The sequence below is a fragment of the Solirubrobacter phytolaccae genome (genome assembly GCF_027587195.1).
Taxonomy (GTDB): domain Bacteria; phylum Actinomycetota; class Thermoleophilia; order Solirubrobacterales; family Solirubrobacteraceae; genus Solirubrobacter; species Solirubrobacter phytolaccae.
This window is the reverse complement of sequence record NZ_JAPDDP010000023.1, coordinates 1-56,174: the sequence shown is the minus strand read 5'-3', so window position 1 is coordinate 56,174 and position 56,174 is coordinate 1. Positions and strand designations below refer to the sequence as shown.

Here is a 56,174-nt window from a genome sequence, read left to right as displayed (position 1 = left end):
GACGACGAACGCGACGCCGAGGACGATGATCGGCGCGAAGGCGGCCCAGTTCATGCTGGGCCGAGCCTAGCTGTCGGTCTCCTCCAGGGCGGCCTGCTGCGCCTTGGCCCACGGCACCAGCCACTGGCGCACCGCGAAGCCGAACGCCCACGCGAAGCCCACGTCGCGCAGGACACGACGCGTCGACGAGTGCGCGTGGCCACGCCCCCAGCGCCCCGCACGCGGGTACGCCGCCACAAACAGGATCCACGCCGGCGTTGACGAGCTCAACGCGGCGTCGAGTGCTTCGCGAAGGCTTTGCATGCGGTCCAATATGCCTGACCGCCAGGCCGAGACGACGTGACTCAACCATACGGTTGAGCGTTGTGCTACCTTCAACCACATGGTTGAGGAACTGGACGCGGTCTTCCATGCGCTCTCGAGCGAGGCGCGGCGGGCGATGCTCGACGCGCTCACCGCCGGGGAACGGACGGTGGGCGACCTCGCGGCGCCGTTCGCGATGTCGCTCGCGGGCGTGTCGAAGCACCTGAAGGTGCTGGAAGGCGCCGGGCTGGTCGAGCGGCGCACCGAAGGGCGGACGACCGTCTGCGCGCTGCGGGCCGCGCCGCTCGCCGACGCCAGCGCGTGGGTGCGCCACTACGAGCGCTTCTGGGAGGACGCGCTCGATCGCCTCCAGGCGCTCGTGGAGGAGGACGAGTGATCCGCTTCGGCGTGCGGGTGTCGCGGGTGGTCCGTGCGCCCCGCTCACGGGTGTACCGCGCGTTCCTGGAGCCGGAGCTGGTGGCGCGCTGGCTGGCGCCGGGCGGCTCGGTCGTGGCGACCGCGACCGTCGACGAGCGCGTCGGCGGCGTGCATCGCGTCGAGATGCTCGACGAGCACGGCGACGCGCACCAGTTCGACTCCGTCATCCAGGAGCTCGTGGAGGACGAGCGGATCGTCCTGGTCTTCAAGTTCGGGCCCGACGCGGAGGAGACGTTGCTCACGGTGACGCTGCGCGACGTCGCGGGCGGGACCGAGGTCGCCCTCGACCATCAGAACATCACGGCCGAAGGGCCGCTGAACGAGCAGTCGGTCGACGCCGGCTGGAACTCCGTGCTCGACAAGCTGGAAGGAGTCGCAGATGGCCTCTGACGCCCGCCTCGCCCTGCTCGACCGCGAGAAGGAGCTCACGCGGTTGAGCGACGAGCTCGCCCGCGAACGCGCCGCGCTGCCGTGGGAGGAGGTGACGGCGGAGTATCGGTTCGACACCGAGCACGGCTCGCGCACGCTCGCCGAGCTGTTCGACGGCCGCTCGCAGCTGCTCGTCTACCACTTCATGTACGGCCCGGAGACGGAGACCGTGTGCGCGAGCTGCACGTCGATCGCGCACCACGTGGAGCTGCCGCGCGTGTACCTGGAGCACCACGACGTGACCTGGACGGCGGTGTCGCGCGCGCCGTTGGAGAAGCTGCTCGCCTACCGCGAGCGGATGGGCTGGACGTTCCCGTGGGCGTCGTCGTCCGGGAGCGACTTCAACTTCGACTTCGGCGTGTCCAACACGCCGGAGCGGCCGCTCCGGGAGTACAACTTCCGCCCCGTCGACCCCGCGGAGCTCGGTGCCGAGCAGCCGGGCATGAGCGCGTTCGCCCTGCGCGACGGCAAGGTCTTCCACACCTACTCGGCCTACTCGCGCGGCCTCGACGCGATCTGGGGCATCTACCAGTGGCTCGACCGCGCGCCGCTCGGCCGTAACGAGGGCGACGGCTACTGGTTCAAGCGCCCCGACGAGTTCTAGTCGAGCTCCGCGAACACGCGCCGCATCCCCTGGGCCAGGCGTTCCGGCGGCTCGGCCGCGAACGTCAGCCGCAGGAACGGGCCGGGCGGCTCGGCGGCGAAGAACGGCCGCCCGGGCGAGACGACCACGCCCGACGCCCCCAGGCGCTGCGCCAGGTCGACGTCGTCCGTCCCGGGCGGCAACGGCAGCCACAGGTTCATGCCGCCATCGGGCACGTGGACTCCAGCTGGCAGCGCCGCGGCGAGCGCGTCCCGGCGCTCGGTCAGGACCTTGCGGAGCTTGCGCAGGTGCGCGCGCCACGCAGGCGCGCCGACGACCTCGAGCGCCGCCTCCTGCAGCGGCCCGGTGACGAACAGGTCCTCGACGATCCGCGCCGCCCGCAGCCGCGCCGCGGCCGGCCCGCGCGCGATCACCGCCGCGATCCGCAACCCGGGCGCGGACGCCTTCGTGAGCGACCGGATGCGCACCACGTGCCCGTCGGGATCGTCGGCGAACAGCGGCGGCGGCACGACCGCCGCGGCGCCGCGCGTGCGCGCCGCGCCCCGCGTGGTCTCGCCCGCCGCCGGCCCCAGCGCGAAGTCGCGGAACGCGTCGTCCTCGATGATGAACGCGCCCGCGGCACGGACCGCCTCGAGCACCTCGACCCGGCGCTCCGGGGCGAGGGTGGCGCCGTGCGGGTTCGCGAACACGGGCTGCAGGTAGACGACGCGGGCACCGGAGCTGGCGAGCGCGTCGGCGAGCAGGTCCGGGCGGATGCCGTGCGCGTCGGCGGGCACCGGGATCGGGTGCAGGCCCTGGGCGCGGGCCGTCACCAGCGCGCCGAGGTAGGTCGGCGACTCGACGATCACCGACGCGCCCGGCGCGGCGAGCCCACGGAAGCAGGCGGCGAGCGCAGCCTGGCCGCCGGGCGTGATCAGCACGTCGCCGGGCGTGGCGCCCGCCTCCGCGGCGAAGTACGCGCGCAGCCCGCTGATGCCCTCGAGCGGGACGCGATCCCACGCACCCGGCCGCCGCGCCGCGCGGGCCAGGGCCGCGCCCAGCAGCGCCGTCGGCTGCAGGTCCGCGGGCAGGTAGCCGGACGACAGCACGAGCGCGTCGTCCGGCGGCGGACGCAGCAGGCGCACGAGCGCGTCCGCGTCGATCGAGCGCGCGCCGAGCGGCACCGACTGCCAGGACGGGTCGGGCGCCACCGGCTCGCTGCGCGCCGCCACGAACGTCCCCCGCCCCGGCCGCGCCTCGACCAGGCCGCGAGCCACCAGGTCGGCGATCGCCCGCTGGACCGTGGCCGGCCCGGCCCGGTGCCGCGCCATCAGCTCCCGCACCGACGGCAGCCGCTCGCCGGGCGCGCGCGACGCCACCTCGGCCTCGAGGGTTGCGATTACGGCTGTGGCTGCGTTATCTTCAAGCATGACGGACCTGAGTAACGCTATCGACCGCACCCGGATAACGCAACGCGAACGCCACCCCGCCGCCTGGAAGGCCATGGCGTGGGGCTTTCTCGGCGTCCTCGCGTTCTCGTTCTCGCTGCCGATGACGCGGCTCGCCGTCGAGGACCTCGACGCCACGTTCGTCGGCCTCGGCCGCGCGCTCGTCGCCGCCGTGCTCGCGGGCCTGCTCCTGGCGATCCGGCGCGAACCGCTCCCCGCGAAGCGCGACGTGCCGCGGTTCGCCCTCGTCGGCCTCGGCGTCGTGATCGGCTTCCCGCTGTTCAGCACGCTCGCGCTCGAGCACCTCACCTCCGCCCACGCGAGCGTGATCGTCGGCCTCCTCCCCGCCGCGACCGCGGTCTTCGCCGTCCTCCGTGCCGGCGAGCGTCCGAGCCGCGCGTTCTGGCTCGCGGCGATGGCCGGTCTGGTCGCCGTCCTCATCTTTGCGACCACCCAGGGCGTGAACGGGCTCGAGCCCGCCGACCTGCTCGTCCTCGCCGCCGTCGCCTCCGCCGGCCTCGGCTACGCGGAGGGCGGCGCGCTGAGCCGCCGCTACGGCGGCTGGCAGGTGATCTGTTGGGCGCTCCTGCTCACCGCGCCGTTCCTCGTCCTCCCCACCGCGCTCGCCACGCACGACCTCGGCAGCGTCAGCGCGGAGTCCTGGCTCGGCTTCGCCTACGTCGCCGCCGTCTCGATGTTCCTCGGCTTCTTCGCCTGGTACCACGGCCTCGCGCTGGGCGGCGTGGCCAAGATCGGCCAGACGCAGCTCGCCCAGCCCGTCCTCACGCTCGCGTGGGCGGCGCTGCTGCTCGGCGAGCACGTCACCGCCGGCATGGTCCTCGCGGCCCTCGCGATCGTGGCCTGCGTGCTCGCCACGCAGCGCACGCGCGGCGCGGCTCAGCCCAAGACGAAGGACGGCGGCGGCGTGCCTTCCACCGTCACCGGCACCTGAGCGAGCGGGCTGCGCTCCCACACGGAACGCACCAGGGCGAACACGACCACGTCGTGCATCTCGTCGCCGTGCCGGTGCCAGGCGCGCAGCACGCCCTCGCGCCGGAACCCGACGCGCTCCAGCGCCCGCTGCGAGCGCCCGTTGCGGGTGTTCGCCCACGCCGTCAGCCGCTCCGCGCCGAGCCGCCGGAACGCCAGCGCGGCGATCAGCGCCTTGGCCTCCGCGTTCGCGCCCGAGCCCCAGTACGGCTCGCCGATCCACGACCCGACCGTCGCCCGACCGTCGCGCTTGGAGACCTCCGTCAGGCCCGTCACGCCGACCGGCCCGGCGTCCGGGTCGACAACCAGGAAGTCCATGATCTCGCCCGCGTCGCGCTTGGCCGGCTGCGCAGCGATCCACGCCTCCGCCTGCGAGACCTCCGTGTAGGGCCCCCATGAGAACCAGCGCGTCACCGCCGGGTTCGAAGCGAGCTCGAACAGCCGGGCCGCATCGTCAGCCGCGGGGTAGCGCAGCTGCAGGCGCGGCCCGCTGACGACGAGCGGGTCCTGCTGGTCCGGCTTCAGGAGTCCATGGCGTCGTAGGCCTCGTGATCGACCGTCTGATGGATCTCGTCGTCCGACGGCGACTCGTCGTGCTCGTCGACGAGGTGGTCCTTCAGCTGCTTGGCCAGCTCTTCGTCATTGGCCGCCGACAGGGTCTCCCCACAGACGTTGCACTCGATCGTACGCACGCTTCCACTACTCCCTAGATGTCGTCCCGGAGGAACTCACGCTCGATGCCGTCGATCTTCGCCAGGCGTCGCTTGTGACGATCATCCCCGGTGAACTCGGCGGCTAAATATGACTTGATGATGTCGGCGGCCAGCGCCGGGCCGATCACCCGTCCGCCGAGGCAGAGGACGTTGCAGTCGTCGTGCTCGACCGACTGGTGCGCCGTGTAGGTGTCATGGGCGACGACGGCGCGGATGTTCGGGAACTTGCACGCCGCCACCGCGACGCCCGCGCCCGAACCGCAGACGAGGATCGCGCGGTCGGCGCCGCCGCCGCGCACCGCCTCGGCGGCCAGGCGCGCGGTGTCCGGGTAGTCGACCGCGTCCGTCGACCACGTGCCGAGGTCGGTCACCTCGTGCCCTTCGGCCTCGACCGCTTCGATCACCATCGCCTTCAGCGGGAACCCGGCGTGGTCGAACGCGCACGCGATCTTCACGCGCCCTCCCCGGAGATGGCGCCCTGCAGGTTGCGACCCGTGCTGTCGGCGTGCTCCTGGGCGGCGATGAGCGCCGCACCGAGCACGCCCGCACGCGGCCCGTGGCGCGCGATCCGGATCGTGGTGTTCAGGCCGAGGCCGGGCACGACGTGCCGGAACGCGGCGTCCTTGGCCGGCTCGAGCAGCAGCGCGCCGGCCCGCGAGACACCGCCGCCCAAGACCACCTCGAGCGGGTCGAAGGTGTTGATGGCGTTCGCGATCCCGATGCCGATCCGCTCGCCGAGCACGCGCAGGCACCACAGGCAGGCGTCGTCGCCGGCCTCCGCGCCCTGAACGACGTCCTGGCCGTCGACGTTGCCCTTCTTGGCCGTGACCTTGCCGAGGTGGGAGTCGGGGTACTGCACCGCCGCGTAGTCGGCCAGCCGGTCCAGCGCGCGCCCGGAGGCCAGCGTCTCCAGCGAGCCCCGCTGCGGGAACGGGTCGCCCGGCACGTTGTTGCCGAACTGCACGTCCCGCCCGATGATCGTGTGCCCGACCTCGGCGGCCGACGTGGTCGCGCCGCGGTAGAGCTTGCCGCCCAGCACCCAGCCGCCACCGACGCCGGTGCCGATCGTCAGCATCACCAGCGAGTCCACGACGATCTTGCCGTCGTCGAACGCCTCGGCCAGCGCCGCGCAGCCCGCGTCGTTCTCGACGTAGACCGGCACGCCCATGCGCTCGGTCAGCAGCGAGCGCAGCGGGATGTCGTGCAGCGGGATGTTCACCGACGCGAGGACCTTGCCCGTCGCGAACTCGATGATCGACGGCATGCCGATGCCTACCGCGCGGGTCTCGCTCGTGATCGCGCCTTCGATCGCGACCGCGATCTGCTCCACCAGCGCCTCTTGCGAGGCCTGGTTGGTAGGCGTGACCACTGATTCGGAGAGCTCTCCACCCTCCAAGACGGAGACCGCGATCTTGGTCCCCCCCACATCGACTCCGATGAACTGATCGCTCACGTGAGCTCCTTGGCCGCAGCCGGATCCAGTACGACGAGCAACTCTCCCGCGCCTGGACGCACGAATGCCGCGGGCGAGTCGGCATCCGGTGTAGCAGCAAACGCGCGCGCGACGGCTTGCGCCTTGTCGGCCCCGGTGACCAGGAACACCGTCAAACGCCCGCTGTTCAAGGCGGGAAGGGTCAACGAGATGCGCGGAACCTGCGGCTCCATGCCTGCAAGTTCGACACCGGTGACCAGCCGTGAGCGCTCCTCGACCTCGGGCTTGCCGGGGAACAGCGAAGCGCAGTGCGCGTCCGGGCCGAGGCCGAGCAGGAGCAGGTCCCAGCGCGGCTCCGAGCCCAGCCGCTCACGCACGGACGCCTCGTAGGACGCGCTCCCGGCGTCCGCGCCGAGCTCGCCCTCCATCCGCATCACGGTCGGCCGGACACCGCGGTCCAGCCGGCCGAGCAGCGCCTCGTTCGCCATCCGGAAGTTCGACAGCCCGCTCTCCGGCGGGACGCAGCGCTCGTCGCTGAACCACACGGTCGCGCGGCTCCAGTCCGCCCCGGCGCGGGACGCGATCTCGTACGCCAGCTTGGGCGTGGACCCGCCCGTGAGCACGACATCACCACCCGCTGACGCGGCATCCACAAGCAGCCCGGCGACCACTTCCGCCGGGTTCTCCTCCACTTGGATCTCCACTACACCACCATCGCCTCGGCCGATTTCAGGGCCGGACGATAGGTGGGATCGCGCAGGAGTGCTTGCCGGACGCCTTCGCCGAGGATGCCGCCCTCCCCGCGGGAGGCGCCCATGACGGTCCAGGCGCGCTCGGTTCCGTCGCGTTCACGGCGGCTCGCGCGCAGTCCGCCGGGGGAGCGGTCGAGCGAGACGGTCTGGCCGCTCGCCATCTCGATCGTCACCCCCGCGAGGCCGGGGGAGCTCATCTCGACGGGCTCGAGCGTGAGCCTGATGTCCTGCCGTCGCGTGTGCGCGGAGCCCGTCCACTTGCCGCGCCCCTGCGACAGCGCGCCCGGTTCCCAGCCCAGCCGGGAGGCGAGCCAGCCGCAGAACAGCACGCCCGACGCGAGCGAGTCCTCGCGGTGGCGGACCGTGACGGCGCTGATCGCCTTCAGGTCCGGCCGCCGGCGCGGCGAGTCGAACGCGGCCGCGATCCGCTCACGCCACGGCGTCGAGCGCAGCCACGCGAGATCGACGACGTACGTGTCGTGCGACAGGCTGTCCGCGCGGGCCAGCGCCCGCTCCACGTCCTGCTCGTCCTGGGAGTCGAGCAGGGCGATCTGGGCCAGCTGACGCAGCTCGTCGACCGCCTCGGGGTAGCCGTGCGGGGACCACACCATCGTCGCCAGGTCGGTGACGACGAGCGGGTCCAGGATCGTGTCGAGCTTCTTGAGGTGCTTCTCGCCCACGAGCAGCGACACGCGCTCGCGCCCGACGGAGATCGAGCCGGACTTGGGCGCGTCGACGGTGCCGATCCGCACGCTCGCGGCCAGCCGTGTGCGGCCGGGGTCGACCAGCACGAGCAGCAGCCGCGACGGGTGGAAGCGACCGACGCGCTGCAGCCGGTTCTCGACCTCGCCGCGGAACTCGCGGTCGGCGATCACGACCATGTTCATGACGCGCGCCGGCACGTACGCGCGCTCCTCCTTGTGGCGCTCGACGAACATGCGCCGCAGCGCCGCCTCGATCGCGCCGGGCGTCGTGTCGTCCTCGCGCCAGAGGTCCTCCATGGCGCTCAGAGGCCTCGCCACTTGTGCGGCGCAATCAGCTCGTCGGCGGCCTTCGGCCCGGCAGTGCCCGACTCGTAGGTGTGCAGCGGCTCGTCGTCCGCGGCCCACGCCTTCAAGATCGGGTCGATGATCGACCACTGGGCGATCACCTCGTCGTTGCGGGTGAAGAGCGTCGCCTCGCCGCGCATCGCGTCCATGATCAGCCGCTCGTACGCCTCCGGCGACTGCGACATGAACGCCGAGCCGTAGAGGAACTCCATGTTCACCGGCCGGATGCGCATGCTCGAGCCGGGGATCTTCGCCCCCAGCGACAGCGACACGCCTTCGTTGGGCTGCATGGTGAGCACGAGCTGGTTCGGCTGGACGCCGACGCTGCCGTGCGACTGGAACGCGAGGTGCGGGACCGGCTTGAGCTGCACCGCGATCTCGGTCACCTTGCGCGTGAGCCGCTTGCCCGTGCGCAGGTAGATCGGCACGCCCGCCCAGCGCCAGTTGTGGACCTCGAGCTTGATCGCCGCGTACGTCTCCGTGCGCGAGTCGTCGGGCACGCCCTCCTCCTGGAGGTAGCCGCCGACGTCCTCGCCGCCTTCGTCACCGGCGGTGTACTGCGCGCGCACCGTGCACTCGCGCACCTCCTCCGGCGTCGGCGGGGTGATCGACTGCAGGACCTTGACCTTCTCGTCGCGGACCTTGTCGGCCTCGAAGGAGGCGGGCGGCTCCATGCACACGAGCGTGAGCAGCTGGAGCATGTGGTTCTGGACGAGGTCACGCAGCGCGCCGGCCTGGTCGTAGTAACCCGCGCGGGTCCCGATGCCGATGTCCTCGGCGGCGGTGATCTGGATGTTCTCGATGTAGTTGCGGTTCCAGACCGGCTCGAACATGAAGTTCGCGAACCGGAACGCCATCACGTTCTGGACGGTCTCCTTGCCCAGGTAGTGATCGATGCGGTAGACCTGGTTCTCGCGGAAGACGTGCTCGACCACGGCCTGCAGCTCGACCGCGGACTCGAGGTCCGTGCCGAACGGCTTCTCGATGATGCAGCGCACGTCGACGTCGGCGTCGTAGTTGAGGTCGGCTTCCTTGAGCGCCCCGACGATCACCGGGAAGAACTCGGGCGCCGTCGACAGGTAGAACGCGCGGTTGAGCTTGCCGCCGCCCTCCTCGTCGAGCTCCTCGATGACCTTCTTGAGCTTCGCGTAGCTCGCGACGTCGTCGAACGAGAACCCGACGTAGCGCACGCGGCCGAGCAGGCCCTCGAGCACGGTCGGGTCGGTCTCGCGCCGCGAGTACTTGACGATCGCGTTGCGCGCGAGCTCGCGGAACTCGTCGTCGGGCATCTCCCGCCGCGAGATGCCGATCAGGTTGAAGCGCTCCGGCAGCGCGCCCTCGTGGGCGAGGTTGTAGAGCGCGGGCAGCAGCTTGCGGTGGGCGAGGTCACCCGTGGCGCCGAAGATCGTCAGCGTGGTCGCCGGGACCGGCAGCCGCTCGAGGCCCTCGATCAGCGGGTTCTCGCCGATGGACTGCGGGTCGGGCTTGACGTCCACCGCCATCTCAGGTCTCCTCGACCTTCTTCACGGCGTGGCCGCCGAACTGGTTGCGCAGCGCGGCGAGCACGCGCGCCGCGTAGTCGCCTTCCTTGCGCGAGTAGAAGCGCGCGTAGAGGCTCGCGGCCAGGGCGGGGGTCGGGACGGCCATCTCGATGCCGTCGTTCATCATCCAGCGGCCCTCGCCGGAGTCGTCGACGTAGCCGACGAGGCGCGCGAGGTCGTTGCCCTCCTGCTCGAAGGCGAGCTCGGCGAGCTCACACAGCCACGAGCGGACGACCGAGCCGCGGTTCCACAGCCCCGCGACCTCCTTGAGCTCGATCGGGAACGGCGCGGCGTGCATGAGGTCGAAGCCCTCGGCGTAGGCCTGCATCATCCCGTACTCGACGCCGTTGTGGACCATCTTCACGAAGTGCCCGGCGCCCGCCGCGCCGAAGTGGCGCCAGCCGTCCGGCGGCGCAAGCACGTCGAGGATCGGCTTCAGGTGGGCGATCGACTCGTCGGGCCCGCCGGCCATCATGCAGTAGCCGACGTCCAGGCCCCAGACGCCGCCGGAGGTGCCGACGTCCGCGTAGCGGATGCCCTTGGGCTCGAGCTCCTTCGAGCGGCGCTGGTCGTCGTGCCAGTTCGTGTTGCCGCCGTCGACGATCGTGTCGCCTTCCTCGAGCAGCCCGGTGAGGGCCGTGATCGTGTCCTCGGTGATCTTGCCCGAGGGCACCATCAGCCAGACCAGGCGCGGCTTCTCGAGCTTGGAGACGAGCTCCTCGAGCGAGTGCGCGCCGACGGCCCCGTGCCCCTCGGCGGTGGCGACGGCTTCCGGGTTCGGGTCGAAGGCGACGACCTCATGGTCCGAGTCGCGCTCGATTCGATGGACCATGTTGCCGCCCATCTTGCCGAGGCCGACGAATCCGATCTGCATGTCTAGAGCTGCTCCTTGATGGCGTCGATGTCGCCGACCGTAATGCGCACCGCGGGTAGGCCGTGACTGCGCAGGGTCTCGAGGTCGCCGTCCGCCTGAGCGCGGATCAGCGTCTTGAAGGTGAAGTCCTCGCCCGGGATCTCGAGGTCCTGCCCGGGCTCGTCCACCAGCTGCAGGAAGCGGCCCGTCTTGGGTCCGCCCTTGTGCAGCTGGCCGGTGGAGTGCAAAAAGCGCGGGCCGTAGCCCCAGGTGGTCGCGACCTTGTACTTCTCGACCACCGTCTCGCGCAGGCGCGCGACCGCGGCTTCCGTGTCGGAGGAGTACGGCAGATAGCCCATGATCGCGAAGTAGGCGGGCGGCTCGAGGCTGTCGGTCAGCTCGGACAGGCTTCCCGCATCGACACCGGCGGAACCCTCCTTGAGGACCCGGTTCGTGTTGTCCTTCGCTTCTTGGACGTTCGGCTGGTCGAACGGGTTGATCTCCAGCACCCAGCCGGCGACGGCGACCGCGAACTCGCTCAGGTAGAAGATCCGGCCGAGGTCGGTCGGGCCGAGCGCGTGGATCGTGATCACCGGGTGGCCGGCGTCCTTGAGCTTGGCGACCTTGGCGGCATTGCTGCCCTGCGCGGTCGCGACGTGCAGGAACACGCGGTCGTCGCCGTAGTGCTCGGGGTCCAGCAGCGGCTCGTCGGCGATCGGCAGGATGCCGCGGCCGAGCTTGCCGGTGGACTCGGCGACGAGCTGCTCGGCCCAGACGCCGTAGGAGCTCAGGGGGGCGTCGGCGACGAACGTGAGCTTGTCGCGGCCGGCCTTGGCCAGCTCGCCGAGCGTGACGCCGAGCCACAGGCCCGCGTTGCCCTGTTCGCCCTGGCACTCCTCCTGCGCGCCGATCGCCGACCCGAGCACGGCGGCCACGTCGTAGCCCGCGACCACCGCCGGCACGAGGCCGAAGGCGCTGAGGGCGCTGTAGCGGCCGCCGATGTCCGGGTCGCCGTAGAAGACGCGGCGGAAGCCCTTCGCGTTGGCGAGCTCCTCGAGCCCCGAGCCGGGGTCGGTGACCGCGACGAAGTGGGTGCTGTCGATGCGCTCGCTGAACGCCTTGTACATCGACAGCGGCTCGATCGTCCCGCCGGACTTGCTCGACACGATCGCGAGCGTGGTCTCCAGCGGGAGCGTGTCCAGGTACTTCTGGACCTCCTGCGGGTGGGTCGAGTCCAGCACGTGCAGCGTCAGGCCGGTGTCGGCCTTGCCGAACGACTGGCGGAACACCTCTGGGGCGAGGCTCGAGCCACCCATGCCGAGCACGACGGCGTCCGTGTAGCCGTCGCGCAACAGCTCGTCGCGCAGGCCCTGCAGTTCGGCGAGCTGCTCCTGGGAGCGCTCGGCGATATCCAGCCAGCCGAGGCGGTTCGTCACCTCCGGCGTACCTTCCGGCGCCCACAGCGTCCCGTCCTTGCGCCACAGGCGGCCGACGATGTCCTCGTCGGCGGCGCGGCGTAGGCGGGTCTGCACGGCGTCGGCGTAGCGCTCGGGGACGTCGGCCTCGATCGTCGTGACGTCACTCATAGCTCTATTCCTTCCCGTGGCGGCTCCAGGACGTACGCGCGTGGACGCTAGCGAACTGCGGACTCGAAAAAGTTCCTGATCGGTCGATGTACCGAACATGGAGACCGTCCCGACCCCTGACGAGCAGTTGACCGACGTCCGCCGATCCGCGGATCGCCTGCTGAGCCTGCTGCTGGTGCTCCACTTTCCGGCAGCGGTCGGCCTCGCGGCGCTGCACGGCACGTGGGTCGTGTCCGTGCTGGTGGCGGGGCTCGTGTCCGGCGGCGCGTACTTGATCGCGCAGCGCGCGCCGGGGGCCTTCTCCACGCGCGTCTTCATCGCGTTGAGCTTCCCGGCCTACGGCGCGCTGTTCGTGAGCCAGACGCACGGCCTGATCGAGATGCACTTCTACTTCTTCGCGTCGCTGGCGTTCCTGCTGGTCTACCGCGACTGGCGGATCGTGCTGGTCGCGGCGGGCGGCATCGCGGTCCACCACCTGGGCTTCATGGTGCTCCAGAACGCGGGCGCGCCGCTGTGGGTCATGCCCGAGGATCACCTGTCGCTGGGGATGGTCGTCCTGCACGCGACGTTCGTCGTGTTCGAGAGCGGCGTGCTGATCGTGCTGTCGCGCTCGATGGAGGCCGAGACGCTGGCGGTCGCCAAGCTGCGCGTGGACGAGGCCGCCGAGCGCGCCCAGCTCGCCGTGCTCGCGTCCGCGCTCGAGCGGCGTGACCTCACCGCCGTCGGTGGGTCCGGAGCTGGCGCCGCGGCGCTGCTGAGCACCGGCATCGGGCAGGTCGCGACGTTGGTCGAGACGATCCAGTCGACGGCCCTGGAGATCTCCGCGACGTCGGGCGAGGTGTCGCAGGCGAGCGCCGACTCCGAGCGTTCGAGCGAAGAGATCGCGGGTGCCGTGAACATGGTCGCGACCGTGACCGAGCGTCAGGCGCGGCTGGTGCTCGAGGCCGGCGAGGCCGCGGGTGAAGCCGCTTCGGCCGTGGACCGCGCCCGCGGCGCCGCCGAGTCGGCCGCGGAGGCCGCGTCCGCGGCGCTGAGCGACGCCGAGCGCGGCATGGCGACCGCCGACGACGCCCGCGTCGCGATGAGCGCGGTCGAGGAGTCGGCCGCGGCGATCATGGACGCGTCCGGCGCGCTGGTCCGCCGCTCCGCCGAGATCACCGGCTTCGTCGGCACGATCACCGCGATCGCCGAGCAGACCAACCTGCTGGCGCTGAACGCCGCGATCGAGGCCGCCCGCGCCGGCGAGAGCGGCAAGGGCTTCGCCGTCGTCGCGGACGAGGTTCGCAAGCTGGCCGAGGAGTCCGCGGAGGCCGCGGGCTCCACGAGCGAGATCATCAACGACATCGGCCGCATGACCGAGCGCGTCGCCAAGCTCGCCGGCGAGGGCGCCTCCCGCACCGAGAAGTCGGTCGCGACGGTCGCCCGCTCCCGCGGCGAGTTCGAGGACATCGCCTCCTCGGCCCGCTCGGTCGCGGAGCGCGTGTCCGTCATCACGGGCGCGTCCGTCGAGGCCGCGCGCTACGCGGAGGACACCCGCGGGCGCATGTCCGAGCTGGCCACGCTGGCCGAGTCCTCCTCGGCCACGACCCAGGAAGTCGCCGCGTCCACCCAGCAGACCGCGGCGACGGCAGGGGCGCTCAGCGCCTCGGCGGCCCGTCTGGACTCGGCCGCCGATGCGCTGAAGGACCTCGTGGTTCAGTTCACCGTCGCGCGCTGAACCTAAAGCGGGACAGTCCCTCTTTAGGAAGCGAGGACGCCGCGGGCCACGTCGGCGACGTTCTCGCCCGTGAACCCGAAGTGCTTGTAGAGGGCGCCGGCCGGAGCGGAGGCGCCGAACGTCGTCATGGCCACGACCGCGCCGCGGTCGCCGACCCAGCGGTGCCAGCCCAGCGGCGCCGCGGCCTCGACGGCCACGCGGGACGTGACCGACGGCGGCAGCACGGAGTCGCGGTAGGCCTGGTCCTGGGCCTCGAAGCGGTCCAGGCACGGGGCGGACACGAGACGCACCTTGACGCCCTCGGCCACGAGCAGCTCGCGGGCGTCGTCGGCGACCGCGACCTCGGTGCCGGACGCGATCAGGATCAGGTCGGGCTCGCCGTCGGCGTCCTTGAGCACGTAGGCGCCGCGCTCGATCGCGTCGCTCGGGACCGTGGCCGGGTCGAGCGTCGGCACGCCCTGACGGGACAGCGCGAGGGCCGTCGGCGTCTTCGTCGCGGACAGCGCGAAGCGCCAGGCCAGCGCGGTCTCGTTGAAGTCCGCGGGCCGCACGACGTTGATGTTCGGCGTCGCGCGCAGCGTGGCGAGCTGCTCGATCGGCTGGTGGGTCGGGCCGTCCTCGCCGACGCCGATCGAGTCGTGCGTGAAGACGAAGGTCGACGGGATGCCCATCAGCGCCGAGAGGCGGATCGACGCCTTCATGTAGTCGCTGAAGATGAAGAAGCCGGCGCCGAAGGCGCGGAAGCCGCTGAGCGTGAGGCCGTTGACGATCGCGCCCATGCCGTGCTCGCGGATGCCGAAGTGCAGGTTGCGACCGCCGTAGCTGGCGGTGTTGACCGACTCGGCGCCCTTGATCAGCGTCAGCGTCGACGGGGCGAGGTCGGCGCTGCCGCCGATCAGCTCCGGCACCTGCGCGGCCGCCCACTGGATGACGTCCGAGGACGACTTGCGCGTGGCGATCGAGCCGGCGTCCGGGCCCTTGGTCGGCACCTCCGCGTCCCAGCCCTCGGGCAGCTTGTGCGCGAGCTGGCGCTCGTACTGGTCGGCCAGCTCCGGGAACGCCTCACGGTAGGCCGCGAACTTCTCGTTCCAGGCCGACTCGACCTCTTCGCCCTTGGTCTCGCACTCGCGGAAGTGCGCGAGCGCCTCCTCCGGCACGAAGAACGGCTCCTCCGACGGCCAGTTGTAGGCCTGCTTGGTGAGCTTGATCTCGTCCTCGCCGAGCGGCGAGCCGTGCGCCTCGTGCGTGTCCTGCTTGTTCGGCGAGCCCGGGGCGATGTGCGTGCGGACGACGATCAGCGACGGCTTGTCGGTGACGTCCTTCGCGTTCGCGAGCGCCTCCTCGATCCGGTCCAGGCCGATGTCCTCGCCCAGGTTCTGCACGTGCCAGCCGTAGGCCTCATAGCGGGCGGCGACGTCCTCGGTGAAGGAGATCGCGGTGTCGCCCTCGATCGAGATGTGGTTGTCGTCCCAGAACGAGATGAGGCGGCCGAGCCCGAGGTGACCGGCGAGCGAGGAGGCCTCGGAGGCGATGCCCTCCTGCAGGTCGCCGTCGGACGCGATCACGTACGTGTAGTGATCGACGATCTCGTGGCCTTCGCGGTTGTAGCGCTCGGCCAGCATGCGCTCGCCCAGCGCCATGCCCACGGCGGTCGAGATGCCCTGGCCGAGCGGCCCGGTCGTCGTCTCGATGCCGGCGGCGTGGCCGTACTCCGGGTGCCCGGCGGTCGGCGAGCCGAGCTGACGGAAGTTCTTGAGGTCGTCGAGCGTGAGCCCGTACCCGGTCAGGTACAGCGTCGAGTACAGGAGCATCGACGCGTGCCCGCACGACAGGACGAAGCGGTCGCGATCAGCCCAGTTGGCGTTGCCGGGGTTGTGCTCCATGACGCGCGTGTAGAGCACGTACGCGAGCGGCGCGAGCGCCATCGGCGTGCCAGGGTGGCCGGAGTTGGCCTTCTGGACCGCATCCATCGAGAGGGTGCGGATCGTGTTCACGCAGAGCTCGTCGAGGGTGGACCGATCTTCTGCGACGGACAACGCTTGCCTCCAGGGGGTCGGGATAACGCGACCCCGGACGCTAGCGTGCGGCTTCGTCGAGGTGTCTTGCGATGACGACCGCGGCGTGTTCCTGAGCCTCGTAGGCCGCGGGAAGATCGCGGTCCGGCGGGTGCCGTTCGAGCACCCGGCCGACGTCGATCACGAGCTCCTCCCCGCCGACCGCGTCCGCCAGATGGGTGAGCATGCCCGCGCGCACGCGGGCGCCGTCCACGAACGCCGCGAGCACCGTGTCGGCCGACAGCGGCGCGCGCCCGAACACGCGCCCGTGGAGCACGGCGGCGTTCGTCTTGTGCGCCTCGACCTGCTCACGGTGGACGTCGAGCCCGGCCGCGTCGCCGAGGTGGTCGAGCGCCTGCGAGATGCCGGTGGCGTCCACCGGCAGCGACGCCTGGAGCGCGGGCGAGAGCTGTGCGAGCAGTGCCGCCCGCTCGGCTCGCGCCCCGGCCAGGATCGCCTGAACCTCGGCCTGATGCGTCATGCCTCAGAAGCGTAAGGGAGGCGCCCGACGGCCCTAAGGGGTGCGGCGCCGCAGCTCGCTCCGAACGCCCGATGTGCGGATTGCCTCGTAGCCGCAGACTGGCTCTCATGCACCCCCAGCTGATGACGATGTACGCCGACGCGCAGTCGCAGGCGCTGCGCTCTGACGCCGACACGCGCCGCCGCGGCCGCACCGCTCGTGGCCGCGTGGGATGGTCGTTCTCGATCCGCCTTCCACGGCGCAGGAGCACTCGCATCGCCGTCTAGAATGTGAGTCATGGCGACTGAGATTGAGAAGACTGACGCGCAGTGGCGTGAGGAGCTCACGCCCGAGCAGTACGCGGTGCTCCGGCAGGCCGGCACCGAGCGGGCCTTCACGGGCAAGTACTGGGACAACCACGAGGACGGCATGTTCCGCTGTGCCGGCTGCGGGGCCGAGCTGTTCTCGAGCGACACCAAGTTCGAGTCCGGTTCCGGCTGGCCGTCCTTCACCGAGCCCGCGTTCGCCGAGAACGTGGACGTCAAGGAGGACCGCTCGCACGGCATGGTCCGCACCGAGGTGACCTGCAAGAAGTGCGGTGGCCACCTCGGTCACGTGTTCCCGGACGGCCCGCGCGACGCCGGCGGCCTGCGCTACTGCATCAACAGCGCGGCGCTGGACCTCGAGGCCAAGTAGGCACACCCGCCCCGCTCCCCGTGAGCGGGGCTTTATAGAGCGGCCTACGGTGGGTAGATGGCCGCCGTGATCGCCGCTACGGGCGTCGTGAAGTCGTTCGGGGAAGGCCGGGCCGCGCGACGCGTGCTGGACGGCGCGTCGCTCCACGTCCACCCGGGCGAGGTGGTGGCGATCCTCGGGCGCTCCGGCACCGGCAAGTCGACGATGCTGCACCTGGTCGGCGGGCTGGACCGGCCGGACGCGGGGACGATCTCTGTGGCCGGCGAGCCCGTCACGGGCACGAGCGAACGGGCGCTGTCGCGGCTGCGGCGGCGCCGGATCGGCTTCGTCTTCCAGTTCTTCCACCTGCTGCCCGAGCTCAGCGGCGAGGCGAACGTCCTGCTCGCCGGCCGCGTGCGCGGAGCCGCTCCCGACGCGGCGGCACGCGGGCAGGACCTGATCGACCGGCTCGGCCTGCGCGAGGTCGCCCGCTCGCTCCCCCACCAGCTCAGCGGCGGCGAGCAGCAGCGCTTCGCGATCGCCCGGGCGCTGGTCAACGACCCGCCCGTGCTGCTCGCCGACGAGCCGACCGGCAACCTGGATACGACCGCGGGCGCCGAAGTGCTGCGCCTGCTGCGTGCGGGAGCGGAAGAGGGTCGTGCGGTCGTGATGGTCACGCACGAGACGGCCGCGGCGAACATCGCCGACCGCGTCCTCACCCTCCGTGACGGGCAGCTGATCGGGTGATCCGCGACGCGCTCGCGGCGCTCCGTGCCCGCCGCGGGCGCACCGTCCTCGCCGCACTCGGCGTGCTCGCCGCGTCGCTGGTCGTCGGCACGAGCGTGACCGTCGGCTACTCGCTCGCGACCGGCTTCGAGCGCTCGGCCGAGCGGGCGCAGCTGCCCGACGTGATCGCGCGCTTCCCCGAGCAGCGGCTGCGGCGGATCGACGCGCGCGTGTCCGCCTTGCCGAACCTCGAGACCCGCTCCTACCGGTTCGAGGCGCTCAACGAGGACGTCTCCGGCAACGGGCACTACACGGGCAAGGGCGCCGTGACGACGGTCTTCGAGGGCCGGCGCGGCTACACGGTCGTCGACGGCCGTGACGTACGCGACGGCGAGTCGGGCGCCGTCGTCGTCGAGCGCGGCGTCGCGCGCGAGTGGGACCTGCACGTCGGCGACGAGCTGTCCGTCGAGGAGCACGGGACGCTGCGCGTGAGCGGGATCGCGGTCTCGCCCGACAACGTGGCCTTCCCGCTCGCAAGCACGGCGCGGGTCTACGTGTCGCGCGCCGAGCACGGCGGGCGCGTGCGACCGAACGTCGCGCTGCTCTGGCTCAACGACCCCGACAAGGCCGACGTCACGCTCGCCCAGGCCCGCGCGGTCACCTTCGGGCTCGGCAAGCTCCAGTTCATCACCCGCACGGGCGTGGAGATCCTGCTCTCCCAGGCCGCGGGGATCGTGATCTCGCTGCTGGTGGCGTTCTCGCTGGTGGCGCTCGTCGCCGCCGGAACGATGCTCGCCGCGAGCGCGCACGCCGAGGTGCAGCGCCGCCTGACCGGGTTGGGCGTGCAGCGCGCGCTCGGCTTCGGCCCGGGCCGGATCGCCGCCCAGCAGGCGGTCGAGGCCACGCTCCTGGCGGTGCCCGCGGCCGCGCTCGGCATCACGCTGGGCGCGCTGCTCGTGGCGCGTCCCGCCGCGGAGCTCCTCGCCGCGCTCAACGAGCTCGGCCCTGGGCCCACGGGCATCGCCGTGCCGCTCGTGCTGTCGACCGCGGGCGTCGTCGCCCTGGTCGTGGCGGCCGCGACCTGGCCCGCGTGGCGCGCGGCGAGAAGGCCGCCGATCGAGATCCTCCGCGGCGGCGATCTCGCACGAAAGCCGCGCGGCCGGGCGCGCCGGCGCGGCGAGAGTTCTGGCCCCCTGGGCCATAAGTCTCACCCGAACGAGCCCGCAGGGCGAGGCTCGGGCCTGTTCGCCCTCGGTGTGCGCTTCGCCACGGCCGCGCGCGGTCGTTGGTTCGCGGCGGTCGCGACCATCGCCGTGTGCGCCGGCGTCGTCACGCTCATGCTCGCGCTCGCCTCCCTCCTGGAGCGCCTGCGCGAGGACCCGGGCACGGTCGGCAAGCGCTACCAGCTCGCCGTGCAGCTCGACCCGAGCCTGATCCCCGACGCCGAGCGCCTGCCCGGCGTCCGCGACGTCGGCGAGCGCTACTCGATCGACGCCGCGGACTCCTTCCGCCTCGGCGAGCCGATCCGGCTCGTCGCCTACCCGGGTGACCACACGCGCTTCGAGAACCCGCCGCTCGCCGAGGGGCGCCGCATCCAGAGGCCGAACGAGGTCGAGGTCGGCGTGGGCATGGCGGACGCGCTCGGGCTCAAGCCGGGCAGCACGCTCGCCGCGCAGATCCCCGACGGCGGCGAGATCCGCTTCAAGGTCGCCGGCATCGTGCGCGCGCTCGAGAACGACGGGCGGATCGCCTGGATCCAGCCCGACAAGCTGCTCGCGACGCGCCCCGACCTGAACCCGCAGGTCGTCGTCCGGCTGGACTCGAACAGCAACGCCGCCGCCGTCACGGAAGGCCTCGTCGAACTGGGCGCCGAGCTGCAGCCCGTCGGCGCCGCGCAGACCGACAACGCCGCGTTCCTCGCCGTGCTCGCGGCGGTCCTCAGGGGCGTCGGCCTCGCGGTCGGGCTCGTCTGCCTCTACGCGCTCGTCCAGGCCCTGACCGTGACCGCGCGGGAGCGACGGGGCGCCGTCGCCCTCCTCCGCGCCACCGGCGCCGACGCGCCCACCGTCGGCCTCGTGCTCGCGGGCGCCGCCGTGGCCGTCGCCGTGCCCGCCGCGATCGCGGGCGTGGTCCTCGAGCTGGCCATCTTCGGCCCGGCGGTGTCGCGGCTCGCGGCGAGCTTCGCGTCGCTGCCGCTCGGCGCCTCCGTCGGCCAGATCGCGCTCGTGATCGGCGGCCTGCTGCTCCTGGCGGCGCTCGCGACGCTGCTCGTCGCGCGCCGCGTGATGCGCGAGCCGATCATCGCGGGGCTGAGGGAAGAATGAGCGCGCCGCGCACCCGCCGCCCCGCACGCGCCGCGCACGGCGTGCGAGCCGCCGCCGCGGCCGCGCTCGCCGCGGCCGCCCTCGTCCTCCCCGCGTGCGGCGACGACTCGCGCCCTGCGGCCACCGGCGGCGACTCGACCCTGAAGTCGACGCTCGTCGACTCCGGCGGCGACGGCTTCCTCGAGGCCGGCCCGGGCGAGCCGCTGCGCAACCGCGGCAACACGGCGAAGCTCGGCCGCACGCTCGTCACCTTCGGCCAGCTCACGGACACGCACGTCCGCGACGAGGAGTCGCCGGCGCGCGTCCCGTTCATGGACCGGATCGGCGCGCCGTTCACCTCCACGTTCCGCCCGCAGGAGGCGTTCAGCACCCAGACGCTCGACGCCGCCGTGCGCGCGCTCAACCGCCAGAACCCCGACGCCGTGTTCGTCACCGGCGACATCACCGACAACGCGCAGCGCAACGAGCTCGCGCTCGCCATCAAGACCCTCGAGGGCGGCCGGGTGAACCCCGACAGCGGCCGGCCCGGCTACCGCGGCGTCCAGCAGCCCGACTCCGCCGACCCGTTCTACTACCGCCCCGACTTCGACGCTCCCTCGCACCCCGGCGCGATCGGCGACGCCCAGCGCGCCTTCACGGCCGAGGGCCTGAAGGCGCCGTTCTACGCGCTGGTCGGCAACCACGACGTGCTCGCGCAGGGCGAGGTCCCGCCGACCGACGCGATCAACGCCTACGCCACCGGCGACCAGATGGTGCAGAGCCTCGACCCCGAGCTGCTCGACCGTCTGCCGCAGGAGGAGATCGACGCCAAGCAGGCCACCGAGGCCCTGCTGTCGAACCCGTTCCAGCTCCCGAGCGTCACCGTCCCCACAGACGAGCAGCGGCATCTCGTCGAACCCGGAGAAGCCGAGCGCGAGCTCGGCCACCCGAGCATGGACTACACCGTCGACCTCACCGACAGGGTCCGCGCGGTCACCGTCGACACCGTCAACCGCGACGGCACGTCGAGAGCCCGCATCAACCCCGAGCAGCTGCAGCGCCTCGACCAGCAACTCGACACGGACCGGTTCGTCGTCGTGTTCAGCCACAACCCGCTCACGCCCGAGGCGCTGGCCGTGCTCGACCGCCACCCCAATGTCGTCGCGAGCGTCGCCGGCAACAGCCATCGCAACCGGATCACGCAGCACGGCCGCTTCTGGCAGATCAGCACCTCCTCGCTCGCCGACTTCCCCCAGCAGTCCCGGATGTTCCGCCTGCGAGAGACCACGAACGGCGTCGCGCTGGAGACCTGGATGGTCGACCACGACGGCAAGGGCCTCGCCGGCACGAGCCGGGAGCTCGCCTACCTCGACGCGCAGGGCGGACGCCCGCAGGACTTCGCCGGCACCCGGCAGGACCGCAACGCCCGGCTGTTCGTGCAAGCTCCTTAGCGATGCCCCAGTGGACGAAGCGCCCCGTCGAGGACCTCACCCCTCGTCAGCGAGCGGCCTACGAGCAGCGGGTCGAGGCGATCGCGGTCGCGGCCGAGCAGCTGATGCGCGAGCGCGGCGCGGGCGTGACGATGGCCGACGTCGCGCAGGCCGCGGGGATCGGCATGTCGAGCGTGTACCGGACGTTCGCCTCCAAGGACGAGCTGCTCGCCGAACTGGCCCGCCGGCGCGTCGGGCGGTGGGCCGAGATCTGGCGCGAGGCGCAGCAGCGTGAGGACCCGCGCGCGGCCCTGGTCGACGCGATCTGGGCGTTCGTCGGCATGGACCGCGGTGAGCAGGAGCTGGCCGACGCGGTCCGGGCCTGGGTGCTCGCCAACCGCGACGACTTCCTCGAGGTCGCGCGCCTCGGCGAGACGGTCGTCGAGCGCGCCCGCGACGCGGGGCTGCGATCGGACGTGAACCACGACGACGTCATCCGCGCTTCCGAGCTGATGGCGGCGCTCCATCGCAGCGGCGCGCCCGACGCCTGGCGGCGCGTGCTGACGATCTACGTCGACGGGCTGTTCACGCCTGGCGCGGAGCCGCTCCCAAACGTGGAATAGCCATTCCACATCCTGCTAGATTGGTTGTCACCGCAACCGTTCGACCGGAAGGACCCGATGGAGACGATCACCCGCAGCGTCCGGCTCGGTGCCGAGCCCGACGCCGTCTGGGCCGTCGTGGGCGACTTCGCCCGCATCGCGGACTGGCATCCGGACGTGTCGGCACCCGAGCTGCGAGGCGCCGAGCGCGTCTTCGCCGACGGGCTCGTCGAGCGCCTCGTCGAGCGCGACCCCGGTAGCCGCCGGCTCGTGTACTCGATGCCGCAGCCACCGTTCCCGATCCGCGACCACGTCGCACGCCTGACCGTCTCCGGACTCGAGGACGGCACCTGCGAGGTCACCTGGAGCGCGAGCTTCAACGCTGACCCGCAGGTCGCCCGCGAGCTGGAGGGCGCGCTGGGCGACGGCGTCTTCGCGACCGGCCTCGCCGCGCTGACCGAGCGGTTCGGAGGCGCCTGACCCACCCACAGAGAGAAGGACACCATGCGCGACGCCAAGACCGCGGCCCGCATCCAGAACTTCGGTGACGCCGAGTACTTCGCGCGCAAGCGCCTGCCGGCCGCCCTGTTCCAGACCTACGAGGCCGGCAGCGGCTCCAACGCCACCGCGATCGCCAACGAGCAGGCGTTCCGCGACGTCATGTTCCGCCCGAACGGGAACGTCTTCAACGCCTCCCGCGACCAGACGACCACGGTGCTCGGCCACCAGATCTCGATGCCGGTGATCGCGTCCTCGGTGGGGATGCTCAAGCTCGGCCACAAGGACGGCGAGGCGGGCGTCGCGAAGGCGGCCGGCGACGCCGGGACGCTGACGTTCACCAGCGGCGCGACGGGCGCGCCGATCGAGGAGGTCATGGCCCGCGCGACCGGGCCGGTCTTCTACCAGCTCTACTACTTCGGCGGCCGCGACGCGTCCGCGGCGATCGTCGAGCGCGTCAAGCGCGCCGGCGTCCACGGCCTGGTGCTCACGATCGACACCGCGGCGCCGGTCACGGCGAAGGAGCGCCCGTACCCGGAGCGGCGCTCGCTCCCGCTCGACACGAGCCTGCGCGAGACCCTGAAGTTCGCCCCACAGGCACTCAGCCGGCCGACCTGGACGGCCGACTTCCTGCGCGGCGGCCGCGAGCTGAAGATGCCGATGTCGCTGCGCCAGGACGGGACGGCGATGGAAGTCTTCGAGTCCTTCCCCGGCATGTACCAGCAGACGCCGGACTGGAAGGACATCGCGTGGCTGCGTGAGCACTTCGACGGCCCGCTCGTGATCAAGGGCGTCCTCACCCCCGAGGACGCGCGCCGCGCGGTCGACGCCGGCGCCTCGGCCGTCGTCGTCTCCAACCACGGCGGCAACGCGCTCGACGGCGCGATGCCGACGCTGAAGGCGCTGCCCGCGATCGTCGCCGCGGTCGGCGATCAGACCGAGGTGCTCCTCGACAGCGGTGTGCGTCGCGGCTCGGACGTGCTGAAGGCGATGGCCCTCGGCGCCCGCGCGGTGCTGCTCGGCCGGGCGTACGTCTACGCGCTGATGGCGGCCGGCGAGCCCGGCGTGGCGCGGATGTTCGAGCTCTTCCACCAGCAGATCGACGAGTCACTCGCGTTCCTCGGCGTCCGCACCCCGCAGGAGCTCGACGCGTCGTTCCTCGACCTCCCGGCCGGCTGGAGCGAGCAAGACCGCAACGACCGCCCGCTCGTGAACGTTCCATAAAGCGCAACCAATCCTCTCGACCTGCGTTTCACCGCCAGGCACCACAGCGAGAGGAGTTTTAGCGTGATTTCCAGGGCTTTTCTGGGCACCTGCGCTGCCCTGAGCCTGGCCGCGGCATGCCCGCAGGTCAGCTCGGCGGCCGTGCAGGTGAGCCAGTCCGGATGGCAGTGGGGCAACCCGACGCCGCAGGGCAACACGATCCGCGCGATCGACATCTCCGGCGGCCGCGGCTACGCGATCGGTGACGACGGCACCGCGCTGCGCACCGACGACGGCGGCGCCACGTGGTCGGGCCTGCCGACCGGCACGTCGCTCGACCTCAACCGCGTCCAGGCGGTCACGCCCGACGTGGTCACGATCCTGGGCGGCAACGGCTGCGTGCTGCGCCGCTCCGACGACGGCGGCCGGACGTTCCGCAAGTTCTACGTCCTGACCGAGATCAACTGCCCGGAGCCCGTCGCGGCGACGTACTTCGTCACGCCGCAACTCGGCTACCTGCTGCTGCGCAACGGCAACGTGCTGCGCACGACGGACGCGGGCGAGAGCTTCAGCCGCGTCACCGCGATCCCGGGCACGCCGGGCAGCGCGGGCGGCGGCAACGCGGCGCCCGCCGACGCGATCTTCACCACCCCGGACGCGGGCATCGTGTTCCTGAACAACTCGAGCACGGCGTTCCGCACGACCGACGCGGGCGCCTCCTGGACGCCCGAGCCCGACGTACCCGGCGGCACCGTCCAGCGCCTGAAGGCGATCGACGCGACCACGTTCTACGCGTTCGGCCCGAACACGCTGCTGCGCTCCGCCGACGCCGGCCAGACCTGGCAGGCCAAGCCGGTCGGGGGCACGATCACCGGCATCAGCTGCGCGACGCTGGACCTGTGCCTGCTGACCACCGACCGCGGCGACAGCCTGCTGCGCACGGAGAACGGCGGCGACACCTTCGAGTCGATCACCGCCTCCACCGCGCCGCTGTACGCGGCGGGCTTCACCTCCCCCGCGCGCGCGGTCGCGGCCGGCAACGGCGGCGCCACCGCGGTCTCCAACGACGGCGGGCGCAACTACACGCCGGTCGGCGGGGACATCGCGGGCTCGTTCCAGTTCGGCCTGCGGCTCGGCCCGGCGCCGAACATCGCGCTCGCGCTCGGCGCCCGCGGCCAGCTCGCCCGCACCACCGACAACGGCGTCACGTGGAAGGCGATCAACGTCGCGACCTCCTCCGACATGCGCGACACGTCCTTCTCCAGCGAGGCCGACGGCTACGCGCTCGACGTCCGCGGCGGCCTCTTCCGGACCACCAACGGCGGCGCGAGCTGGCAGCCGATCGACCCCGGCACGACGTCCGCGCCGCTGGCCGTGATCACGAGCGGAACCACGGTGCTGCTCGCCGGTCCGCGCGGGGTGCGCCGCGCCTCCGGCGGCGGTCAGTTCAGCGTCGCCGAGAACCGTGCCCGCGTCGCCGCCTTCGACCGGGCCGGCAGCGCGATCTTCGCCTACGGGACGAACGCGATCATCCGCACCACCAACGGCGGGCGCGCGTGGAAGACGGTCAAGCGCCCCGGCCGCCTCGCGGACCTGGAGATGACGTCGGCGAACGGCGGCTACGCGCTGACCACGAACGGCCGCGTGTGGCGCACGACGAACGGCGGCAAGCGCTGGACGGAGCTGCCGGCGGTCGGAACGGGCAAGGGCCTGGCGCTCGCGTTCGGCTCGGGCACGGACGGCTACCTGACGCTCGGCAGCTACCCCGCCGACGACGGCGTCGCCTACGTGCAGCGCACCACCGACGGCGGCAAGCACTGGCGCCCGCAGCGGATCGCCAGCGGCCGCTTCCCGGGCACGGAGGGCGTCATCAGCCCGAGCGCCGCACGCTCCTACGCGCTGACCTCCACCCCCGCCGCGGGCGCGAACGTCTTCCGCAGCCTGTTCACCACGGCCAGCGGCGGCGACTTCGGCTCGCAGTCGACGATCACGCTCTCCCGCGCTCGCCGCTCCGGCCGCACCGTCACCGTGACCGGCCAGCTCAAGGGCGCGCAGGGCGGCGAGCCGATCGTCGTCTCCGCGCGCGCCGGCACCCGCTGGACGGAGCAGCTCGTCACCGCCGGCGCGAATGGCGGCCGCTTCACCGCGAGCTTCCGCGTCTCCGGGCGCGCGCAATTCGTCGCCCGCTGGGCCGGCGACTCGGGTCGCCAGGGCGCGGGCTCGTCCGTCCTCACACTGCGGAAGAGGTAAGCCTCCTAACCTCAGACAGATGGCAGTTGCCCGCGTCGCACTCGGCGCCACGTTCATCACCACCGGGGTCCTGCACTTCCTGCGGCCCCGGATGTACGAGGCGATCATGCCGCGCTCTCTGCCCGCCCACCGCGAGCTCGTGTACGCGAGCGGTGTGGCGGAGATCGTCGGCGGCGCGGGCGTGCTGCACCCGAAGACGCGGCGCGCCGCGGGCTGGTGGCTCATCGCGACGCTGGTCGCGGTCTTCCCGGCCAACGTCGAGATGGCCGCGCACCCCGAGCGCTTCAAGAAGATCCCGAAGTCCTTGCTGTACGCACGCCTGCCGCTGCAGGGTGCGATGATCGCGTCGGTGTGGAAGACCGCTCTGCGCTAGAGGCAGCGGTCGCGGTGGCGCGGGTTCACGGCCTCAAGGTCGAGGACCCGATCATCCTGCGCGACCAGCTCAACGTGCTGGTGCACCTGCGCCCGGCACCCGTGGTGGCACGTGTCGCCGGCACGATCACGCGTGCGCGGCGGGGCACCACCTGGCAGGAGCGCGAGCTGAGCGTCGCCGGCCACCTCGCGCGCGCGGGCGCGCCCGTGGTCGCTCCCAGCGCCGAGCTCCCGCCCGGGCCACACGTCCACAACGGGCGCGTCCTGTCGTTCTGGGACTACGCGCCGCCCGCCGACGCCGTGGACCCCGCCGCCGCGGGCGAGGCGCTCGCGCAGTGCCACGAGGCCCTGCGCAGCTACGGCGGCTCGCTCCCGCTGCTCGGCACGATCACCGAGGCCGAGGCGGTGCTCGCCCGGCTCGCCGCCGAGGAGACGATCGACCCGGACACGGCGACGACGCTGCTGCTGCGCATCCACGAGCTCGTGCCGATGCTGACCGAGCTGCGCTCCCCGGTCCAACCGCTCCACGGCGACGCGCACCTGGGCAACGTGCTCGGTGGGCCGCTGTGGAACGACTGGGAGGACACTTGCCTCGGACCCGTCGGCTGGGACGCGGCCTGCCTCCTGGCCGGGCGTCACGGCCGCGAGCGTCAGGAGGCGGCCTACGCCGCCTCCCGCATGGGCGTCGATCCGGGGGAGCTGAACCTGTGGATCGAAGCCCGCTCGCTTCAGGTCACGATCTGGCGCTGGGTGCGCTGAAGCATCGACGGTGGGTCTGACGTGGTGCAGCCGTGGATGCCTCGGGCCGCACGCGAGCGCAGGCGGGCGCTAGCCCGTTGAGCATCGTGGGTGGCGCGAGGCGCCGCGGATGTGCCGCGGCAGGCCCGCCGGAATGCTTCAGGGTGCCCTACGTGAGCGCGGGCACGACGTCGACCTCGCCGTCCGGGTCGACCGGGGTGCGCGGCGACACCAGGATGTAGGCGAGCAACGCGCCGACGACGGCCATGCCGGCGCCGACGGTGATCGCGACCTGGAAGCCCTCGGTCATCGCGGTCGGCAAGGCGGCGCCCGTCTCGAGCACCGAGTCCCGGCGCGAGTTGGCGATCGACGCCAGCACGGCGAGGCCGAGCGCGCCGCCGATCTGCTGGCTCGTGTTGATCAGGCCGGAGGCGAGCCCGGCCTCGTGCGGCTCGACGCCCGCGACGGCGGCGATCGTCATCGGTACGAACGCGAAGCCGAGGCCGAAGGCGCTGATGATCGACGGGAACAGGATGTCGCTGACGTAGCTGCCGCCGACCGAGATCTGCGAGAACCACAGCAGGCCGATCGCGGTCAGCAGCATGCCGGAGACCAGCACGGGCCGCACGCCGACGCGCGTGACCAGCACGGAGGCGACGCCGGCCGAGACGATGATGCCGCCCGCCAGCGGCAGGTAGCCGAGGCCGGTCTTCAGCGCGTCGAAGCCCAGCACCTGCTGCAGGTAGAGCGAGATGAAGAAGAACATCGAGAACAGCGACGCCGCGACCAGCAGGCCGACGAGGTTCACGCCGCGCACGGTGCGCAGGCGGAAGATGCCCGGGAACGGGACGAGCGGCGCCTTGTTGCGGCGCTCGATCACGTAGAAGGCGCCGAGGATGACGACCGCGATGCCGACCAGCAGCAGCGTCTCGGGGGACGTCCAGCCGGCGTCGTTGGCGTTCACGAGCGAGTAGACGAGCAGCGAGAGGCCGGCGGTGACCGTGACGGCGCCGGCGATGTCGAAGTGGCGGTGACCGTCGTTGCGCGACTCGGGCAGCAGGCGCGGGGCGATCGCGGCCGCGGCGAGGCCGATCGGCACGTTCACGAACAGCACCCACTCCCAGCCGGCCCACTCGGTGAGCATGCCGCCGAGGAGCACGCCGGCGGCGCCGCCGGAGCCGGCGACCGCACCCCAGACGCCCATGGCCTTGTTGCGCTCGGCGCCTTCCTTGAACAGCTCGGTGACGAGCGAGAGGGCGGCGGGCGAGAGCAGTGCGGCGCCGAGACCCTGGACGGCGCGCGCGGCGATCAACCAGACGTCGCTCTGCGCCAGTCCACCCGCGAGTGAAGCGCCGGCGAACAGGATCAGGCCGAGGATGAAGAGGCGGCGGCGGCCGAGCAGGTCGGCGAGTCGACCGCCGAGCAGCAGGAAGCCGCCGAAGGTGAGCGTGTAGGCGTTGACGACCCAGGACAGGTTGTCCGGGCTGAAGTCGAGCGCCGTCCCGATCGACGGCAGCGCGACGTTCACGATCGATGCGTCGAGCACGACGACGAATTGCGCCAGCGCGAGGAGTGCCAGCGCGAGCCAGCGCCGGTCGGTGGTGGAAGACATTGCAGGTGACCCCTGGGGAGAAGAAATAGAAATGGAGGTGGAGTTCCGGTTCTGTTTAGCACGATACGGAGTTGAGGTTCCGTTTGTCAAGCACTACAGTCGACATATGACCCAGCCCGCCGAACGCCCGCTCCGCGCCGATGCGCGCCGCAACCGCGAGCGAGTTCTGGAGGGCGCGCGCGAAGTGTTCGCGGAGCACGGCCGGGACGCGCAGATGGACGACGTGGCCCGCGCGGCCGGCGTCGGCGTCGGCACCGTCTACCGCCACTTCCCGACCAAGGAAGCGCTCATCTCCGCGCTGGCGGTGTCGCTGTTCGAGCAGGTGCTGGCGTCCGCCCAGGCCGCGCTCGAGATCGAGGACCCGTGGGAGGCGTTCACGTCCGCCCTGTGGGCCGGCGTCGAGGTGCTCGCCTCCGACCGCGCGTTCACCGAGATCATCGGGCAGGCCGAGATGCCGTTCGAGACGTGCCTCATCAGCGACATGAACAACGCCTACATCGAGCTGATGGACCGCGCGAAGGCCTCCGGCGACCTGCGCCCGGACGTCGTGATCGACGACATCCCGATGTTCACCTGCGGCATCGGCATGGCGACGGTCAAGCCGCACCAGTGCCAGGAAGCGTGGCGCCGGCACCTGAGTGTGCTGATCGACGGCCTGCGCGCCGCCAACGCGTCCGGCCCTTTGCCCTAAGTAGCCTTGGTGGGATGACCTCCCCCGATACCGTGAGCGACCCGGAGCTGCAGGAGGTCGCCTGGGACCTCACCGACCTTCTGAACGGCGCCGGGAGCGGCGATCCCCAGGCCGGCGTGGACGCGCTGCTGGCCGAAGCGCAGACGCGCGCGGACGCGTTCGCCGACCGCTACGCCGGCAAGCTGGCCGAGATCGACGGCGCGGGCCTCATCGCCGCGATGCAAGCGCTCGCGGAGATCGAGGAGATCGCGGCCCGCGCGGGCACCTACGCGCATCTCGCGTTCAGCGTCGACACGCAGTCGCCGACCAACGGCGCGCTGCTGCAGCGCGTCGAGGAGAAGGGCACGGCGATCGAGACCAAGCTGCTGTTCTTCCACCTCGAGTGGGCGGCGCTGGACGACGCCAAGGCGGAGGAGCTGCTCGCCACCGACGGCCTGGACTTCGCGCGCCACCACCTGGCGACCGCGCGCCGCTACCGCCCGCACCTGCTCAGCGAGCCCGAGGAGCGCATCCTCACGGAGAAGCAGCTCTCGGGCCGGTCGGCCTGGACGCGGCTGTTCGAGGAGCAGACGGCCGCGATCACGGTCGAGCTGCCCGAGGTCGGGGACGTGCCGCTGGACGCCGCGCTCTCGCAGCTGTTCAACCCGGACCGTGAGGTGCGCCAGGACATCGCCGCGCGCGTCACCAAGGCGCTGCAGCCCGGGCTGCGCACGCGCGCCTACGCCTTCAACACGCTGCTCGCCGACAAGATGACCGACGACCGGCTGCGCAACTACCCGCACTGGCTGTCGGCGCGCAACCTCTCCAACGAGGCCTCCGACGAGTCGGTGCAGGCGCTGATCGACGCGGTCCGCGCGCGCTACGAGCTGCCGCGCCGCTGGTACCGCCTGAAGGCGCAGCTGCTCGGCGTCGACAAGCTCGCCGACTACGACCGCATGGCCGCCGTCACGCAGGACAACGAGACGATCGCCTGGCCCGAGGCCAAGCGCATCGTGCGTGAGTCCTACGCGAACTTCTCGCCCGAGCTGGGCGGGATCATCGACGACTTCCTGTCGAACCCGTGGATCGACGGCCCGGTGCGCCCGGGCAAGCGCGGCGGCGCGTTCTGCTCGTACGGCGTGCCGAGCGCGCACCCGTACGTGATGCTCAACTACACGCACCTGCGCCGGGACGTGCTGACGCTGGCGCACGAGCTCGGGCACGGCGTGCACGCGGTGCTCGGCGGCTCGCAGGGCGTGTTCCACATGGCGACGCCGCTGACGCTCGCCGAGACCGCCTCGGTGTTCGGCGAGACGCTCGTGTTCGGTGAGCTGCTCGAGGCCTCCCCCACGCCGGAGTCGCGGCTGTCGCTGCTGGCGGAGTCGATCGAGGGCTCGATCGCGACCGTCTTCCGCCAGGTGGCGATGAACCGCTTCGAGCACCTCGTGCACACCTCGCGCCGCGAGGAGGGCGAGATCTCGGTCGACCGCTTCGGCGAGCTGTGGGCGCAGTCGCAGGAGGAGCTCCTCGGCGACGCGGTCGAGGTCACCGAGGGCTACCGGTCCTGGTGGTCGTACGTCCCCCACTTCGTCGCCTCGCCGGGCTACGTGTACGCGTACGCCTATGGGCAGCTGCTCGCGCTCGCGGTCTACGGCCGCTTCGAGGAGGAGGGCCCGGGCTTCGAGGCCGACTACGTGAACCTGCTCCGCGCGGGCGGCTCCAAGTCGCCGGAGGAGCTGGGCCAGATCGTCGGCGTCGACCTCGCCGACCCGGGCTTCTGGGACAAGGGCCTGGACCTCGTCGAGCGCAAGCTGGACGCGGCCGAGCAGGCCGCGAAGGACGCCGGCCGGATCTAAAGGCTTCTTAAGGCCCTGGGTCTTTAACTTCGCGCGATCGCCCGGATCATCGTCCGGGCGATCGTGGCGAGCTCGTCCGCAGAGACGTTCTCGTCGACGGCGTGCGCGAGCTCGATCCCGCGCGTGCCGACCATCACGGTCGGGATGCCGCGGGCGGTGAACAGCCGCAGGTCGGCGCCCCAGGGCACGCCGGCGAGCGGCGCGCGGCCGGTCTCGGCGGCAAGCGCGTCCTGGACCGTCTTCACCCACGGGTGCTCGGGATCGGTGGTGCCGGAGGCGAAGGCGCCGCCCTCCCAGGTGAGGACGCAGCGCGGGAGGTCGTCGTCGAGGGCGGCGTCCACGACGCGCTGCAGCTCCTCGCGAGCGGTCTCGGGCGCGACGCCGACTGGCACGCCGAGGCGGCCCTCGAACACCAGCTGGTCCGGCACCATGCTCGACCACTCGCCCGCGCGCAGCTGGCCGACCACCAGCGGGTACGGCAGCTCGAGCTCGCGCATGAGTGGATGCGCGACGTCGGCGTTCACCGCCTGCTCGTGGCGCGCCAGCGCGGCGTGGACCTTGACGTAGCGGTCGATCGCGGAGTGGCCGGCGAGGCGCTCCGCGGCGTGCGTGGCGACGCCCCGGATCTCCCCCTTGAACGTGAGCGCGCCCGCCTGGGCGCAGACGACGCGCAGGCCGGTCGGCTCGGGGATGAGCGCGGCGTCGAAGCGCGCGTCCCGCTGCAACGCCGCGAAGGTGCCGAGCCCGCCGTCCTCCTCCGACGGCACGGCCATCAGCACCACCTCGGGGTGGTCGACCTCGCGCAGCGCGACGAGCGCGTGCAGGGCGCTGATCACCGGACCCTTCATGTCGACGCTGCCGCGGCCGTGCAGCCGGCCGTCCTCGACAGCGCCCGACCAGGGGCCGAGGCGCCACGGCTCGGTGCCAGGCGAGACGACGTCCACGTGGCCGTTGAGCGCGATCCGGCCGGGTCTGGAGCCGGGCAGCCGGACCGTCAAGCCCCACAGCTGCTCACGCGGCGCTTCCTCGCCGGGATGCTCGGGGTGCGCACGCAGCGCCGCCAGGTCGTGCTGGTGGAGGTCGGCTTCGAGACCGTACGCAGCCGCCTGCGCGGCCAGCCACTCGAGTGCCGCGCGCTCGTCGCCGGTGACGCTCGGAATGCGCACGAACGCCGACGCGTCGCGGATCAGCGCCTCTGTGTCGAGCGCTGCGAGCGCCGCCTCCTCCATCCCGCGAGCCTAGTACGTCCGTGGAGACCTGGACGATCGGGGAGGGCGCTACGGCACCCTTTGACCAGATGATCGACGGTATGCAAGCGGCACTTGTCACGAGCACCGGGCTCGACCTGCACTTCGGTCGGCGGACGGTGCTGTCGGGCATCGACCTCGTCGTCCGTGCGGGCGAGGTCCACGGCGTGCTCGGCCCGCGCGGGTGCGGGAAGAGCGTGCTGCTCGGCGTCCTCGCCGGGGACCTGGCGCCGACGTCCGGCTCCGTGTCCGCGAACGGCGCCGTGCTGATCGCCGACGAGACCGGGGCGTCGCTCGCGCTCGCACGGGCGCTGGCGGGCTCGCCGCTCGTGCTGCTCGTCGACGAGCCCTCGGACGGGTTCGACGCCGCGACGCGCGCCGCCGTACGCGAGCTCGTCCTGCGGCACGCCCGGCGCGGAGGCGCGGCCCTGTGGGCGACCCGGCGACTCGACGCGCTCCATGGCGTGGCAAGAACGCTGACACTCCTGGCGGGCGGACGCGTACGGTACGCGGGCAGCGTCGAGGCGCTCGTGATGCGCTCGATGGCCGAATCCGCCGAGGATGTGGCCGATCGGCTGGAGCGCGCCGCGTAAGTCTGATCAAAAGCCCAGGTTGTGGCGAGGTGACAGTTTTCGTCGCGTCAGGCGTTAGTCTGAAAGACGGTGCTTAGTGACGCTGCTTCCACCAATGGTTTTGAGACGGACCTCGGCGCCCGCGTTCGTTCGCTGCGCCGGGAACGTGGGCTGACGCTCAAGGGCCTCGGCCGCTTGGCCGGGCTCTCACATCCCTTCCTCTCGCAGGTCGAGCGCGGGCTCGCGCGGCCGAGCGTCGGCTCGGTCGAGCGGATCGCGGCCGCCCTGGACGTGTCCGTGGCGCACCTGTGGGCGCCGCCCCGCCGCGGCGACGCCGTGCGGATCGTCCGCCGCGACGAGGGCGCGGTGGACGACCGCGGTGGCGACGTGTTCCGCGAGCTGCCGGGAGACCCGGGCGCGCCGTCCCTGCGCGAGTGGTCGGCTCCCGGCCGGCGCTGGCCCGCGGAGCCGACGGTCACGCGCGGCGAGGTCGCGATCTACGTCGCCCGCGGCTCACTCGAGGTCGACCTCGACGGCACGGTCCAGAAGCTCGAAGAGGGCGACACGCTCCGCTTCGACGGCGCGATCCCGCACCGCCTGCGTCGCGCGGGCGGCACGAACACCCGCGCGCTGCTCGTCACTTCTTAAACGTCCTGGACGTTTATTGACCCGGCAACTACGGGCGGTTCGCGAGGTCCGCGGGTGGTTCGCCGCCGCCGAGCAGGGTCTTGGCGGTGCGGCCGAGCGCGGCCATCGCTGAGCCGAGCGGTCCGGGGCCGTAGCTCACGCGCGGGATGCCGAGGCGGGCGAGCTCGTCCAGCGTGGGTCCGGCGGCGCTGCCGAACACGCTGATCGGGCCGCGGATCTTGATCACCAGCTGCTCGAGCCGCTCGACGTCGTTGACGCCCGGGACGAAGATCACGTCGGCGCCGGCGGCCAGGTAGGCGCGGGCCCGTTCGACGGCGTCGTCGAACTCGCCGCCCTGCAGGAAGACGTCGGTGCGGGCGTTGATGACGATCGGGACGCCGGCCGCCTCACCCGCCGCGCGGGCGGCTTGCACGTTCGCGACGTGCTCCTCGATCGGCTCGAGCGTGCCGTCGGCGGTGGAGTCCTCCAGGTTGCAGCCGACCGCGCCCGCCTCGATCGCGCGGGCGACCGTGGCGCCGGCGTCGCCGAAGCCCCGCTCCAGGTCCGCGCTGACGGGCAGCTCGACGGCGCGGGCGACGATCCCGATCGCGTCGAGCATCTGGTCGAGCGGGATCTGCTCGCCGTCCCCGTAGCCACGCGAGGCGGCGATCGACCAGCTCGCGGTGGCGATCGCCTTCGCGCCGGCGTCGGCGACCACGCGGGCGCTCACGGCGTCCCAGGCGTTGACGAGGACCAGCGGCTCGGGCGCCGCGTGCAGGCGGCGCAGCTCTTCGGCTTTCTCTCGCTGCGTCATGGACGGGAGCCTGCCACACGCATCTTGTGGATCGCGCCCTGGGGGATCTCCTTCGCCTTGCGCGTCTCGATCGTGAACGTCTCGGCCGCGCGCTCCAGGAACGGGCCGGCATGCTCGCGGCCGGGGTCGGCCAGCCAGATCTCGCCGCGCGCGTCGATCAGGCGGGGCAGCAGCGGCAGCAGCGCGATGCCGTTGCGCGGCTCGTAGAGGACGTCGCTCGCCAGCACGAGGTCCCACGGCGCGCGAGCCACGATCGCGTCCGGCGCGCTCCAGTCGACGCACAGCGCTTCGAGCGTGAGCCCGTTGCGCTTGGCGTTGCGCTCGAGCAGCGCGATCGAGTCGGGCGCCCAGTCGGTCGCCGTCACCCGGCCTCCCGCGGCCGCCGCCGCGAGGCTCACGAGGCCGAGCCCGCACCCGAGCTCCAACGTGCGCGCGCCGCGCAGCGCCCGGGCGGCGACCACCCGTGAGAGCGCGAGCGCGCTCGGCCAGAGATCCGCCCAATAGGGCAGGAACTCGTCGTGCGCGAACGCCTCTTCGCTGATCAGCGCCTCGGCGTCGCGCGGCCGCAGCAACGCCAGGTCGCGCCCCGCGACGCCGACGACTTCCTCCACAAGATCGTGCACACCCCTAGCATTGCGGAGATCTCCGCTCCTCCACGCGTCACCAGCGTCGACGTCGCCCGCCGTGCCGGCGTCTCGCAGTCGACGGTCTCGCTCGTCCTCTCGGGGAAGGCCCGCGGCCGCATCTCCGCGCGCACCGAGGAAGCCGTCCGCGCGGCCGCCGCCGAGCTCGGCTACCGGCCGAACGTCGCCGCCCGCGCGCTGCGCACCGGCGTCGCCCGCAGCGTCGCGCTCGTCGTCCCGGACATCACGAACCCGTTCTTCGGCCGTGTCCTGCGCGGCGCCCAGCGCTCCGCCCAGGAGGCGGGCTACACGGTCGTCCTCGTCGACATCGGCAACAACCGCGCCTGGGAGGCGGCTTCCGTCGAGGCGCTCCTCGCCGGCCCCGCCGACGGCCTGCTCCTGTTCGAGGCCGACCTCCCCCCGGGCGCGAGCGAGCACGCGATCCAGATCGAGATGACCCCCGGCGGCAAGTTCCCGGTCGTGCGCCTGGACGTCGAAGCGGGCGTGGACTGCGCGATCGACCACCTCCAGTCGCTCGGCCACACGAAGATCGGCCACGTGGCCTCCAACTTCGACGCGCCGACCTTCGACCTGCGCCGCGACCGCATGCGTGCCCGCCTCGGCGACGACGTCCCGACCGTCGCGGCCCCGTTCAACTTCGAGGGCGCGAAGACCGCCGCGGCGCCGATGCTGGACGAGGACGTCACGGCGGTGTTCTGCGACGACGACATCCTCGCGGGCGGCGTCTACATGGCGGCCCGCGAGCGTGGCCTGTCGATTCCGGGCGACCTCTCGGTCGTGGGCTTCGACGACCTGGACTTCGCGCGGGTGCTCGCGCCGCCTCTGACGACGGTCGCGGTCGACGCGGAACGACTCGGCGCCCTGGCCTTCTCGGCGCTGGCCGCCGACCTCGCGGGCGAGCCCGTCCCGGCCGAGCAGGTCATGCCGGTCTCGCTGACCGTGCGCGAGTCGACCGCCCCGCCGCGCTAACGGCGAGCACACCCGCGGCCGCCGCGTCAAGCGAACTCGCGCTTCGCGGCGAGCCCGCTTGACCCGTCGGGGCGGGCGCGCTCATGTGCCAATGAGCCGGGTTCCCCGGACTGTGGAACGCGTTGCGTTCCCCGTCGGGCGATTCGCTCGGGCTCGTTCCGCGATGCAAAACGAACATCGCCGTCTGCCACGCGAGGGCTCGCCGCGCGTTAAGACCCGCGCAACCTCAAGTTCTCGCCTTGAACGTCGAAGTCATACGTATTATGCTCATTCGTATGAACAGGATCCAGATGAAGCTCGCCGCCGTGGCGGGCGTGCTCGCGGTGTTCGCGGGCTCTGCGATCGCGAGTCCCGAGGACAACCGGTCCAAGGGCGCGATCGTGGTCGCCGGCTCAGCCGCGACGGACAAGGCGGCGCTCGCGAGCGCCCACGCGGTCGCGGATGCGACCGGCTCCGACCTGAAGGTCGTGAAGACGAACGCCGAGCAGCTCGGCGTCATCCACATGCTTGCCGCTCGCGGCTACGACACGGTCGTGACCGTCGGCGTGGACCGGCGCACGGCGGTGGCGCCGGTCGCGGACAAGTACCCGCGCGTCCGCTTCGTCGCGGCCAAGGCCAATGGCCTCGGCGCGGCGATGAGCGGCGCGGTGTAGCGCCTACGGCCTACTTGTAGCGGTAGACGATGCGCCCGCGGTTGAGGTCGTAAGGCGAGACCTCGACCCGGACCTTGTCGCCCGGAAGCACGCGGATGCGGAACCGGCGCATCTTGCCGGCCAGGTGCGCGAGGAGCTCGTGATCGTTCTCGAGCTTGACGCGGAACAGCAGGTTCGGGAGGGCTTCAGTGACCTCGCCGTCGATCTCTAGCTTCTGCTCTACTGCCATAAACGCCTTTCATGCGTGGTGAGGTAATGCGGGCGCGCGGAGACGCGGCTGCCGCTGGAGATATTCATTCTACCCCTCACACCTAGGGGTCCAGTCGCGTTTCACGGGTCATGCACACTGCACTGCTCCAGAGTCCGATCGGCCCGCTCCACGTGACGGTCGACGAGGGCGGCCTGACCGCGCTCTACACGGCCGAGCACCGGCTCTACGCGGCGACTGAAGCACCGCGGGACGAGACGTTCGGCGCCGTCCGCGAGCAACTCGACGAGTACTTCGCCGGCACCCGGCAGACGTTCGAGCTGCCGCTGCACGAGCGGGGCACGCCGTTCGAGCGCGCCGTCTGGGCCCGGCTACGCACCATCCCCTTCGGCGAGACCGCCACGTACGGGGAGATCGCTCGCGAGCTGGGCAGCGCACCACGAGCCGTGGGTCGCGCGAACGGCCGCAACGCGATCTCGATCATCGTCCCCTGCCACCGGGTGGTGGGAACGAACGGCAGCCTGACGGGCTACGCCGGCGGACTCCCGACGAAGCAGCAGCTCCTCAGACACGAGAGCTTGTTCGCCGGGCGGCTATCGGAGCCGCCCGGCGTCGCGTTCTAACGAGGCGTGTCGTCGAGGGCGCCGCCGCAATGCGGGCAACCTGCCCGCTCTGCAACGCGCGCCTCCGGCCACAGCCGAAGACAGCGAAGGCACAGGATCCTCATTTAGATCCTCCTTTCATCACGCTGAGAGCGCTATGTGGCGCTCGATCAGCACCTGCAAGCTTATCGGCAGGCCAGAAGGGAAGCTAAAGACCTATGCTGGCCCACGTGCAAGCAGGCAGCCGCGACCTTGAGCGAGCCGCCCAGGCCCTCGCCACACGTCTTCCAGACAGCCTGGGCGTCTTCGCCCGTCTCGCCTACAACTACCGCTGGGCTTGGGACCCGGACGGCCCCGACGTCTTCCGCGACATCGATCCCGATCGCTGGGAGAAAGTCGCCGAGAACCCGGTCAAGCAATTGCAGGAGGCCGCGACCGAGCGGCTGATCGCCGCGTCGGAGGACGCGGCGCTGCTCGAGCGGGCCGCCGCGGTCGAGGAGCGCGTGAGCGCCGACCTCAACCGCCCGGCCCACGACGGCCCCGCGACGACCGACCGCCCGATCGCGTACTTCTCCGCCGAGTACGGCTTCCACGGCTCGTTCCCGATCTACTCGGGCGGCCTCGGTGCCCTCGCCGGCGACATCCTCAAAGAGGCCTCCGACCGCGCCTGGCCGCTGGTCGCGATCGGCCTCCTGTACCGCCACGGCTACTTCCGCCAGCGGATCGACAACCGCGGCTGGCAGCACGAGTACTGGGTCGACACCGACCCGGACCGCCTGCCCGCGGCGCTCGTCACCGGTGATGACGGGGAGCCGATCACGGTCAGCGTCACGATCGGCACCGAGGCAGTCGTCGCCCAGGTGTGGCGCACGAACGTCGGCCGTGTGCCGCTCTACCTGCTCGACGCGGAGCGGCCCGAGAACTCGGAGTCGGCGCGCTGGATCACCTCGCGCCTGTACATCGGCGACGAGGACACGCGCCTCGCCCAGTACCTGCTGCTCGGCATCGGCGGCGTGCGCGCGCTCGAGGCGATGAACATCGACCCGAGCATCGTGCACCTGAACGAGGGCCACGCCGCGTTCGCCTCGCTGGAGCTCGCGAAGCGCGAGTACAGCGGGCACGGCACGCTCGGCGCCGCGCTGGAGGTCGCCCGCAAGCGGACGATCTTCACGACGCACACGCCGGTCCCGGCGGGCAACGACACCTACCCGGCCTCGCAGGTCGAGACCGTGCTCGAGCACATGGCGGGCACGCTCGGCGTCGAGGCGTCGGAGATCATCAGCCTCGGCCGCACCAACCCGGAGGAGGAGGCCGAGCCGTTCGGCGTGACCCAGTTCGCGCTGCGCACGAGCCGTGCCGCCAACGGCGTCGCCCGCCGCCACGGCGAGGTCGCCCGCGAGATGTGGCAGGCGATGTGGCCCGACAAGGCCGTCGACGACGTCCCGATCACCTACGTCACCAACGGCGTGCACATCCCGACCTGGCTCGGCAAGCCGATCTGGAACCTCCTCAACAAGCACCTGGGTGAGGACTGGCTGGACCGCGCGACCGACCCCGCGACCTGGGCGCCGGTCGACGACATCCCCGCCAAGGAGCTGTGGGACGTCCGCCACCAGCAGCGCGCCGAGCTGATCGAGTACGTCCGCCATCGCGCCGTCGTCGACCGCCTCGCACGCGACGAACCGCGGCCGTACGCGGAGGCCGCCGCGAGCTTCGACCCCGACGTGCTGACGATCGGCTTCGCCCGCCGGCTCGCCACCTACAAGCGGCTGAACCTGCTCCTGCAGGACGTCGAGCGCGCGATCCGCGTCGTCGGCGGCGACCGCCCGATCCAGGTGCTGCTGGCCGGCAAGGCGCACCCGCGCGACGACGCCGGCAAGTCCCTCGTCCAGGGCCTGTTCTCCATGAAGCACGCGCCGGGCTTCGCCGGCCGCGTCGCCTACCTGGACGACTACGACCTGCGCATGGCAGCGCACCTCGTCCGCGGCTGCGACGTCTGGATCAACCTCCCGCGCCCGCCGCTGGAGGCCTCCGGCACGTCCGGCATGAAGAACGCGGTCAACGGCGGCCTGCAGCTGTCCGTGCTCGACGGCTGGTGGGCGGAGGGCTACGACGGCCACAACGGCTGGGCGCTGTCCGGCGACGTCGACCCCGACCACGGCGCGCAGGACGCCCGTCACGCGCACGAGCTCTTCCGGCTGCTGGAGGAAGAGGTCGCGCCCGAGTTCTACAAGGCCAGCGGCGACGGCATCCCGCGCGACTGGGTCGCCCGCATCCGCCGCTCGCTGCGCACGCTCGGGCCGGAGTTCGGCGCCGGGCGCATGCTCGAGGACTACGAGAAGAAGGTCTACACGTAGGCCGGTCCCCCGGGGCGGCTGCGCGCCGCCCCGGGTGTTCTCCGCCTAGTGTCCGCGGACCGTCACGCCGAAGCTGCGCGTGACGGTGCGTGCGCTGCCGCCCGTGGGCGTGAAGCGCAGCGTCGCCTTCACCGTCGCCTTGTGCGAGCGGCCCTTGGCGATCGCCGCGCGCGTGCGCGCCGACAGCTTGAGCGTGACCTTCACCGTGCCGGCCGAGCGGGCGGTCGTGGTGTGCGAGCCGACCGTGACGGCCTTGCGGCCCTTCGGCGTCGCCTTCGCGCTGACGACCAGGCGGCCCGCGCCCGGCACGCTGACCTTGAACGTCAGCGCGGTCGACGAGCCCGCGGCCGAGAGCACGCGGATGACGTTGCTCGGCATACGGATGGGCATGGGCTGGAGCGGCGGTCCGGGCGGTGCCGGAACCACGACCGGCGCCTCGGTGCCCGGCGGGGCCGGCGTCGGCTCCGGGTCCGGCTCCTGCTCCACGGGCGCGGCGGTGACCTGCACGGCCTGCTCCGCGTGAGCGCCGTCGGCGTCCACAGCGACGGTCACCGTGCCGGCCTTCAGCCCGGTCAGCGTGCGCGTCGCGGGGTCGAGGATCGCCACCGCGCCGAGGGCTCGCGCCGCTTCGACGTCCGCGCCGATCACCAGCCCGGAGCCCGACCAGCGCGGGGAGAGCGGGAAGCGGGCGGGCACACGGCGCGTGGCCTGCGTGAGCGTCGCCGCGACGGCCGTGGAAGCGCCGGTCGCGAGCGTGGCGGGCACGGACAGCTCGATCGTGTCCGCGAGCGCGTGCACGTCGGCGACCAGCCCGCGCGGGCCGGCCGTCAGGCGCGTCCACCCCGTGAACCCGCCGCGCGCGGCGTTGCCCCGCGGGGCGGTCAGCGGCGGCAGCGACAGCTCGGCAACCCCCTCGACACGCCGCACCTCGGCGAGGCGCGAGCCCGCGGTGAGCAACGCGACCGGCTTGCCGGAGCGCTCCGCGAAGCCGGCGAGCGCCTGCTCGAGCAGCACGCCCTCGCGCGGGTCGGTGAGCGCCCGCGCGGCGTCGCCGAGCGCGTCGGTGACCGGGCGGTAGGACGCCACGACCACCCCGTCGACGGCCGGGTTCGCGGCTGCGTCGTCGAGGGCGGTGGCGAGCGCCGTGACCTGCGTGGCGCCGGCGTCGAGCAGCGTGCCGCTCGCGGAGTCCAACAGCACGAACCTCGTCCCGTGATGGTCGAACGTGCGACGGGCGGGACCGAACGTCGTGGTGAAGCTGCCGCCGTCCGCGCCGCCGGGCGTGACGACGCACGGCACCTTGCCGGCCGGGGCGGCGGGGAGGGTCGAGCCGGTGACGAGGACGCAGCCGCCGCGCGTGAGCGCTTCGGCCGCTGCGGTCGTCTGGCCGTCCTCGCCCGCGGAGGTCACGCCGCCGCCGACGAGCACGAAGTCCGCGCCGCCGGCACGGGCACGGGTGAGCGCGGCGACCGTCGCGTCGGCGCCCGCGTCGTCCGCTGTCGCGATGCCAGGGTTGGCGAGCGCCGCGAACGTCCACGGCTGCGCGCCGTCGCCCTGGCTCGCGACGAGCGGATCGGGCGTGGGCGGCAGCTCGAGCGCGGGCGGGCTCGCCGCGCCGACGGTGACCGTGAGCTCGCTCGCGACGTTCCCGGAGCGGATCCGCAGCAGCGTCGCCCCGACCGCCCGCGGAGCGATCCGCACCGACCCGTCGCTCGCGGCCGTCGCGCTGATCACGGCCGCGTCGAACGAGAGGGTCGTGTCAGCCGCGTCGAGTGGGCCCGAGAACCCCTGCGCGTCGCGTCCGGTGAGCGGGATGTTCGTGGCCCGCGCGGTCGTGCCGGCGAACGCGACGGCGGCCTGCGCGGGCGTGATCGTGGCGAGTGGCCCGAGCACGCGCACGCTCGACGTGCCGGTGGCCGTCGCGCCCGTCGCCGTCACCGTCAGCCCGCCAGGGGTGGCCGGCGCGGTCAGGCGGCCGTCGGCGTCGATCGTGCCGCGCGTCGTCGACCAGCTCACCGAGGCGGGCAGCGGCGCCGGCGCCCAGCCCGCGTCGACCGCCGTCGCAAGGCGGAGGCGCAGGCGGGCGCCCGGGAACACGCGCGCGACTGTGCCGCCGGAGCGGGCGGCGTCGCCGTCCGGGTCGAGCAGCAGCGTGCGGGCGGTGCCGTCGCCGGGCGTGACGATCAGCCCGATGCCGTTGGCGTCCGTGCGCTCGCGGCCGTCCGACGGGACGTTGCGGATCGCGGGCGTGGCCTGTCCGGCCGCTCGGGCCAGCAGCTCGGAGGAGCCGCCGCCGTCGAGGTTCTGCGCGTTCCACGCTCCGGACGCGGCGAGCAGCGCGCCGAGTTGGCTCTGGGAGATGCCCGGGAAGCCGGAGCGGCGGCCGTCGACCACGGCGAGGTACACGTGCGTCGCGTCGCGGTCGAACCCGATCGCCGTGCGCGGGTTCGGGTTCAGCGGGTCGCCGAACGCGTCGGACGGGACCGTTTGGACGATGCCGTCGCGCAGGATCGCGGCGCCGCCGCTGACCGCGAGGCGCACGCTTTCACCGCCGGCGGTGGTGACGCCCGCGGTCACGGACACCGCGTCGCCGACCTGCAGTGAGGCGAGGCTTGTCGCGCCCGCGCCCCGCCCGACCAGGTAGAAACCGTCGGCCGGAATCGCGCCCGCGCCGGGCGTGGTGGTGCTCACGGACACGACCTTGCCGGCGCGCACGAGCACCTCGGCGGTGCTGCTCGCGCCGCTCGTCGGCCGCGCGCGGGAGTAGGTGCCCCACTGCGGGGTGAACTGGACGATGCCGTCGGCGGTCGTCGCGTAGGTGTTGACGCCGGCCAGCGAGGCGAGCGTGCCGCCGTTCGCGGTGATCGACCCGGCGAACGCCAGCTGCGTCTGCAGCGCCTTGCCGGCCGTCGTGATCACCGACGCCAGGCTGCCCGCGGCGGCCGGCGTGGACGTCTTGCGCAGCGCCCCGTCCTTGACCTCGAAGCCCTGCGACGCGTACGAGTTGTTGATGTCGAAGAAGTCGGCGTTCACGCCGGCCATCGCGCCCGCGCTCTTGGCCTGCTCGCTCAGCACCTGGCCCTGCGCGATCACCGGCGGGTGCAGCAGGTCGAGCTTGACGTCCGGACGCGCGAGGTCGGCGCGGAGCACGTACGCGTCGACCCAGCCGCCCGCGGCCGGGTACTGCAGGTGCCGCAACGTGATGTCGGGACCGACCTGCTCGCTCGTGTCGAGCGCCGGGAGGACCTGCGCCCGCGCCGACGGCACGGCCGGGCCGACGGCGACGGCGGCGACCACCGCCGCCGCCGTCAGCAGCGCGCGCCTCACGCCTTCACCGTGATCGCCTTCGTGGTGGTCACCGTCTTGCCGTCGGCGCGCTGTGCCGCGATCACCACCGTGACCTTGAGCTTGCGCACGCGCTTGAGCTCCTTCCGCGCGGCCGCGCTGAGCTTGAGCGACAGCGTCTTCGTCGCGCCGTTGCCGAGCGTCACGCTGCCGCGACCGACCACGACCGTGCGCGAGCGCAGCTTCGCCTTCAGCTGCACGGCCGCGGAGGCGATCGAGCCCTTCGGCACGGAGACCGTCAGCTGGATCGCGGTGCGCGTCGCCTTCAGCCGCGGCGACAGCGACGTGGTGCGCGTCGCCGCCGGTGCGGGCGTCGGGCTCGCGGTCGGCGCGGGGAGCGGCAGCGGCGTGGCCGTCGCGGACGGCGTCCCCGACGGCGACGGCGTGGCGGTCACGGTGGGCGTCGCCGTGGCGGTCGGCGTGGGCGTGGGCGTGGGCGTCGGGGTCGGCTCCACCTCGGGCTCCTCGGCCGCGACGATCTCCACCTTCGCCTGCCCGGTGACCGGCGCGTCGGCGTTGCGGCCGTCGATCGTCGCGGCGATCGTCACCTCACCCGCCTTCAGGCCGGTCAGCAACCCGGTGCGCGGGTCCAGCAGCGCGAGCTTGCCGGCCGCCCGCGCGTCCCGCAGCGCCGCCGGCCCCGAGCCGATCGCGAGGCCGGTCGAGCCAGACCAGCGCGGCGTGGCCGGGTAGCGCAGCGGGATCGTGCGGACACCTTCGTGAGCGTCGGCGTAGACCGGATCGGACGCGTCGACCTCGACCGTCTCGCTCGCGTCGACGACCACGCTCGTGCCCGCCGGACGCAGGTCCGCGCCGATCCAGTCGCTGCCGGCGTCCGACGCCTCGGAGTCCACGTCGAACCGGGCCCAGCCGTTGAAGCCGCCCGCGTCGGCGCTGCCGCGCGGGTCGCGGTTGACCGCCGGGACGCCGACCTCGGCCAGCCCGGCCGAACGCCGGACGCCCGCGATCCGCGCCTCGCCGTCGATCAGCACGACACCCTTGTGCGTCTCCGCGCGGAAGCGCTGCAGCAGGCTCTGGAGCATCGCGCGCTCGTTGGCGTCGGTCAGGCCGAGCGACGCGTCACCCGTCGGATCGGTGGTGGGACGCGTGGTGATGACGGCCACGGCCCGGATGGACGCGTCCGTCTCGGCGCCCGTGAGCGCTTCGCGCAGGACGGCGAGCTGGGCCGCGTTCGCGCGCAGCGTCGCGGCCGAGGAGTCGAGCAGGACGAAGCGGACGCCGTCGTGGTCGAAGGTGCGGTGGGCGGGCCCGAAGCTCGCGGTCCACTCGGTGAGCGAGCCGGCGCCGCGGTCGGCGGGCGCCGGCACGGCCACGCACGGCACGCCGTCACCGTCCGGGAGGCTCGTGCCGGTGGCGAGGTCGCAGCCGGCTGCGATCAGGGCGCTCGCGGCCGCGGCGGCCTGCCCGGTCGCGCCGCTCGCGGTGACGTCGGAGAGCAGGACGAAGTCGACGCCGGCCGCGCGGGCGGCACGCACCGAGCGCGCCGCGCGCGCCGCGGCGTCGTCGCCCGCACCGGCGACGCCCAGGCCGGAGAGCATCGCGAAGCTCCACGGCGCGAGCGTGGACGTGCCGTCGACCGAGACCATCCGGTCGGCCGGGTCCGCGGCCGGGATGACCGTCGGCAGCGGCACGTCGCCGACCCGCACGGCGACGGCGGCGGTCGCGTCTCCGGCGGTGATCCAGAGCACGGTCGAGCCGGTCGCGCGCGGCGCGATCTGCAGCCGGCCGTCGCCCTGCACCGTGGCGGCGATGATGTCCTCGTCGAACTCGAGCGTCGCGGCGGCGGCGTCGACCGGAGCGTCGAAGCCCTCCGCGTCCTTGCCGGCGAGCGCGATCGGGGACGGCGACGCGTCCTTGTCGGCGAACGAGAGCGTGGTGGGCGTCGCGGTGAGCGAGTGCACCTCGTCGAGCACCTGCACGTCAGCGGTGCCGGTCGCGCCGCCGGAGGTGGCCGTGACGGACACGCTGCCCGGCGTCAGCGGAGCCGTCAGGACGCCCGACGTGTCGACGCTGCCGCCGCTCGTGGCCCAGGTCACCGGGTCGGTCAGCGTCGCCTTCCCCCACGCGCCGTCGAGGGGCGTCGCGGTCAGCGCCAGCCGGCCGCCCGCGAACACGCGCGGCGCCGACTTGACCAGGAGCGCCGCGAGCGAGCCGTCGCCCGGGGCCGTGAGCACGCCGACGGCGCCGTTCTCGTTGCGCTCGCTGCTCGTTCGCAGCGTCATGTCGTTCGTGCCGGCAGAGCGCGCCGAGAGCGTCGTCGAGCCGCCGCCACCGAGGTTGATCGCGTTGAACGCGCCGAGCTCGCGCATCAGCCTGCCGAGGTCGGTCAGCGACGTGTTGCGGACGGCGGCGAGGAAGGCCGTGCGCCCGTCGGCCGAGAAGCCCATCGCGGTGCGCGCGGCGGCGCCGGCCGTGTCGTCGGTCGCCGTGACGGCGCCGGCGGTGACCAGCGGCGCGACGATCGCGTGCCCGCCGAGCGCCTGCGCGAAGTCCGGCGCGGCACCGCCGGCCGCGGTCTTGAGCGCGTAGTCGAGCGCCACCCGGTCGCCCTCCTTGAACTGCGCGAGCGCGGTCCCGCCCGCCTCGCGGCCGACCAGGTAGAGCTCGTTCGCGGCGATCGCGCCGCTGCCCGGCGTGCCGCTCCGGACCTGCGTCACGACGCCGTCGACGACCTTGACCTCGACGATGCCGCTCCCGCCCGTGCGGTTGCGCGTCTCGCTCCCCCACAGCCCCGTGAACGCCTCGATGTCGCCGGACTTGGCGGCGCTGTAGTTGTTGATCGCCGCGAGCGGCAGCGTCGAGACCGCCGCCGCGGCGTCGGTACGCGTGATCGTGCCGGTGAACAGCAGGCTCTGCATCGCGCCGAGCCCCTGCGCGGTGACGCCCGCGACCGGCCACGGCCGCGTCTCCTTCGGATCACCCGAGGCGCGCAGCACGCCGTCGGCGATCTGCGCGTGGTTGGGCGCGAACGAGTTGCCGTTGTCGTAGGCGTCGCCGTTGACCGCGCCGACCGCGCCCGCGGCCTTGGCCAGCGCGCCCGGCGTCGTGCTGTTGCCGACCGGCTTGAAGCTGACCGTCGGCGACGTCAGGAACTTCAGCCGCGCGCCGCTCTCCCCCATGCGCACCTCCAGCACGCTGGCGTCCGCCCAGCCGGGCGTGAGCAGCGGCTTGAGCGTGCGCAGCGTGACGCCGGGCGCGAGTGGCTCGGTGGTGTCGAGCGCCGTCAGCGGGCCGGCCGCGACGGCGGCGGGCGGGAACGCGGTGAGGGCGACGACGCCGGCCGCGAGCGTGCGGCGACGGCCGCGCAAGGACGCGCGGGATCGACGAGAAACCGTGGGCATGAGAACTCCTTGTTCACGCGCCGCCAGACCGGAGCGCGCGCAGATGACCGACCGGGCGGGCCCTCATCCACGGGCCGCGCCAGTTAGTCCGCCACTGTGACCGCTCGCCGCGGCTCGTTCGTGAACGAGCCGTTACACCCGCGCGAGCGGATTAAGGGTTGATGATCTCGGGCTCTTCGGGTGTCGGCGTCGCGCCGGCGCCCGGGTCCGGGGTCGTCTCACCCTCGACCGTCGGCGTCTCCGTCGCCTCCGGCGTCACGGGGTCCACGGTCGGGACCTCCGTCGGGACCGGCGCGACGGTCGGTACCGGGACCGTGCCCGCACCCGCACCCGCGCCCGCCTGGAACGCGTCGAGCTGCTGCTGCACGTCCGTCCGGATGCGGTTGAAGTTGGTGTCGATCTTGCTGTTCACCTCGTCCACGCGGTCGTTGACCTCCTGGACGGTGATGTAGAACATCAACCCGACGCCGAGCAGGACCACCAACGCGGCGACCGCGAGCATCCAGGGCGCGACGCCGCCAGAGCGGCGGAAGCTCGCCGTGCAGTACGGGCACTGCGGACCCGTCGCCCACGAGATGCGAGCGCACTTTGGACACACGCGCTGCGGGGGCGCGCCGACTGAACCCTCCATGCCCCTAGCGTAGAAGCGAAACGCCCCCACCACCGGTGTGGCGGGGGCGAACGTTTATGAAGCGGCGGCTAGGGGCGCGAGAAGCTCAGCGTGAACGCACCACTGCCACGCCAGGAAGTGACGCGCCAGTAGTAGTAACCGGCCGTGCCGGCATAGCTGATCTGCTCGGTCGAGGTTGACCCCTCGGAGTTGGCCACGCGCGTCCAAGTGGACCCGTTCCACTTGTTGAGCGAGAGGTCGAAGTCGGCGCTCGACGGTCCCGTCAGGCACGCGCGGTGCGTGCCGGAGGCGGTCGACTGGTAGTAGGTGCCGCCCGGGACGACGGCCGAGGCGCCGCTGCCGGAGAGGTTGCCCGACTCGGTCTCGGTCCCGCACGTCGGGTTCGGGGTCGGGGTCGGCGTGCTGGTCGGCGTCGGCGTGACCGTCGGGCTCGGTGTCGGCGTCGGGTTGGTCCCGCCGCCCGGCGGCGCGATGTACAGCAGCCGGTTCGGCGACCCGCTGCCCGGGCTCGTGACCTTGCCCGTGGTCGCCTGCGCGATCAGGTAGCTCGCCACGGTCGCCGGGCTCGCGCCCGGGTTGCCCTGCAGGTACACGGCCGCCGCTCCCGCCACGTGCGGCGAGGCCATCGACGTGCCGCTGATCGTGTTCGTGGCGGTGTTGCTCGTGTACCAGGCGGACGTGATCCCGTTGCCGGGCGCGAAGATGTCCACGCACGTGCCGTAGTTGGAGAACGAGGCGCGCGCGTCGGTGCGCGTCGTCGCGCCGACCGTGATCGCCTCGGCCGTGCGCGCCGGCGAGGAGTTGCACGCGTTGGTGTTCTCGTTGCCGGCCGCGAGCGCGTACGTCACGCCGTCCGCGATCGAGTTGCGGACCGCCGTGTCGAGCGCGCTCGAGACGCCGCCGCCGAGGCTCATGTTCGCGACCGCGGCCTGTCCGGCCGCATGGTTGGTGGTGACCCAGTTCACGCCGGCAATCACGCCCGACGTCGAGCCCGACCCGTTGCAGTCGAGCACGCGCACGGCGACGAGCGACACGCCCTTGGCCACGCCGTAGAGCGAACCGCCGACCGTGCCCGCGACGTGCGTGCCGTGGCCGTTGCAGTCGTCGGCCGAGCCGCCGTCGATCGCGTCGTAGCCACTCGTCGCGCGCCCGTTCGCGAACTCACCGTGGGTGAGCCGGATGCCGGTGTCGATGATGTACGCCTTCACGCCCGCGCCCGGGTTCCCGTACGAGTACGTCGTGCTGAGCGGCAGGTCGCGCTGGTCGAGGCGATCGAGCCCCCACGTCGCGTTCGTCTGCGTCGCGCTGAGCCGGATCACGCGGTCCTGCTCGACGAAGTCCACGGCCGCGTCCTGCTTGACGGCCGCGAGCGCCTTGCTGTCGAGCTTGGCGCTGAACCCGTTGAGGACCCGCCCGAAGCTCTCGCGCTGGATCCGCCCGCCGCGGTCCCGCGCTTTCGTCTTCGCCCGATCCGCCGACGCCGTGCCCGCGTTCGCCTTGAGCACGACGATGTACTGCCCGTCGATCGCTTCCTGCGCCTGCGCGCTCGACGGAACGACCACGAGCGCTGCCGCAAGCAGCGCAAGGGTGAATGACTTCACAGTGGCCTCCCTTTAGCCCCTGCCTGAATTGTTCGGAACGCCAACACGTTCCGCTCCCGCGGCGGAGAGTAGGCGCTCGCGACGACCGCTGCTGACGGCGTGTCCGCACGGAGACCTACGATCCTCCCGTGTCCTCCCTGACCCTTCTCCACAACCCGCACTGCCCGACCTCCGTGCACGCGCTGGACGCGCTCACCGAGGCCGGGCACGAGGTGCAGATCCGCAAGTACCTGCTCGTCGCCGAGCGCCTCGACGAGGCCGAGCTGCGCTCGCTCGCCGAGCGCCTGCAGGGCGACCCCGTCGACGCGCTGATCCGGCGCGACAAGAAGTACAAGGACCTCGGGCTGGAGGCCGACGGCTGGGACATCGACCAGGTCGTCGCGACGCTGCTGCAGCACCCGTCGCTGCTGCAGCGCCCGATCCTCGACGACGGGGAGGCGACGATGATCGGGCGCCCGCGCTCGCGCCCCGCGGAGTGGGCGAAGGCGGGGAAGGTCGCCGGCTAGGCGGCAGCTGCCGCGGCGGCGGCCTCGATCTCCGCCTGCTCGCGCGGGACGACCCGGCCGCCGCGCCACAGCGCGAGCGCCGCGCCGAGCACGCCCCAGCCGACCAGCACGACGATCGGGCCGAGGATCCGCGCGCCGTCGAAGTAGAGGATCGAGCGGACCAGATCCACGCCCGCGCCGGGCGGGAGCAGACCGCCGACCGTGCCCCAGAAGCCGGGCAGCAGCGGCCGCGCGTAGGCGCCACCCGCGGCCGGGTTGCCGAGGATCACGAACAGCAGGATCACGAGGCCGGTGCCCGCCATCCCGGCGAGCGCCTGCAGCCCGGAGCTTGCCACGGCGGTCGCGAACACGATCAGCGCGCCCGCGGCCCACAGCGCGAGGAACGGTCCGCTGAGCACGTCGAAGGCGAGCCGCACGACGAGCAGCGTGAGGAGGCTCCCGAGCACGGCGAACGCGGCGAGCGCGCCGACGCGCAGGCCGGCGAGGTTGCGAGTGGAGCTGCGGTTGCCCGCGACCATCCCGAGCAGCACGGCCGCGAAGTAGCCGCCGAACACCCACGCGATCACGACGTAGAACAGCGACGTGCCGTTCGGGTCGGCGCTGTCGGGCGGCTTGACGTCCTGCACCTTCGCCGCCGGCTGATTCTGCTCGGCCAGGACGCGGTTGACGGTCAGCTCGAGCGCGGTCGCGGCCGCCCGGTTGGGACCCGAGGCGGTGTAGAGCGTGTTCGCGCTCGGGTCGTACACGCCGTAGATCTCGCGGTCGTCGAGTTGCTGGAGCGCGGCCTGACGGTCGGCGACGGCGTGGACGTCGAGCGGTTGACCGGGCAGGTCGTTCAGCTGCTGCGCCTGCTGGGCGGTGCCGACGAGGGCGACCGGCATGTGCCGCGGCGTCGGGTCGTGGAACGCGCCGACGTAGGACGTGGCGAACGCGACCATCAGGATCAGGGCGCCGACCAGCAGCAGGGCGGCGGCTTTGCGGGGGTTCTCAGGCATGGGAGACCAGTCGTTCGAGGAAGTCGGTGGCGACGGGCGCGACGGCGCGGATGTCGTCAGCGCGGAGGGCGAGCTCGTTGATGGCGGCGACGGCGCCGAGCGCGAGCGGCGGGGACAGCGGTCGCAGCTCGGGGAACTGCGCGGCCAGCTCGATGCTGATCTCGACGACCACGGCGGCGAAGCGATCCTGCCCGTCCTGGCGCGAGGCACGCCCGGCCGGTCCGATCGATGCCACCTCGAGCAGCGACGCGCGCTCGCCGTCCGACGCCGAGGCCAGTGCCTCGACGTACGCGCCGACCATCGCCGCCAGCCGGTCACGCCAGGCACCGTCGGCGGCGCGGTGCGCGTCGAGGACGGCCTCGACCACGCGCGCCCCGAACTCCTGGTGCAGCGCGATCAGCGCGCTGTCCTTGTCGGGGAACTGCGCGTAGACCGTCGTGCGCGAGGCGCGCGCGGCCTTGGCGATGTCGGCGATCGTCGTCGCCGAGTAGCCCTTCGCCGCGATCGCGTCGGCGACGCCACGGAGGACCTGCTGTCGCTGCGCTTCTGAGCTCACAGTACGAAATCGTACTCAGGGGTACGATTCCGTACTGTGCGCTTCCTCCGGACGGTCAGGCGGCGACGGGCGCGACCGCGCGCACGGCCTCCCGGATGACGTCGGCGACGACCTCCGGCTGCGACAGCGCGACAGCGTGCGACGCGCCCTCGACCTCGCGCACGGTCATGCCGGCGCGCTCGAACCCGAAGCGATGCACGTCCGGGTTGATCGTCGTGTCCGCGGTCGGGACGATCCCCCACGACGGCTTGACCTTCCACGCCGCGGCGCTCGCCGGCTCCTCGAAGGCCGAAGCGGCCAGCGGGCGCTGGGACACGGCGAGGAACTCGGTCTGCGCGCGCGGCACGTCGGCCGCGAAGACCTCCGGGAACGCGGCGGGATCCACGGAGACGTCGGTACCCGGCTCGCCGCCGGCGATCGGGAACGGCGCGAACTTGAGGTTGGCGGCGAGCGCCGAGTCCGGGAAGCGGCCCTGCAGCTCGCCCAGGCTCTCCCCCTCGTCGAGCGCGTAGGCGGCGACGTAGACGAGGCCGACGACGTTCTCGTGCGTGCCGGCGAGCGTGATCACCGCGCCGCCGTAGGAGTGGCCGACGAGCACGACCGGCCCGTCGATCTGGTCCAGCACGGACCGCGTGTAGGCGGCGTCGGACTCGACGCCCCGCAGGGGGTTCGGCGGAGCCACGACCGTGTACTCGTCCTTGAGCTGGGCGTGCACCGCGGCCCAGCTGGAGGCGTCGGCGAACGCGCCGTGGACGAGCACGACCATGGGTGAGGCAGACATGGAAGTCATGCCCCGGCACTCTTGCGGCCCGGGCGAAGGTCAGACATGCGGGAGGGCAGGACAGCGGGACCGAGCAACCGGACACGGCTGTCCGGCCTGCCGTACACCTCCACCGGCCGGGCGGCACATACGGTCCAGGGCCATGACGCTTCGCGCTCTGGATGGCTTCGCACCGCTTCGAGGCCGGGCGTTCCGCACGCTCTGGCTGGCCCAGTTCGCGAGCAACATCGGCGGTTGGATGCAGACCGTCGGCGCGCAGTGGCTGATGCTGTCGCTCAGCGGCTCGGCCGCGTACCTGGCCTTCGTGCAGTCGGCGGCGAGCCTGCCCGTGCTGCTGTTCGCGATCCCCGCGGGCGTCGCCGGCGACCTGTTCGACCGGCGCCGGCTGCTGCTGGTCTGCGAGGCGGCGATGGCGCTGGCGTCGCTGGCGCTCGCCGGGCTCGCCGTGGCGGGCCTCGTGACCCCGTGGATCCTGCTGGCGCTGCTGTTCGCGATCGGTGCCGGACAGGCGTGGTCGGCGCCCACCTGGCAGTCGCTCCAGCCCGAGCTCGTCCCGGCCGAGCAGCGCCCGCAGGCGATCGCGCTCGGCTCGGTCAACCAGAACCTCGCGCGCGCGATCGGCCCCGCGATCGGCGGCGTGCTGATCGCGGTGAGCGCCCCGAGCACGACGTTCTTCGTCAACGCGGCCAGCTTCCTCGTGGTGATCGTCGCCGTCGCCCGCTGGCGCGAGCGGACCCGTGACCTCGCGGCCACGACCCTGCCGCGCGAGCACGCGCTCGCCGCGACGCGCTCGAGCGGCCGGTACGTCGCGCACAGCCCGCTGCTGAAGGCGATCCTGCTGCGCGCCGGCGTCTTCGTGTTCTTCGCGAGCGCCGTGTGGGCGCTGCTGCCGTCGGTCGCCACCCGGGAGCTCGGGCTCGGCTCGGGCGGCTACGGCCTCCTCCTCGGCTGCGTGGGGATCGGCGCGGTGGCGGGCGCGGTCGCGCTGCCGGCCGTGCGCGCCGCGCTGCGCCCCGAGCGCGTGCTGGCGCTCGGGACGGTGCTCGTCGCCGGGGCGGCCGCGGTGCTGGCCGCCGTGCCGGTGGTCGCCGTCGCGTGCGTCGCGCTCGTGGTCGCGGGCACGGGCTGGATCCTGTCGCTCGCCACGCTCAACTCGACCTTCCAGGCATCTCTGCCGGGGTGGGTCAAGGCGCGCGGGCTCGCGTTCTACCTGGTCGTCTTCCAGGGCGGGAACGCGATCGGCAGCGCCGTGATCGGCCTGCTCGCCGCGCGCTTCGGGGTGACCGGGACGCTGGGCGCCGCGGCCGCGCTGCTCGCCCTGTCGCCGCTGATCGCGCGCTTGGCGCCGATCCCGGACATCACGCCCGACGAGCTCCGGCCGGCCGGCGACGTCCCCGCCTCACACGCGCTCGCGACGGATGTGGGCGGCCCGGTGATGGTCACGCTCGAGTGGCGGGCGCGGCCGGGCGAGGCGGGTGCGCTGGCGGCCACGATCGCGGCGGGCGAGCCCGCGCGCCGGCGAACCGGCGCGACGGCCTGGAGCAGCTGGGCCGACGCCGAGGACCCCGACCGGATCGTCGAGCAGTTCGTCGTCACCAGCGCGCTCGAGCATCAGCGCCAGCACGAGCGGATGACCGTCCGTGACCGCGCGCGGATCGCGGACGCGGCGGCCCTGGCCGTCGGGCCGCCGGTCACGACGCACTGGACGCACGCGCAGCCGTGAAGGTGTTAGGGCACCCTAACACGCGTTGTTAGGCTAGTGGTCATGCCTCGCCTCCTCGCCGCGGTGGTCGCCGCGCTGCTCCTGCTGCCCGCCACGGCGGGCGCCTCCACCACGCTGACGCTCAGCGGCAGCGCCGTGACCAGCCTCAAGTCGCAGGGCGTGAAGCTCTCCGCGGTCAAGCCGGCGACGCTCAAGGGCTCCAAGCTCGCGCTGAAGGCGAAGAGCGTGAGCCTCACGCGCGTGGACTACGACGGCGCGCTGCGGCTGAAGAAGGGCTCGCGCACGGTCACGATCAAGGGCTGGCAGGCCGCGCTCAGCAACCAGCCGACGTTCAGCACCCAGGTCGGAAGCAAGCGGAGCACGCTGCTGAGCACCTCCGGCGACGTGTCCAAGGGCGCGAAGCTCACGCTCACGACCAAGGGCGCGGCGACGATCAAGAAGGCGCTCAAGCTCAAGCGCCTCAAGCGCGGCGCGTTCGGGCGCGTGACGCTCTCCGAGCAGCTCCCCGACGGTGGCACGGGCACGCCGACCAACCCCGCCGCGGGTGGACCGCCGCCGGCGACCGCCCCGATCACCAACGAGCCGCCGCTGCTGGCCCGCCCCGCGACCGCGGTCGACATCAAGGCGAGCACGATCACGTGGCGTGTGCGCGACTCCTTCGTCCAGTACCTCAACGCCGGCGGCAAGCCCACCGACGGCACGCAGCCGATCGCGCCCGGGACCGCGGACGCGCCGATGCGCGGCTGCACGAGCAGCGGCGCGGCCAACGACGCCGAGCTGCTCTACCAGTTCCACTTCCCGTTCAAGAGCGGCTGGTACGACCCGGCCTCCGGGACCGCGGCGCTGTACTACAGCGGCGGCGTGCACTTCGGCTACGCCGACCACACGATCGACCTCAACGGCGGCGACCCCGAGATCGAGCTCAACGGCGCGAGCTCGCGCGCGATCTTCCGCTTCAACGGCTCCGGCGGCACAGCGGTCGCCAACAAGCGCGAGGTGCTGATGAACCTCGCCACGGCGGCCGGCCCGGTCGCCAAGGCGTGCACGGTCGACCCCGGGCCCGCCGGCCTGCCCGCCTCCGCGGCCAACCCGGACGGCACGACCACGTACACGTACGAGCGCATCGCGGGCGTGATCCCGGACGGCTCCGCCCAGACCGTGTTCGCGGGCTTCTACCTGCCCGGCGACAAGTTCGGCTGGATGACGGTGTCGTTCACCGTCTAGCCGCGCTCGTTCCTTCGTCGGCGGAGCCGTCGATCAAGCTCTGCGTGTCATCACGGATCGCCTGCAGCAGGGCGAGTGCAAATTGGTCTGCGGTGGCGTCGAACTCGCGCACAAGCGCGTCATGCGCGTGCTCGAACTAGGCGTGCTCGTCCAGGAACCTGTGCACGCGAGCGGCGAACTTTGCACCGTCAATCTGAGGGAAACGGAACAGGCGCGGCTCCATCTCCACTAGACCCTCGACGATGGCCGTAGACGAGACCAGTCGAGTCTCCAACAGAGTCCGCCACCCACGGACTCTGCTCGCGCCATCCTTCTAGTTCCGGCAGGAAGTCCAGCGGACTCGCCAGCTCGATGCTGAGGTCGAGCGCACCAACTCGCGGATGCGCGTCGAGTCGGCGTCAGCGCGCACGGTCGAACGCGTGGTCCGGGGCGATCGTCGTCATTGAAGGCACTCTCGCAGCTTCCCAATCCTTCAAGAGCGTTTCGTTCCGGCCGCCTATCCCACCCAGGTGGGGTTGACGCCGCTCGGCAGCCGACGGATGCGCGGCTGGGCGGCGTCGACGTCCAACAGGGTGATCGCCCCGTCGCCCGTCGCGCGCTGGCCACTGCGGAGCGCGACGTGGCGGCCGGTCGCGGCGAGCTCGTGGCCGGTCAGCGCGGGGAAGTCCTTCACGGCGCTGAACGTGCCGTCGGCGTTGCGGGTGAGCACGCGCAGGTGCGCCGGCGCGCCCACGTGGTCGGCGACGAGGACCGCGACGCGCTGGTTGGAGAGCCACGCCGCGGAGCGGATCGAGCCCGCGCGGTACGCGGTCCTCGGCGCGGGCCAGGCGGTGGCGTCGCCGCCCTTGGCCGCGTAGGTCACCAGGCGTGTGTAGGCGCTGTCGCCGGTGGAGGCGAGGGCGAGGACCGAGCGGCCGTTCGGCGCCCAGGCCGGACGGCCGACGCGCAGGCCGCGAGGCTTGGCGCACGTCGGCGCGGTCGCCGGGTCCTGCGGGTCGAGCACGCACAGCAGGCCCGCGTCGGACGGGCCCTTGGGCTCGCGCGCGATCACGGCGAGCAGACCACGGTCGGGGGAGAACACGGGCCGGTGGAAGTCACCCTCGGCGAGCGGCTCGACCGCCGTGCCGTCGGCGGAGATGCGCACGAGCCGGCGTGCGTCGTCGGCGACGTGCACGGCCGCGAAGCCATCGTCGGTCGTGGTCGGCGTCTCGAGCCGGTACTTCGGCGCGGTGAGCCGCACGGCCTCCTCGTCGGCGCTCGTCCAGCGGTAGAGCTGGCCGGTCGTCGCGCCGGCGAACACGACGTGCCCGGGAACGGCCGCGACCTTGGCGCTGGCCTTGGCCTTCGCCGCGCCGCCGGCCTTCGCCGCGTCCGCGTCGGCCGTGCCACTGCCCGCCTTCGTCGCACCCGCGTCGGCCGCATCGCCGGCGTTCGCTGCGTCCGCGCCCGCCGCGCCCACGCCGCCCGCCGCCGC

At 72.6% G+C, this 56,174-nt stretch carries 54 protein-coding genes (1 of these 54 running past the window's edge); 27 read left to right on the top strand and 27 right to left on the bottom strand.

The genetic code is table 11. The annotated features are described in order from the left end of the window. On the bottom strand, positions 1-54 hold the start of the coding sequence (locus OJ997_RS14850) for a PLD nuclease N-terminal domain-containing protein (RefSeq protein WP_270025927.1). Its footprint begins 129 nt before the window's first position; only the first 54 of its 183 coding nucleotides appear in the window; its start codon is at positions 52-54; its stop codon lies off the left edge, out of view. A gap of 12 nt (positions 55-66) precedes the next feature. Next, positions 67-303, bottom strand: a complete 237-nt coding sequence (locus OJ997_RS14845; protein WP_270025926.1) for a hypothetical protein — start codon at positions 301-303, stop codon at positions 67-69. A gap of 79 nt (positions 304-382) precedes the next feature. On the opposite strand from OJ997_RS14845, the gene OJ997_RS14840 reads away from it, so the two are divergent. The 3 genes from OJ997_RS14840 to OJ997_RS14830 are packed head-to-tail and all read left to right on the top strand — an operon-like array spanning position 383 to position 1,774. After that, positions 383-700: an ArsR/SmtB family transcription factor gene (locus OJ997_RS14840; RefSeq protein WP_270025924.1), complete on the top strand. Its 318-nt coding sequence runs from the start codon at positions 383-385 to the stop codon at positions 698-700. Then, entirely contained in the window at positions 697-1,131 is a 435-nt protein-coding gene (locus tag OJ997_RS14835; RefSeq protein ID WP_270025922.1) for an SRPBCC family protein, read from the top strand. The genes OJ997_RS14840 and OJ997_RS14835 overlap by 4 nt, the downstream gene beginning before the upstream one ends. After that, positions 1,121-1,774 (top strand): DUF899 domain-containing protein, encoded by a 654-nt coding sequence (locus tag OJ997_RS14830; RefSeq protein WP_270025920.1) that lies wholly within the window; start codon positions 1,121-1,123, stop codon positions 1,772-1,774. The genes OJ997_RS14835 and OJ997_RS14830 overlap by 11 nt, the downstream gene beginning before the upstream one ends. On the opposite strand, the gene OJ997_RS14825 is transcribed toward OJ997_RS14830, so the two are convergent. Next, positions 1,771-3,183, bottom strand: coding sequence for an aminotransferase-like domain-containing protein (locus OJ997_RS14825; protein WP_270025918.1), 1,413 nt, complete (start codon positions 3,181-3,183; stop codon positions 1,771-1,773). The two genes, OJ997_RS14830 and OJ997_RS14825, sit on opposite strands and share 4 nt — an antisense overlap. A 73-nt stretch (positions 3,184-3,256) precedes the next feature. Between OJ997_RS14825 and OJ997_RS14820 the strand changes: the two genes are divergently transcribed. Next, on the top strand, positions 3,257-4,153 hold the full coding sequence (locus tag OJ997_RS14820; protein ID WP_270025916.1) for a DMT family transporter: 897 nt from the start codon (positions 3,257-3,259) through the stop codon (positions 4,151-4,153). Here the strand turns inward: OJ997_RS14820 and OJ997_RS14815 are convergent. Genes OJ997_RS14815 through OJ997_RS14775 form a run of 9 tightly spaced genes read right to left on the bottom strand, consistent with a single transcriptional unit; the run spans position 4,099 to position 12,117 of the window. Then, positions 4,099-4,665 carry a GNAT family N-acetyltransferase gene (locus OJ997_RS14815; protein WP_270025967.1) on the bottom strand — a complete coding sequence of 189 codons (567 nt, stop codon included), beginning with the start codon at positions 4,663-4,665 and terminating at the stop codon, positions 4,099-4,101. The genes OJ997_RS14820 and OJ997_RS14815 overlap by 55 nt on opposite strands. A 47-nt stretch (positions 4,666-4,712) precedes the next feature. Then, complete coding sequence (locus tag OJ997_RS14810; RefSeq protein WP_270025914.1) at positions 4,713-4,883, bottom strand: hypothetical protein; 171 nt, start codon at positions 4,881-4,883, stop codon at positions 4,713-4,715. 14 nt (positions 4,884-4,897) lie between these two features. After that, positions 4,898-5,359, bottom strand: coding sequence for a ribose 5-phosphate isomerase B (gene rpiB / locus OJ997_RS14805; RefSeq protein WP_270025912.1), 462 nt, complete (start codon positions 5,357-5,359; stop codon positions 4,898-4,900). Next, positions 5,356-6,330, bottom strand: coding sequence for an ROK family protein (locus tag OJ997_RS14800; protein ID WP_270025911.1), 975 nt, complete (start codon positions 6,328-6,330; stop codon positions 5,356-5,358). Before OJ997_RS14800 ends, rpiB begins: the two co-directional genes overlap by 4 nt. Positions 6,331-6,353: 23 nt before the next feature. Next, positions 6,354-7,040, bottom strand: a complete 687-nt coding sequence (gene pgl, locus OJ997_RS14795) for a 6-phosphogluconolactonase (protein ID WP_270025910.1) — start codon at positions 7,038-7,040, stop codon at positions 6,354-6,356. Further along, entirely contained in the window at positions 7,040-8,089 is a 1,050-nt protein-coding gene (locus OJ997_RS14790; protein WP_270025909.1) for a glucose-6-phosphate dehydrogenase assembly protein OpcA, read from the bottom strand. The genes pgl and OJ997_RS14790 overlap by 1 nt, the downstream gene beginning before the upstream one ends. A 5-nt stretch (positions 8,090-8,094) precedes the next feature. Next, the gene (zwf, locus tag OJ997_RS14785; protein ID WP_270025908.1) at positions 8,095-9,639 is read right to left on the bottom strand and encodes a glucose-6-phosphate dehydrogenase; all 1,545 of its coding nucleotides are present in this window, start codon (positions 9,637-9,639) and stop codon (positions 8,095-8,097) included. A gap of 1 nt (position 9,640) precedes the next feature. Continuing rightward, positions 9,641-10,552, bottom strand: coding sequence for a phosphogluconate dehydrogenase (NAD(+)-dependent, decarboxylating) (gene gnd, locus OJ997_RS14780; RefSeq protein WP_270025907.1), 912 nt, complete (start codon positions 10,550-10,552; stop codon positions 9,641-9,643). A gap of 2 nt (positions 10,553-10,554) precedes the next feature. After that, the gene (locus OJ997_RS14775; protein WP_270025905.1) at positions 10,555-12,117 is read right to left on the bottom strand and encodes a phosphoglucose isomerase-related protein; all 1,563 of its coding nucleotides are present in this window, start codon (positions 12,115-12,117) and stop codon (positions 10,555-10,557) included. Positions 12,118-12,214: 97 nt separating this feature from the next. On the opposite strand from OJ997_RS14775, the gene OJ997_RS14770 reads away from it, so the two are divergent. Next, entirely contained in the window at positions 12,215-13,834 is a 1,620-nt protein-coding gene (locus OJ997_RS14770) for a methyl-accepting chemotaxis protein (RefSeq protein ID WP_270025904.1), read from the top strand. A gap of 23 nt (positions 13,835-13,857) precedes the next feature. On the opposite strand, the gene tkt is transcribed toward OJ997_RS14770, so the two are convergent. Together tkt and OJ997_RS14760 are read right to left on the bottom strand one after the other, a co-directional pair. Next, positions 13,858-15,828: a transketolase gene (gene tkt, locus OJ997_RS14765; RefSeq protein WP_270025903.1), complete on the bottom strand. Its 1,971-nt coding sequence runs from the start codon at positions 15,826-15,828 to the stop codon at positions 13,858-13,860. A gap of 82 nt (positions 15,829-15,910) precedes the next feature. Further along, positions 15,911-16,369: a hypothetical protein gene (locus OJ997_RS14760; protein ID WP_270025902.1), complete on the bottom strand. Its 459-nt coding sequence runs from the start codon at positions 16,367-16,369 to the stop codon at positions 15,911-15,913. A gap of 107 nt (positions 16,370-16,476) precedes the next feature. On the opposite strand from OJ997_RS14760, the gene OJ997_RS14755 reads away from it, so the two are divergent. From OJ997_RS14755 to OJ997_RS14705, 11 genes are all read left to right on the top strand, one after another. Continuing rightward, positions 16,477-16,635, top strand: a complete 159-nt coding sequence (locus tag OJ997_RS14755; RefSeq protein WP_270025900.1) for a hypothetical protein — start codon at positions 16,477-16,479, stop codon at positions 16,633-16,635. 10 nt (positions 16,636-16,645) lie between these two features. Continuing rightward, entirely contained in the window at positions 16,646-17,044 is a 399-nt protein-coding gene (gene msrB, locus OJ997_RS14750; protein ID WP_270025898.1) for a peptide-methionine (R)-S-oxide reductase MsrB, read from the top strand. Positions 17,045-17,101: 57 nt separating this feature from the next. Then, positions 17,102-17,770 carry an ABC transporter ATP-binding protein gene (locus tag OJ997_RS14745; protein WP_270025896.1) on the top strand — a complete coding sequence of 223 codons (669 nt, stop codon included), beginning with the start codon at positions 17,102-17,104 and terminating at the stop codon, positions 17,768-17,770. Then, on the top strand, positions 17,767-20,073 hold the full coding sequence (locus OJ997_RS14740) for an FtsX-like permease family protein (RefSeq protein ID WP_270025894.1): 2,307 nt from the start codon (positions 17,767-17,769) through the stop codon (positions 20,071-20,073). Before OJ997_RS14745 ends, OJ997_RS14740 begins: the two co-directional genes overlap by 4 nt. After that, positions 20,070-21,503: a metallophosphoesterase family protein gene (locus tag OJ997_RS14735; protein ID WP_270025893.1), complete on the top strand. Its 1,434-nt coding sequence runs from the start codon at positions 20,070-20,072 to the stop codon at positions 21,501-21,503. The genes OJ997_RS14740 and OJ997_RS14735 overlap by 4 nt, the downstream gene beginning before the upstream one ends. 2 nt (positions 21,504-21,505) lie before the next feature. Next, entirely contained in the window at positions 21,506-22,105 is a 600-nt protein-coding gene (locus OJ997_RS14730) for a TetR/AcrR family transcriptional regulator (RefSeq protein WP_270025891.1), read from the top strand. 24 nt (positions 22,106-22,129) lie between these two features. Further along, positions 22,130-22,564: an SRPBCC family protein gene (locus tag OJ997_RS14725; protein WP_270025889.1), complete on the top strand. Its 435-nt coding sequence runs from the start codon at positions 22,130-22,132 to the stop codon at positions 22,562-22,564. A 24-nt stretch (positions 22,565-22,588) separates the two neighbouring features. Then, entirely contained in the window at positions 22,589-23,806 is a 1,218-nt protein-coding gene (locus OJ997_RS14720; protein WP_270025888.1) for an alpha-hydroxy acid oxidase, read from the top strand. Positions 23,807-23,869: 63 nt separating this feature from the next. Beyond that, entirely contained in the window at positions 23,870-26,035 is a 2,166-nt protein-coding gene (locus OJ997_RS14715) for a WD40/YVTN/BNR-like repeat-containing protein (RefSeq protein ID WP_270025887.1), read from the top strand. Between the two features lie 19 nt (positions 26,036-26,054). Further along, entirely contained in the window at positions 26,055-26,408 is a 354-nt protein-coding gene (locus OJ997_RS14710) for a DoxX family protein (RefSeq protein WP_270025886.1), read from the top strand. A gap of 14 nt (positions 26,409-26,422) precedes the next feature. Next, positions 26,423-27,166 carry a phosphotransferase gene (locus OJ997_RS14705; protein WP_270025885.1) on the top strand — a complete coding sequence of 248 codons (744 nt, stop codon included), beginning with the start codon at positions 26,423-26,425 and terminating at the stop codon, positions 27,164-27,166. Positions 27,167-27,314: 148 nt separating this feature from the next. Here OJ997_RS14705 and OJ997_RS14700 read toward each other — a convergent pair whose 3' ends face one another. Further along, positions 27,315-28,757 (bottom strand): MFS transporter, encoded by a 1,443-nt coding sequence (locus OJ997_RS14700; protein WP_270025884.1) that lies wholly within the window; start codon positions 28,755-28,757, stop codon positions 27,315-27,317. A 106-nt stretch (positions 28,758-28,863) separates the two neighbouring features. Here OJ997_RS14700 and OJ997_RS14695 point away from each other — a divergent pair, with 106 nt between their 5' ends. Next, positions 28,864-29,448: a TetR/AcrR family transcriptional regulator gene (locus tag OJ997_RS14695; protein WP_270025883.1), complete on the top strand. Its 585-nt coding sequence runs from the start codon at positions 28,864-28,866 to the stop codon at positions 29,446-29,448. A gap of 14 nt (positions 29,449-29,462) precedes the next feature. Then, positions 29,463-31,283: a M3 family oligoendopeptidase gene (locus tag OJ997_RS14690; protein ID WP_270025882.1), complete on the top strand. Its 1,821-nt coding sequence runs from the start codon at positions 29,463-29,465 to the stop codon at positions 31,281-31,283. Positions 31,284-31,306: 23 nt separating this feature from the next. On the opposite strand, the gene OJ997_RS14685 is transcribed toward OJ997_RS14690, so the two are convergent. After that, positions 31,307-32,512, bottom strand: a complete 1,206-nt coding sequence (locus tag OJ997_RS14685; protein ID WP_270025881.1) for a M20/M25/M40 family metallo-hydrolase — start codon at positions 32,510-32,512, stop codon at positions 31,307-31,309. Positions 32,513-32,592: 80 nt separating this feature from the next. Here OJ997_RS14685 and OJ997_RS14680 point away from each other — a divergent pair, with 80 nt between their 5' ends. Together OJ997_RS14680 and OJ997_RS14675 are read left to right on the top strand one after the other, a co-directional pair. Then, entirely contained in the window at positions 32,593-33,123 is a 531-nt protein-coding gene (locus tag OJ997_RS14680; protein WP_270025880.1) for an ATP-binding cassette domain-containing protein, read from the top strand. 69 nt (positions 33,124-33,192) lie between these two features. Continuing rightward, positions 33,193-33,750, top strand: a complete 558-nt coding sequence (locus OJ997_RS14675) for a helix-turn-helix domain-containing protein (RefSeq protein WP_270025877.1) — start codon at positions 33,193-33,195, stop codon at positions 33,748-33,750. A 28-nt stretch (positions 33,751-33,778) separates the two neighbouring features. Here OJ997_RS14675 and OJ997_RS14670 read toward each other — a convergent pair whose 3' ends face one another. Both OJ997_RS14670 and OJ997_RS14665 read right to left on the bottom strand, forming a co-directional pair. Continuing rightward, a complete protein-coding gene (locus tag OJ997_RS14670) occupies positions 33,779-34,543 on the bottom strand; it encodes an isocitrate lyase/PEP mutase family protein (RefSeq protein ID WP_270025875.1) in 765 nt (254 codons plus the stop codon). Beyond that, complete coding sequence (locus tag OJ997_RS14665) at positions 34,540-35,166, bottom strand: class I SAM-dependent methyltransferase (protein ID WP_270025873.1); 627 nt, start codon at positions 35,164-35,166, stop codon at positions 34,540-34,542. Before OJ997_RS14665 ends, OJ997_RS14670 begins: the two co-directional genes overlap by 4 nt. Between OJ997_RS14665 and OJ997_RS14660 the strand changes: the two genes are divergently transcribed. Together OJ997_RS14660 and OJ997_RS14655 are read left to right on the top strand one after the other, a co-directional pair. Further along, complete coding sequence (locus OJ997_RS14660; protein WP_270025871.1) at positions 35,161-36,156, top strand: LacI family DNA-binding transcriptional regulator; 996 nt, start codon at positions 35,161-35,163, stop codon at positions 36,154-36,156. The genes OJ997_RS14665 and OJ997_RS14660 overlap by 6 nt on opposite strands. Positions 36,157-36,431: 275 nt before the next feature. Continuing rightward, the gene (locus OJ997_RS14655; protein ID WP_270025869.1) at positions 36,432-36,809 is read left to right on the top strand and encodes a type 1 periplasmic-binding domain-containing protein; all 378 of its coding nucleotides are present in this window, start codon (positions 36,432-36,434) and stop codon (positions 36,807-36,809) included. A 10-nt stretch (positions 36,810-36,819) separates the two neighbouring features. Here the strand turns inward: OJ997_RS14655 and infA are convergent, their stop codons facing one another. Further along, positions 36,820-37,038: a translation initiation factor IF-1 gene (infA, locus tag OJ997_RS14650; protein ID WP_028061634.1), complete on the bottom strand. Its 219-nt coding sequence runs from the start codon at positions 37,036-37,038 to the stop codon at positions 36,820-36,822. A 110-nt stretch (positions 37,039-37,148) separates the two neighbouring features. Here infA and OJ997_RS14645 point away from each other — a divergent pair, with 110 nt between their 5' ends. Continuing rightward, positions 37,149-37,640, top strand: a complete 492-nt coding sequence (locus tag OJ997_RS14645) for a methylated-DNA--[protein]-cysteine S-methyltransferase (RefSeq protein ID WP_270025868.1) — start codon at positions 37,149-37,151, stop codon at positions 37,638-37,640. Between the two features lie 209 nt (positions 37,641-37,849). Continuing rightward, complete coding sequence (glgP, locus tag OJ997_RS14640; protein WP_270025866.1) at positions 37,850-39,976, top strand: alpha-glucan family phosphorylase; 2,127 nt, start codon at positions 37,850-37,852, stop codon at positions 39,974-39,976. A gap of 45 nt (positions 39,977-40,021) precedes the next feature. Here glgP and OJ997_RS14635 read toward each other — a convergent pair whose 3' ends face one another. From OJ997_RS14635 to OJ997_RS14620, 4 genes are all read right to left on the bottom strand, one after another. Continuing rightward, on the bottom strand, positions 40,022-43,303 hold the full coding sequence (locus tag OJ997_RS14635) for a phosphodiester glycosidase family protein (protein WP_270025865.1): 3,282 nt from the start codon (positions 43,301-43,303) through the stop codon (positions 40,022-40,024). Next, entirely contained in the window at positions 43,300-46,650 is a 3,351-nt protein-coding gene (locus tag OJ997_RS14630) for a phosphodiester glycosidase family protein (protein WP_270025863.1), read from the bottom strand. The genes OJ997_RS14635 and OJ997_RS14630 overlap by 4 nt, the downstream gene beginning before the upstream one ends. A gap of 184 nt (positions 46,651-46,834) precedes the next feature. Next, positions 46,835-47,314 carry a hypothetical protein gene (locus tag OJ997_RS14625; RefSeq protein WP_270025862.1) on the bottom strand — a complete coding sequence of 160 codons (480 nt, stop codon included), beginning with the start codon at positions 47,312-47,314 and terminating at the stop codon, positions 46,835-46,837. A gap of 68 nt (positions 47,315-47,382) precedes the next feature. Further along, positions 47,383-48,915 (bottom strand): S8 family peptidase, encoded by a 1,533-nt coding sequence (locus OJ997_RS14620; protein WP_270025861.1) that lies wholly within the window; start codon positions 48,913-48,915, stop codon positions 47,383-47,385. Between the two features lie 128 nt (positions 48,916-49,043). Between OJ997_RS14620 and OJ997_RS14615 the strand changes: the two genes are divergently transcribed. After that, on the top strand, positions 49,044-49,421 hold the full coding sequence (locus OJ997_RS14615; RefSeq protein ID WP_270025859.1) for an arsenate reductase family protein: 378 nt from the start codon (positions 49,044-49,046) through the stop codon (positions 49,419-49,421). Here OJ997_RS14615 and OJ997_RS14610 read toward each other — a convergent pair. From OJ997_RS14610 to OJ997_RS14600, 3 genes are read right to left on the bottom strand one after another with little or no spacing between them, the layout of a single operon-like run. Next, complete coding sequence (locus OJ997_RS14610) at positions 49,418-50,416, bottom strand: ABC transporter permease (RefSeq protein ID WP_270025858.1); 999 nt, start codon at positions 50,414-50,416, stop codon at positions 49,418-49,420. The genes OJ997_RS14615 and OJ997_RS14610 overlap by 4 nt on opposite strands. Then, the gene (locus OJ997_RS14605) at positions 50,409-50,972 is read right to left on the bottom strand and encodes a TetR/AcrR family transcriptional regulator (RefSeq protein ID WP_270025857.1); all 564 of its coding nucleotides are present in this window, start codon (positions 50,970-50,972) and stop codon (positions 50,409-50,411) included. The genes OJ997_RS14610 and OJ997_RS14605 overlap by 8 nt, the downstream gene beginning before the upstream one ends. 55 nt (positions 50,973-51,027) lie before the next feature. After that, positions 51,028-51,753, bottom strand: coding sequence for an alpha/beta fold hydrolase (locus tag OJ997_RS14600; protein WP_270025856.1), 726 nt, complete (start codon positions 51,751-51,753; stop codon positions 51,028-51,030). A 142-nt stretch (positions 51,754-51,895) separates the two neighbouring features. Between OJ997_RS14600 and OJ997_RS14595 the strand changes: the two genes are divergently transcribed. Next, positions 51,896-53,476, top strand: a complete 1,581-nt coding sequence (locus OJ997_RS14595) for an MFS transporter (RefSeq protein WP_270025855.1) — start codon at positions 51,896-51,898, stop codon at positions 53,474-53,476. Positions 53,477-53,518: 42 nt separating this feature from the next. Continuing rightward, positions 53,519-54,700 (top strand): HtaA domain-containing protein, encoded by a 1,182-nt coding sequence (locus OJ997_RS14590; protein ID WP_270025854.1) that lies wholly within the window; start codon positions 53,519-53,521, stop codon positions 54,698-54,700. Positions 54,701-55,196: 496 nt separating this feature from the next. Here the strand turns inward: OJ997_RS14590 and OJ997_RS14585 are convergent. Continuing rightward, positions 55,197-56,174: hypothetical protein (locus OJ997_RS14585; protein WP_270025853.1), on the bottom strand; the 978-nt coding region annotated here is incomplete at its 5' end.

What these genes read in the sequence shown, in the direction of transcription:
- OJ997_RS14820 (WP_270025916.1), top strand. Translation starts at nt 3,257, where the DNA reads ATGGCGTGGGGCTTTCTCGGCGTCCTCGCGTTCTCGTTCTCGCTGCCG.
- infA (WP_028061634.1), bottom strand. Translation starts at nt 37,038, where the DNA reads ATGGCAGTAGAGCAGAAGCTAGAGATCGACGGCGAGGTCACTGAAGCC.
- OJ997_RS14700 (WP_270025884.1), bottom strand. Translation starts at nt 28,757, where the DNA reads ATGTCTTCCACCACCGACCGGCGCTGGCTCGCGCTGGCACTCCTCGCG.
- zwf (WP_270025908.1), bottom strand. Translation starts at nt 9,639, where the DNA reads ATGGCGGTGGACGTCAAGCCCGACCCGCAGTCCATCGGCGAGAACCCG.
- OJ997_RS14680 (WP_270025880.1), top strand. Translation starts at nt 32,593, where the DNA reads ATGCAAGCGGCACTTGTCACGAGCACCGGGCTCGACCTGCACTTCGGT.
- OJ997_RS14610 (WP_270025858.1), bottom strand. Translation starts at nt 50,416, where the DNA reads ATGCCTGAGAACCCCCGCAAAGCCGCCGCCCTGCTGCTGGTCGGCGCC.
- OJ997_RS14685 (WP_270025881.1), bottom strand. Translation starts at nt 32,512, where the DNA reads ATGGAGGAGGCGGCGCTCGCAGCGCTCGACACAGAGGCGCTGATCCGC.
- OJ997_RS14755 (WP_270025900.1), top strand. Translation starts at nt 16,477, where the DNA reads ATGCACCCCCAGCTGATGACGATGTACGCCGACGCGCAGTCGCAGGCG.
- OJ997_RS14760 (WP_270025902.1), bottom strand. Translation starts at nt 16,369, where the DNA reads ATGACGCATCAGGCCGAGGTTCAGGCGATCCTGGCCGGGGCGCGAGCC.
- OJ997_RS14690 (WP_270025882.1), top strand. Translation starts at nt 29,463, where the DNA reads ATGACCTCCCCCGATACCGTGAGCGACCCGGAGCTGCAGGAGGTCGCC.
- OJ997_RS14670 (WP_270025875.1), bottom strand. Translation starts at nt 34,543, where the DNA reads ATGACGCAGCGAGAGAAAGCCGAAGAGCTGCGCCGCCTGCACGCGGCG.
- OJ997_RS14730 (WP_270025891.1), top strand. Translation starts at nt 21,506, where the DNA reads ATGCCCCAGTGGACGAAGCGCCCCGTCGAGGACCTCACCCCTCGTCAG.
- OJ997_RS14695 (WP_270025883.1), top strand. Translation starts at nt 28,864, where the DNA reads ATGACCCAGCCCGCCGAACGCCCGCTCCGCGCCGATGCGCGCCGCAAC.
- gnd (WP_270025907.1), bottom strand. Translation starts at nt 10,552, where the DNA reads ATGCAGATCGGATTCGTCGGCCTCGGCAAGATGGGCGGCAACATGGTC.
- OJ997_RS14645 (WP_270025868.1), top strand. Translation starts at nt 37,149, where the DNA reads ATGCACACTGCACTGCTCCAGAGTCCGATCGGCCCGCTCCACGTGACG.
- OJ997_RS14590 (WP_270025854.1), top strand. Translation starts at nt 53,519, where the DNA reads ATGCCTCGCCTCCTCGCCGCGGTGGTCGCCGCGCTGCTCCTGCTGCCC.
- OJ997_RS14790 (WP_270025909.1), bottom strand. Translation starts at nt 8,089, where the DNA reads ATGGAGGACCTCTGGCGCGAGGACGACACGACGCCCGGCGCGATCGAG.
- OJ997_RS14655 (WP_270025869.1), top strand. Translation starts at nt 36,432, where the DNA reads ATGAACAGGATCCAGATGAAGCTCGCCGCCGTGGCGGGCGTGCTCGCG.
- OJ997_RS14825 (WP_270025918.1), bottom strand. Translation starts at nt 3,183, where the DNA reads ATGCTTGAAGATAACGCAGCCACAGCCGTAATCGCAACCCTCGAGGCC.
- OJ997_RS14735 (WP_270025893.1), top strand. Translation starts at nt 20,070, where the DNA reads ATGAGCGCGCCGCGCACCCGCCGCCCCGCACGCGCCGCGCACGGCGTG.
- OJ997_RS14720 (WP_270025888.1), top strand. Translation starts at nt 22,589, where the DNA reads ATGCGCGACGCCAAGACCGCGGCCCGCATCCAGAACTTCGGTGACGCC.
- OJ997_RS14595 (WP_270025855.1), top strand. Translation starts at nt 51,896, where the DNA reads ATGACGCTTCGCGCTCTGGATGGCTTCGCACCGCTTCGAGGCCGGGCG.
- OJ997_RS14770 (WP_270025904.1), top strand. Translation starts at nt 12,215, where the DNA reads ATGGAGACCGTCCCGACCCCTGACGAGCAGTTGACCGACGTCCGCCGA.
- OJ997_RS14710 (WP_270025886.1), top strand. Translation starts at nt 26,055, where the DNA reads ATGGCAGTTGCCCGCGTCGCACTCGGCGCCACGTTCATCACCACCGGG.
- OJ997_RS14600 (WP_270025856.1), bottom strand. Translation starts at nt 51,753, where the DNA reads ATGTCTGCCTCACCCATGGTCGTGCTCGTCCACGGCGCGTTCGCCGAC.
- OJ997_RS14775 (WP_270025905.1), bottom strand. Translation starts at nt 12,117, where the DNA reads ATGAGTGACGTCACGACGATCGAGGCCGACGTCCCCGAGCGCTACGCC.
- OJ997_RS14745 (WP_270025896.1), top strand. Translation starts at nt 17,102, where the DNA reads ATGGCCGCCGTGATCGCCGCTACGGGCGTCGTGAAGTCGTTCGGGGAA.
- OJ997_RS14625 (WP_270025862.1), bottom strand. Translation starts at nt 47,314, where the DNA reads ATGGAGGGTTCAGTCGGCGCGCCCCCGCAGCGCGTGTGTCCAAAGTGC.
- OJ997_RS14830 (WP_270025920.1), top strand. Translation starts at nt 1,121, where the DNA reads ATGGCCTCTGACGCCCGCCTCGCCCTGCTCGACCGCGAGAAGGAGCTC.
- OJ997_RS14845 (WP_270025926.1), bottom strand. Translation starts at nt 303, where the DNA reads ATGCAAAGCCTTCGCGAAGCACTCGACGCCGCGTTGAGCTCGTCAACG.
- msrB (WP_270025898.1), top strand. Translation starts at nt 16,646, where the DNA reads ATGGCGACTGAGATTGAGAAGACTGACGCGCAGTGGCGTGAGGAGCTC.
- OJ997_RS14840 (WP_270025924.1), top strand. Translation starts at nt 383, where the DNA reads ATGGTTGAGGAACTGGACGCGGTCTTCCATGCGCTCTCGAGCGAGGCG.